The organism is Gammaproteobacteria bacterium (assembly GCA_029862005.1).
Classification (GTDB): domain Bacteria; phylum Pseudomonadota; class Gammaproteobacteria.
Map to the genome: position 1 here is coordinate 1 of JAOTYD010000023.1, position 49,427 is coordinate 49,427.

Sequence of the window (49,427 nt, forward strand, 5' to 3'; positions counted from 1 at the left end):
CCCACAATCGTGCGATTGCTCAGGGTGCGGGACGCTCTAGCCTGTTATTAAGAACACTCTAGTTCCCAGGTAGTCTCTGCACCTTCCAGAAGTGTACTTCTGGCTTGGCTCAGGGTTACCTTCAGCCCGGCTGTTAAGGGTTCCCTGAATTCATCCCGTTCATCCAATATCTTTCGATATAGGCGCACCATGTTTGATGAGTCCCCTGCTCTAACCAGCTGAGCTACAGGCCCACATACGCGGCGTATTCTAGCACCATGAAATTGAGCAGTCTTCTGAATTCAATTGCATACGAAAATAAAGTAATATTCGATTAAGAAAATTTTCATAATCCGTTAATGAATTGCATTGTATGTAACAAACCGCTGCGAGGCCGGCAAAGTAAATTCTGCTCTCGTGAATGTAAGAACAAGTCGGGTAACCTGGCCTACCAAAGTTACCAGGCGCAACAGAAGCGAGGTCGGCTTAGAAAGCTGGAGTTAGTGAGAATGAATAGGGGGGCCTGTGATAAATGCGGCTACGACAGAAATTACGCCGCTCTCGAATTTCATCATTTGGATTCAGGCAAAAAATCTTTTCAGCTGGATCTTCGTTCACTGTCAAATCGCAAATGGTCGGTCATTGTGAAGGAGGCGGAGAAATGCATTCTACTTTGCTCGAATTGTCATGCGGAATTGCATAATCCTGCATGTATCATGGAGTGATATTTCGACATCCCTATCGGGATCGTGTGACGTTTAATTGGCGGAGCAGTGCCTACGCAGAGAGGCCTGGTAAAAAGTGTCCCCGCAGGTGCGGGGACGGTTTATTGGCTGGATCCCGCGGTCAAGCCGCGGGATGACATGCTTCGCAGCGGGATGACATGCTTCGCAGCGGGATGACAGTTAATCGGCGTCGATGAAGCTACGCAATTGCTCGGAACGGCTCGGGTGACGCAGCTTGCGTAACGCCTTGGCTTCGATCTGACGTATCCGTTCACGCGTGACGTCGAACTGCTTGCCGACCTCCTCGAGCGTGTGGTCGGTATTCATATCGATACCGAAGCGCATCCGCAGTACCTTGGCCTCGCGCGGGGTCAGGCTCGACAGGATTTCACGTGTCGATTCAGACAGGCCGGCATTGGTTGCCGTATCGGCCGGCAGCAGCACGTTGGTATCTTCGATAAAATCACCGAGATTTGAATCTTCGTCATCACCGATCGGGGTGGCCATGGATATCGGTTCCTTCGATATCTTGAGTACCTTGCGCACCTTGTCTTCGGGCAGATCCATGCGCTCAGCCAGTTCTTCCGGCTGCGGGTCACGCCCCAGTTCCTGCAACATCTGGCGCGAAATGCGGTTCAGCTTATTGATGGTCTCGATCATATGCACCGGGATGCGGATGGTGCGTGCCTGGTCCGCGATTGAACGCGTGATGGCCTGGCGTATCCACCAGGTGGCGTAGGTCGAAAATTTATAGCCCCTGCGATACTCAAATTTATCCACTGCCTTCATCAGGCCGATGTTGCCTTCCTGGATCAGGTCGAGGAACTGCAGTCCGCGATTGGTGTATTTTTTCGCGATCGAGATGACCAGTCGCAGGTTGGCCTCGATCATTTCCTTTTTCGCGCGGCGTGCCTTGGCTTCGCCGATCGACATCTTGCGATTAATCTCCTTGATTTCGTGGATCGACAGGTTGGAGGCCTTTTCGATGTTTTTCAGGCGCTTCTGGTAACGCAGAATTTCCTCTTTGCAGCTTCCAAGAGTCTTGACATATTTCTCTCCTGACTTCAAGTGGGTATCGATCCAGTTAAGATTGGTCTCGTTGGCCTTGAAGGTTTCGATGAATGTCCGGCGCGGCATATTCGCCTGTTTCACGCAGATGTCAAGAATGGTACGTTCGTTGGTCCGGATGCGGTTGATAACGTCTTTCAGGTTGATGCTGAGCCTGTCGATAAACAGCGGTAGCAGCTTAATCTCCATCAGTTCGTTAACGGCGCGGTTCATATTGCGCTCGTATCCCTTGACGTCACCCTTGGGGATACAGTTCATGGCGCGGTTAAACGCGCGCTCAATGGTAGTGAAGCGTTTTGCGGCTTCCTCCGGGTCCGGGCCGGTATCATCGACGTCAGCGTCTTCATCGTCTTCGCTGACCTGCGCTGCCGCTGGCAGGGGGATAGAGTTGGGATCTTCAGTCGGGTCGACGAAACCTACCAGCAGATCGCTCAGCTTGGCCTTGTCTTCCTTCACCTCGTTATAGCGTTCGAAGATCAAGCGCATCGTGTCAGGATAGCGAGCGAGCGAGCTTATCGCCTGGTTGAGGCCGTTTTCGATGCGGCGGGCGATCTTGATTTCACCCTCGCGGGTAAGCAGTTCGACCGTCCCCATTTCACGCATGTACATGCGCACCGGGTCGGTAGTACGTCCGAACTCGCTGTCGAGTGAAGCTAACGCTGCGGCCGCTTCCTCGGCCGCGTCTTCGTCCGGCTCGGTCTCGGTATCGCTCAGTATGTCCGTGGATTCTGTCGGTGCTGACTCATGGACCTTGATGCCCATGTCGTTGATCATACGGATGATGTCTTCAATCTGCTCCGGTTCAACGATCCCTTCAGGCAAATGATCGTTTACTTCGGTGTAGGTCAGAAAGCCCTGTTCCTTGCCTTTGGCAATGAGTTCTTTAAGCCGGGATTGCTGATCTTGATCCATGATGCCTCGAATTTGGTAAAAGTTTCAGTGAACACCCCAGTATATAAGACTTTATTTGGATTTTCCAAGATAAGGAGTGTCTTATATTTGATTAGTGAACAATTTTTTATGTTCCAGCTTTTCCGCGTCGGAAAGCGTTTCACCCGATTGTAGTTTGGTTATCAATTGCCGCTGTCGATGATTGACATACTGGTTCTGGAGCCTTTCCAGGCAATCGGCAAACATCCGCTCCAGGCTTTCGTCATCCTCTACCGGCGGTTCCATCGCGGCGAGCTTGTAAAGGTGGGTTTCGTGATCGTCACCTTTGAAGCGATCAAGCAGGTTCTGGGTGCTGATTTCAGGCTCATCGTGGATACGATCGAGAAGCTTGAGCAGGAGATCAATCCCGGGTATACCGCTATCGGCAAGTTCGTCGTGAGTGCCGGTCGACAGCGCCAGCGCGGGTTTCTTCAGCAGCAGGTTAATGGCGAGTCGGGTGGGGGTCCAGTGCTGCTCGGGCAGCCTGTTAAAAGCCGCTGTAGCGGGCTTCTCCTCGCCGAGCAGCCGCAACATACGCGTATCGATCCGCTGTCCGATACGCTGCTCGACCTCGGCCAGTATCTGGTCCTTCAGGCTCTGTAGCGGAATCTGCTTGAAGTAGGGTCGCAGGCGGTCGAGAAGCTGTGCCCGGCCCTCGGGTGTCCTGGTGTCGCATTCCGCCAGCAGGGTTTCAAACAGGTACTCGGTCAGGGTGGAGGATGCATCTACTTGCTGGTTGAATGCCTTGCTGCCGAATTCGCTGATAAAGCTATCCGGATCCTGGCCCTCAGGCAGGAACAGGAATTTCGCCAGACGCCCCTCCTTGAGTGAGGCCAGGCATTGTTCGAGCGAGCGCCAGGCCGCTTTCTTGCCGGCGGCATCGCCATCGAAACAAAACACGAGGTTTTTACAGACGCGAAACAGCGTCTCGATTTGCCGATTATTGATCGCGGTACCGAGCGTCGCCACCGCGGTTTTCACCCCGTGTTCGGCGAGCGCGACGACGTCCATGTATCCCTCGGTTATAAAGATACGTTCGATATTGGTGACGTCTCTCTTGAGTTCATAGAGCCCATAAATTTCATCACTTTTATGGAACAGTGGCGATTCCGGAGAGTTCAGATACTTTGGATTGTCCTCGGGATTGATCACGCGCCCGCCGAAGGCAATGGTGCGGCCGCGACGATCCCGAATCGGAAACATCAGCCGATGGCGGAAGCGATCATAAGGTTTACCCGTCTCTTTTTTTACCAGCATGCCGGTGTCGACAAGCTGCTTCTCATCGCCATCGAGGTTGTTCCAGCCCGGTGGCGCGTAGCCGATGGTAAACGCCTTCGCGGTCTGGCCGCTGATGCCTCGATTTTTCAGGTATTCGATCGCATCCGGAGTCTGCTTCAGCCGGTCTTGAAAATGTTTCGCGCATTGCTCCAGTGACTGGTACATTGATTCGAGCCCCGGCGCCGGCTTGGGCGGCGCGCTGCCCTTTTCATAGGGAACCTCGAGTCCGAGCGATTGTGCCAGCGCCTCGACGGCCTCGACGAACTCCATGTGGTCATAGTCCATCAGAAAACCGACCGCGTTACCCGATTTCTGGCAGCCGAAACAATGGTAAAACTGCTTGGTCGAGCTAACCGAAAAAGACGCGGTTTTCTCACCATGGAAGGGACAGCAGGCCCAGTACTCGCGACCTTTCTTCTTTAACGGCACGCGGCTGTCGATAACCTCGACAATATCGACCCGGTTGAGCAGGTCATCGATAAAATTACGCGGAATCCTTCCTGCCATCGCGACTAAGCCTGAGCCCGTCTGCTACGCGGCATTGCTTTGCAGGGTTTCGAGTAGAGAATCAAACTCGGCCGCTTTCGGCTTGACCATCCAGATCTTGCGCTGGAAGTGGTTGAAGTTTTCGAGTATGTACTGGCCCCACTCGCTGCGGGTTTCCTCGACATACTCGTTGATCGCAGCCTGCAGGTAGACGCGATGGCTTTCCATCGATTCGTCCGCGATGCGATGGATATCGATAAGCTCCTTGTTAACCCGGTCAATGAAGTTGCGGTCGAGGTCAAGTACATACGCAATGCCACCGGTCATGCCAGCCCCAAAATTGTAACCGGTGTTTCCCAGAATTGTAACTATACCGCCCGTCATGTACTCACAGCCATGGTCGCCAACGCCCTCGACGACCGCGTGGGCACCCGAGTTGCGTACCGCGAAACGTTCCCCGGCGAGTCCCGCGGCAAGCAACTTGCCACCGGTCGCACCGTAGAGGCATGTATTGCCGATGATGGTTGCATCCTGTGATTTGAAGTGGCTGTTGCGCGGTGGCGAGATGACGATCCTGCCCCCGGCCATGCCCTTGCCGACGTAATCGTTGGCATCGCCTTCGAGATACATATTGAGACCCCCCGCATTCCAGACACCGAAGCTCTGTCCAGCGGTACCGCTAAGGCGCAACGTGACAGGTGCGTCAGACATGCCATGGTTACCATGAAGACGCGCGATTTCACCGGACAGACGTGCGCCTATCGAGCGATGCGTATTGTTGACCTGGTATTCGAATTCACCGCTGCTGGCATTTTTAATCGCGTCGATACAATCGGTCACCATTTGCTCGGCGAGTTCGGCCTTATCCCAGGGTGGATTGCGCTCCTCGATGCAATATTGTGGTAACGCGTTATCGACACCGGCGTCCGACAGGATCGGGGCAAGGTTCAGGTTTTGCTGGCTCGAGGTATTGCCGGCCTCGACTTCAAGTAAATCGGTGCGACCGATCAGGTCTTCAAGCTTGACTACCCCGAGTGAGGCCAGGATTTCACGCACCTCCTCGGCAATAAAGCGAAAATAGTTTTTAACTTTTTCAACAGTGCCGACGTAATGCAGCTCGCGCAGCAGGTCATTTTGAGTGGCGACACCGGTGGCGCAGTTATTGAGGTGACATATGCGCAGGTACTTGCAGCCCATCGCTACCATCGGGCCAGTGCCGAAGCCGAAGCTTTCGGCCCCGAGGATCGCGGCCTTGACCACATCGAGACCGGTCTTAAGACCGCCATCGGTCTGCACCCGAACCTTGCTGCGTAACTTGTTGGCGCGCAGCACCTGGTGGGTTTCGGACAGGCCCAGCTCCCATGGAGACCCGGCATACTTAACCGATGTCAGCGGGCTCGCGCCCGTGCCGCCGTCATGGCCGGCAATCGTAATCAGGTCAGCGTAAGCCTTGGCGACGCCCGCGGCGACGGTGCCAACGCCTGCCTCGGCCACGAGCTTGACCGAAACCAGCGCCTGCGGGTTAACCTGCTTCAGGTCGAATATCAACTGTGCCAGGTCTTCGATCGAATAAATATCGTGGTGCGGGGGTGGAGAAATCAACGTGATTCCGGGTTCTGAATTGCGCAGTCGTGCAATTAGCTGGTTGACCTTGTTACCGGGCAGTTGGCCACCTTCGCCCGGCTTGGCGCCCTGGGCAATCTTGATTTGCAACACCTCGGCATTGACCAGGTAGTGCGGCGTCACGCCGAAGCGGCCCGACGCGACCTGCTTGATCCTGGAAACCTTGTCGGTGCCGAAACGCGCCGGATCTTCACCGCCTTCACCCGAGTTGGAGCGTCCGCCAAGCTGGTTCATTGCCTGCGCCAGGGTTTCATGTGCTTCCGGCGAAAGCGCGCCGAGCGACATCCCGGCAGAATCAAAACGGGCGAGGATATTGTCGCCGGGTTCGACCTTATCGATATCGATCGACTGCTGCGGTTTCAGGTGCATCAGGTCGCGCAAAGCAGTTGGGGGACGGTTATTAACGATGTTGCTGTATTTTTTCCAGTCGTCGTAGTTACCGCTGTTCACCGCTGCTTGCAGGGCATGCACGACATCCGGGTTGTAGGCGTGGTACTCGCCACCGTGGATATATTTCAGCAGACCGCCCTGTTCGATGGTTTTTCGAGGATTCCAGGCGAGCTTGTTCAGTGCCTTCTGCTCGGCCTCGAGTTCGTCAAAGCTGATGCCGTCGATCCGGCAGGTGGTTCCCGGAAAGCACAGGTCGACCACGTCCCGGTGCAGTCCGACAATCTCGAAAAGCTGTGCACCCCGATAGCTGGCGATGGTGGAAATTCCCATTTTGGAGATAATCTTGTAGAGCCCCTTGTTGATACCGCGGCGATAGTTGGTGCCGGTGTTCGGGCAGGTCAGCTCCGGTAGTTCGCCGGTGCGGGTCATGCCGACAATACTGGCATAGGCCAGGTAAGGATAAATCGCGGTGGCGCCAAATCCGAGTAGCACCGCCATCTGGTGCGAATCGCGCGCGCTGCCGGTTTCAACCACGATGTTGGTATCACAGCGGCCGCCGGTGTTGCTGAGTCGATGGTGTACGGCACCGGTTGCCAGTCCCGCGTGCACGATGAGTTGATTTCGGGGGATATCCTTGTCGCTGAGCACGACGATAACAATGCCCCTGCGCGAGGCTTTTTCGGCCTGATCCTGAACGTCGATGATCGCCTGTTTGAGTGACTTCTTATCGGGATCGTAACCGAGCGAGATGATTTCGTGGGCGTAGCCCTTGTCGTGCCAGGCCAGCAGGTCGACATACTTCTGCTCGGACAGAATCGGCGAGCTGACGATCAGGCGGTCGGCATGCTCCGCGGCCTCGTTGAATAAATTATGTTCACGTCCGAAGCAGGTTTCCAGCGACATGACGATTTTTTCACGCAGTGGATCGATCGGCGGATTCGTGACCTGGGCAAATTGCTGCCGAAAGCTGTCGAACAGTGGGCGGTGGTGGCTGGATAACACCGGTAACGGGGTATCATCACCCATTGAACCCGTCGCTTCCTGGGAATCCTGGGCCAGCACCTTTAGTATCTGGTCGCGTTCCTCGAAGCTGACCTGGAACAGTTTTTCCAGGCGCGTCAGGGTTTCCCTGGTCATCGCCAGGGCCGAGAAAGGTGAATTAACCGGGTTGGCGCTCAGGCGGATGAGTCGGTCCCGCAACCAGATTTCGTAGGGATGGCGATTTTGCAATTGCTTGTCAATATCGTCGGACATCAGCATTTTGCTGGTCTTGGTATCAATCGCGATCATTTCACCCGGTTTCAGCCGCCCCTTGGCAATGACGTCTTCCGGCGTGTAGTCCCAGACGCCGATTTCCGAGGCAAGCGTGATGTGCCGGTCCCGGGTCTGCACCCACCGTGCCGGGCGCAAACCGTTGCGATCCATGACGCAACAGGCATGACGACCGTCGGTCAGCACGATCCCGGCCGGTCCATCCCAGGGTTCCATGTGCATCGACGAAAATTCGTAAAAGGCGTGCAGTGCCGGATCCATGTGATCGACATTCTGCCATGCCGGGGGAATCAGCAGGCGTACCGCACGGAACAGGTCCATATCACCGGAGAGCAGGAAGTCGAGCATGTTATCGAGCGAACTTGAATCGGAGCCGGTCATGTTCACGATCGGCCGAATCGCCTCGATGTCCGGCAGCAGCTCGGATTTGAACTTGTAGGCACGCGCGTTTGCCCAGTTGCGGTTGCCCTGGATCGTGTTGATCTCGCCATTGTGGGCGAGGTAGCGAAACGGTTGGGCCAGCTTCCATTGCGGCCAGGTATTGGTCGAGAAGCGTTGATGGAAGACACAGATTGCCGATTCCAGCGCAGGATCGCTCAGGTCCGGATAAAAAATCGGCAGGTTTTCCGGTGTGATCAGACCTTTGTAAGACAGCACGTCGTTGGACATGCTCGAGATGTAATAGTATTCCTCGATACGGCTGTTTTCCTGCGCTTCAAAGGCTTTACCGGCGGCACGACGCGCCAGGTAAAGCGAACGGTTGAATTCGGCGCGGGATAGCTCGTCGGGCGCATTAACATAGACGTGGTAAATTGCCGGCAGCGATTGCAGCGCTTCCTCCCCACAGGCTGACTTATCGATTGGCATTTCCCGCCAGCCCGCGACCTCGAGCCCATGGTCGGCGATTTTTTCTGAAATGACGGCCTGGGAAGTTTCGGTTTCATCGTCAAAGGGAGAGATAAAAACCAGCCCCACTGCGTAACGTCGGGCGCAATGAATACCGAGTTCGGCGGCTTTGGCCCGCAGGAAAGCATCCGGTTTCTTTAGCAGCAGGCCACAACCGTCACCCGATTTTCCATCGGCCGCAACGGCGCCTCGATGCGTCAGGCGCCCGAGTGCTTCAATCGAAGTCTGGACCAGCCAATGGCTCGGCTTGTCGTCGATATTGGCGATTAGTCCGAAACCGCAGCTATCTTTTTCAAAGCCGGGGTGGTAGAGACCTGTCAGTTCCTGGTTCTTGCTCATGTTTCCAAATCGGTCATTACACAGGGACGCCATTGCAGTCCGCTGTCCGATGGGCCAGGGTGAAGCGGAATTTTCACGCGGCCAAAAGGCTAAGTAGTATACCCGCGAGTTTCGGATATTAGAAATCAGGTGGTCAGGTTAAACCGGAGTTGCACCGAATTGGTGCGCCAATTCAGGGGCCTAGCGTCTGCACTAGCTTGTCATGGTTATAATCAGCGGTCACGAAGGCATCACCAATCGCTTTTAATAAAACCAGGTTGATCTTGCCGTCAACCGCCTTCTTGTCGATCGACATGGTCTCGAGATATTGCTCGATCGAGATGTCGTCGGGCGGCGTCACCGGCAATCCTGCCTGCTGCAACAACGCGATAGTACGCTGTCGGACATCCTCGTCGATCCATCCCTCGCGAATCGATAAGTCGATGGCCATGACCATGCCGGCCGCCACGGCCTCGCCATGCAGCCAGATGCCGTACCCCTTCACGGTTTCGATCGCGTGCCCGAAGCTGTGCCCGAGATTCAGGATCGCGCGCAGTCCTGCCTCGCGTTCGTCCTGTTCAACCACGCGCGCCTTGTCCTGGCAAGAGACCATGACCGCTTGTGCGAGTAATTCCTGATCCAGTTTCAGCAGGCCTGCCATGTTGCTCTCGAGCCAGTTGAAAAAATCGGCATCGCAAATCAAACCGTACTTGATCACCTCGGCGAGACCGGCGCTCAACTCCCTTGCAGGCAGGGTCTTCAGGGTATTGATATCGGCGATCACGCACTGTGGCTGGAAGAAGGCACCGATCATATTTTTACCGAGTGGATGATTAACACCGGTTTTACCGCCGACCGACGAATCCACCTGTGACAGCAATGTCGTCGGGATCTGGATAAAATTCACACCCCGCTGATAAATGCTCGCCGCAAAACCGGCAATATCGCCAATCACACCGCCACCCAGCGCGATGAGCGTCGTACGTCGATCATGTCGCCGGGTAAGCAGCAAATCGATGGTAGACTCTACCGCCGCCATCGTCTTGTATTGCTCACCGTCCTCGAGAATGATCTCGTCGCGACGAATGCCTGCGCCATCGAGTGCCTGCTGAACAGCATCAATATAAAGCGGCGCGACGGTGGAATTGGATACGATTAACGCCGAGCGGCCGTGGATGTGCTGCTCGAATATTTCGGCTTCACCGAGCAAGTCGGTGCCGATATAAATCGGGTAACCGCGATCGCCAAGATCTACCTCAAGCCTGTGGTTGATGTGCATGTTTATTTCAAACTGTCGGGCAACTGGTTAATGATATCAGCTGCGAGGCGCCGCGCCACGCGCTTGTCGGTTTTAACCACCAGGTCTGCAAGATCAAGATAAATCGGTCGTCGATCCGCCAACAGCGATTCAAGTCGTTCTCGTGGATTCTCGGTCTGTAGCAGTGGTCTTTTCTTGTCACGCCGCAGGCGTTGTAGCTGTTGGTTTACCGTTGTGTCGAGAAACACGATGTACCCTCTTTGTTTCAGCAGTTGCCGGTTTTCACTACGCAATACGGAGCCACCGCCGGTCGCGATAACGCAATTATTTTCGCTCAGCAGCTCGCGCAGCGCATTGGATTCGCGGTCACGAAATCCCTGTTCACCTTCGATGTCGAAGATCCGTGCGATATCAACGCCGGTGCGTTCCTCGATGTAGTGATCGCTGTCCCGGAATTCGCGGTGTAGACGCCCGGCAATGATATTGCCAATCGTCGATTTGCCGGAACCCATCGGGCCGACCAGGATGATGTTGCGTTGGTTCATGCGGCTATGATAACCGCAAACAAAAAAAAGGCAGCCACCCGGGCTGCCTTTTAATCGCCTGATTTTCCGGCTTAACGGATATCGAGGTTTGCACCCTGCAGGATTTTCGGTGTAACAAATATCAGTAACTCGGTGCGGTCATCAACTTCAATCGTTGACTTGAACAGGTTTCCGATGAATGGCAGATCGCTGAAGAATGGTACCCGGGTCACCTGGCTTGTTTTTTCGGTTTCATAGATACCGCCGAGCACTACGGTTTGACCATTATCGACCAGTAGTTGCGATTGTACTTCGCGCGTATCAATACTCGGCGCTGATAATCCGGCACCAAAGGCCACGGTTTCACCGACGTTATCCTTGTGTACGTCAAGATCCATGATAACGCGGTCGTCCGGCGTGATTTGTGGTGTAACCTCGAGCGAGAGGACGGCTTTTCTAAATTTCAAAGTCGCGTCGCCGTCGTCGAGTTCGAGATAGGGAATCTCCACACCCTGCTCGATACGCGCGGTATGTGAATCAGCCGTGATGACGCGTGGGCTCGATACGACTTCGCCACGGCCTTCAATTTGCGCGGCCGAAAGTTCCAGTTCAAGCAGGGTTCCAAGCGGTAGCTTGGCCAGCGCCAGTGCGAAGCTACCGGCCGGGTTTTGCACCGGCAGGTTAACATTCAGTCCATCCAGTGCGTTGAAGGTATTGTCATTCACCAGGCTTGTAATACCGGTAAGGTTGCCGGCGGTAACGGTGGTTTCTCCCGGTACTTGCAGCGCTCCCTGGCTATCGTTGCTGATACCGAAGCGCACACCCAGCTCCTTGCTGAAGTCATCGTTGGCAATGACCACCCGGGATTCGATTAATACCTGGCGCACCGGGATATCCAACTCGGCAAGCAGTATGCGAACATTCGACAGGCTGGAGTTGGTGTCCTTGATCAGCAGGGTATTGGTGCGTTCGTCGACGCTGACCGAACCGCGCGGTGACAGGATCGCGTTATCCTTCAATTTCAGAAGATCAGCCATGTCAGCCGCCTTGGCGTAGTTGACCTTGATAAACTCGGTCCGCAGGCGCTCGAGTTCTTCCACCTGCTTGCGCGACTCGAGTTCGAGCTTTTCGCGTGCCGCTATTTCATCAGTCGGTGCGATCAGGATTACGTTACCGGCCTTGCGTTGATCCAGGCCCTTGGTCTTGAGGATGATATCCATCGCCTGGTCCCAGGGTACATTTTTCAAACGCAGTGTCAGGTTTCCTTCAACCGAGTCTGAAACAACCAGGTTGAGACCGGTGAAATCGGCGAGCAGCTGCAGCACCGAACGTACTTCGATATCCTGGAAGTTAAGTGACAGTCTTTCGCCGGTAAAGCCGAATTTTTCTTTCTTCTTCTTTTCCTCTTCTTCCTTCGATATCGGGGCAACTTCAATCGTATAAACTCGATCGGTCTGGTAGGCGAGATGTTCGAAATCGCCGAGCGACGAGATCGCCATACGAATATTGGCGCCTTCCTGAATGGCGTCGATGTAGCTGATCGGTGTTGCAAAGTCACTAACGTCCATGCGACGCTGCAATTCGTTGGGTAACTGTGAACCGATCATCTCGACATAGACAATATTATTTTCACGCCATACGTCGGTACTGATAGAGGTAGACGTGAGATCAATTATGACGCGTCCCTCTCCATTCGGACCGCGTTTGAAATCAACATTGGTGACGCCCTTGGCGATAGCCGATACCGCCGGTGTGGATTCGGTAATACTTGTGGTTCCGCTGGCAGCGGGTTGGGAGGCAGACGCAGGCAGAACGCTTTGATCTCCGCCAGCGAGGGTCAGGGTAACCTGGTTGCCACTAACACTGGTGGCGTAATCAGCCTTCTGGGAAAGGTTGAGTACGACGCGGGTTCGATTCTTGGAGGCGGCGGTTATGATACTTTGCATCGAACCGATGCCTACCTGCATGCTGCGTTGCTGCAGCTTGTTTTCGGTTTCGCTAAAATCGAGCGCGATACGGGCGGGTTCGTCGATTGTAAAAGTGCGTGGTGCAACAGCGGTATCGTCGAAGGTAAACACCACCTGGACCGTGTTGCCCGTCATCACCGAGTAATCGAGACCGATCAGTGCCCGTGCCGAAGCGTCGCCAAAGGCCAACAGGAGCAGTCCCGCCAGCGAGGCTTTCAGTAATCCCGTTATTTTCATTTTACTACTCACACTTTTCATGGTGTTTCCTCTCGTTACTCAATCAGCGCGACCGCCGATGAGCGCTCGATATAGTTTCCCAGACCGTCAGGGACAATTTCTGTTAATTCAATAATCTGGTCAGTAACCGAAAGAATTCGGCCATGGTTCTGTCCCATGTAGTTACCCTCGATCACACGATGAATCGTATTATCGGGTGCAAAAATAAGGCCCCATTTGATGCCGTCTTTATCGTCGATAGTGCCCTTCAGGCGCAGCGTATCAAGAGGGAAGTCTTCAAGCGGTTCTCTCACTCGATCGATGTCGGGTCTAAGGCCCGAGGCGAGTTCGTTAATTTCTTCAGGATTTTCGTCGGGACGCCTGAAATCGACCAGCTTGAAAGGGTCACGTAAATCGTGCGAGGCGTACTCAAAATTCTGGTACGGTTGAAACTCCGGGATCGGTTCGATCCGTCCGGGCGGACGCTCCCTGATCTCCTGCACGAATTGTTGCAGATCCCCGAGACCGGCACCGCAGCCTGAAAGCAGCGTGGCAAGAATACCCAGAAGAATAAATTTCGGAGAGGCTTTTGAGCGTCCTGTCATTGCTCATCCTCCTGAAGGTAACGATAGGTCTTGGCAGTCGCTGCCATTTTCAGCTTCCCGCTCAGATCATCCTTCTCGAACGGCTCCAGCTTCATATCGCTGATGGTGACAATACGGGGTAACGCAGCGATGCCGCTGATAAAAGTGGCAAGCTGGTGGTAAGAACCCGAGACTTCGAGAGAAATCGGCAATTCGGCGTAAAATCCTTTCTTTTCTTCTGCGCTGGGCTTGAACTTTTTGATCTCGAGACCCGCGGCAAGACCAGTTTGCGACACGTCAACCAACAGGGACTCTACCTCGGTGGTTTCCGGTAACTGTCGCAACAACGCGCCGAAAGAGGCTTCCATTTCGGCAAGTTGCTCTTTATATAGTTCAAGCTTTGCAGCCTGGTCTGCCTTGACCTTGAATTCTTCTTTAAGCTCAACTTCCTTCTTTTCGTGTCGTTCCAGGACTTTCAACTGGTCCAGGGTGAGGAAGTAAATGCCCGCGCCAATGATCGCCACCATCAAGAAGAGGCATACGCTAAGCTTGATACCCTTCGGCGCAGAGCCTATGTTGTCGGGTTCAAGGTGATGCTGGATCTCTTCCCAATTCATTTCAGACCTCCATCATCGCTTTCCTCTTCAGTCGCATTCGGCGATGTCTGTTTTACCGTCAGGGTGAAGGTGCTGATGCGATTAACCGTGATATCTTCAATCTCGATAACGGTTAGATTCGGATCCTTGAGCCAATCCGAAGCGGACAGGTTGCGCATATAGGTTGAAACCCGAGCGTTGGATTCTGCTTCGCCGTTGATCAACAGGTTACTCCCGGTCTGGGTTAGCGATTCGAGGTAAACACCATTCGGAACCGTTGAAACAATTTCGCTGAACAGATGTACGATTGAAGGACGGCTTGCCTGCAAATCCTGGATAACCTCCATACGTTCAACCAGGCTACGTCGTACTTTTTGCAGTTCCCGAATTTCCTTGATTTCATCATCAAGTTTTTTGATTTCATTGGTCATGAAATTATTGCGCGATAGCTGGTAGTCTATTTTTGACTGCATCTGGAAATAAACTAAACCGTAAATGGCTCCAGCCAACACAATGCTCATAAACGCCATCATGAAGAATTCTTTTTTCTGCTCCTGGCGCAGCTCTTCGCGCCAGGGGAGTAGGTTGATCTTGGTAATGATCATGAGTATTCGACTCCTCGGATGGCTAGTCCCGCAGCAATCAGGAAGGCGGGTGCATCTGCTTCGAGATTAGCCTTGTTGACGCGACTCGTGGCAGACATGTCCGCAAAAGGGTTTGCAATCGAGGTCGGAACACCAATGTGGGATTCGGTCAGTTCTGCCAGATTTGGCAATGCGGCGGTGCCACCGGCCAGTACCAGGTGATCAATATCACCGATCGGGCCTCCAGCCGAGTAAAAGAACTGCAGAAAACGGCTAACCTGCTGGGCGGTGGTCTCTTTAAAGGGCTCGAGTACTTCGGGTTCATAGTTATCCGGCAAACCACCCTGGCGCTTGGCGAGCCCGGCCTCTTCATAGGATAAGCCGTAGCGGCGCATAATTTCTTCGGTCAACTGTTTGCCGCCAAAATTCTGTTCACGCGTATAGATCAAGTTGTGATTGTGAATCACGCTGAGACTGGTCATGGTCGCACCGATGTCAACAATGGCAATGGTCTTGTCCATACCTTCGTCCGGCATTTGAGACGCCATTGCAGAGAATACGGTTTCGACCGTGTAGGCCTCGATATCGACAATTTTGGGTGTCAGGCCGGCAAGTTCGACCGCCGCGACGCGATCGTCGACGTTCTCGCTGCGACAGGCAGCCAGCAGAACGTCAACAGTTTCGGGATTGGTATCGGTTTCACCGATAACGTGGAAATCAAGATTTACTTCCTCGAGGGGATATGGAATATACTGGTCGGCCTCGAGCTGGATCTGGCCTTCCATCTCGTCTTCGGAAAGACTGGCAGGCATGGTGATTTTCTTCGTGATGACCGATGAACCGGAAACAGCAATGGCACAATACTTGGTTTTTATTTTTGACTTGGCGAGCGCACGCTTTACACTCTCGCCTACTGATTCGACTTCGGCGATGTTTTTCTCGACGACCGCGTTAGCTGGAAGGGGTTCTACCCCGATACCTTCTATTCGGTAACTGGAACCGGTTTTGCTGAGTTCCATCAACTTGACCGATGTAGAACTGATATCTAGCCCAATAAGCGGCGGTTTTTTACGCGATAAAAACACCGGTATCCCTCGTCAATGTGCCTGTGATACTCGATCTTACTATGATAAATTACATTAAGATCTAGTCGTAAGTATTTAAAATGTTAAATTATTCTGATTAAACAAAAAGGAGTCTAGTGCAAGAATCTATACTTGTCGATACTTTTCATGTAACCGTTTATGTGTATAGCCTAACTTAATGAAAAAGCTAGTAAAAATTGTCTCTTGGTTGTTTGCCGCGGGTTCGATCGTTCTGATCGCAGGGGCGTTTTATATCTATGCTGTTTTGGTTCCCACGCTGCCTTCCATCGAGCATCTTGAAGATGCCCAGTACCAGGTGCCGTTGCGCATTTATGACAAGAATGAAATCTTGCTGGCCGAGTTCGGGGAACATCGTCGTATCCCCGTGAATTTCGACAAGATTCCGCGTTACCTGATTGATGCCGTGGTCGCGGTTGAGGATGATCAATTCTGGAATCATTCGGGCATCGATTTTTATGCGTTGGGTGCTGCTGCCTACGAGGTTGCGACCACCGGCCGAAAAACCCGCGGCGGAAGTACCATAACCATGCAGGTCGCTCGAAATTTTTTCCTGAGCCCGGAACAGACCTATGCACGCAAGTTCAATGAAATCCTGCTCGCGTGGAAGATCGAAAGCGAATTGGACAAGGAAAAGATCGTAGAGCTTTACCTCAATAAAATTTTTCTCGGTCATCGTGCATATGGCATAAGTGCAGCATCGCAGGTTTACTACGACAAGCAGCTTGGGGACCTGACCCTGGCGCAGGCAGCAATGATTGCTGGGTTACCCAAGGCGCCGTCCAAGTACAATCCGATATCCAACCCGGATCGGGCGCTGATTCGCCGTAACTACATTCTCGGGCGCATGCGTATCCTGAATTATATCGAGGAGGAGGAATTCCAACTGGCGCTCAACGAACCGATAACCGCCGAGTTACATAAAACCCGAATCTCTGCCGAGGCCCAGTATGTGTCCGAGCAGGTGCGGGCGCAGTTATTCGAACAGTATGGTGAAGAGGTTTACAAGGCAGGCCTCAAGGTTTACACAACGATAGATGGTGAACTTCAGGCAGTCGCTAACCGTGAGCTGCGTAGTGCCTTGCTCGATTACGATCGACGACACGGTTACCGTGGAGTGATTGACAAGATCGATTTGACCGAGGTTATCGAAGACCCTTTTGAAGAGGAGATGGTGCTCGACGAGCAAATTGGGGGATTACGCAAGGGTGTCGTAATCTCGATTAACGAGGCCATCCCCCCGAGCGCAGATGGTAGCACCGAGGGTGTGCCCGAGAGCGCGACCGTACTGATTTCGAATTATGAGCAAATTGTCATGCTGTTCGAGGGTGGTATCGATTGGGCCGCAAAGTTTATCGATGTTGACAACCAGGGACCGAAACCGGAAAAAATTGAGGACGTGCTCGCGGTCGGCGACGTGATATGGCTCGAGTGGCGTGATTCAAAGTGGTTACTCGCTGACGTGCCCACGGTAGATGGCGCCCTGGTGTCGATCGATCCCTCGGATGGGGGCATCCAGGCAATGGTGGGTGGTTTCGATTACTTCAAGAACAAGTTTAATCGTGCAACGCAGGCGCGACGTCAACCGGGTTCGAACTTCAAACCGTTTATATACTCGGCTGCCCTGGAAAAAGGCTTTACCGCGGCGACTATCATCAATGATGCACCGGTGGTTTTTGACGATGACTCGCTGGAGGCCACCTGGCGTCCGGAAAATTACTCGGGAAAATTCTACGGTCCTACGCGAATGCGAGAAGCGCTCGTTAAATCGCGTAACCTGGTCTCTATCCGCATATTGCAGTCGATCGGTCTGCGCTATGCCACCAGTTACATCCAGCGCTTTGGATTCGAACGCGAGCACATGCCATACGACTTATCGCTGGCTCTCGGTAGCGGAACATTTTCGCCCTTGCAGATGGCCCGGGCCTACGCGGTGTTCTCCAACGGCGGCTATCTGATAGATCCCTATATTATAAGTAGGGTCGAGTCGGGCACCGGCGAGGTAATTTACCAGCATAATCCCCAAACCGTTTGCCAGGGATGCGAAACGGAAAGCCTGGACCAGCTAACGGCAATTGAAGCCGCGGCCATTGCACAACAGGAGGTGGAACAGGAGGCCGCAGCGGTTAAGGCAAGCGACGAAAGTCAGCCCTCGGCTGATGGCACAGATGAACTCGAGAGCGGTATTGCTGTCGCGATTGAAGGGTCGTCCGCAGAACCGGGGCGCCGATATGCGCCACGCGTGATATCAGCACAGAATGCCTACATCATGCGATCGATGATGCGTGAAGTGGTGCAACGCGGTACCGCAGTGCGCGCGAAAGCATTGGGTCGCAACGATATCGCGGGGAAAACGGGAACCACCAACGATCAAATTGATGCCTGGTTTAGCGGTTTTAATGACCAGGTAGTGACGACTACCTGGGTGGGATTTGATAACCAGCGTCATATGGGTAACCGTGAAACCGGAGGGCGCGCGGCCCTGCCCATGTGGATCGGTTTTATGCGTGCTGCGCTTGAAGGGCGGCCGGAAAATTTGCAGGAACAACCCGAAGGCCTGATCACCATTCGTATCGATGGTGAAACCGGAAAACGAGCGGATGTTGATACCCGTAACAGCCTGTTCGAAGTTTTTCGTGTTGATAATGCGCCAAAAGAAAAAACCCTGGCGAGATCGAATAGCAGTAGTAGCTCGGGCGGGGTGGTAGTCAACGCTCCCGAGACTGAAGATGAGATCGTCGAAGACATCTTTTGAGCCCAGTTATCATTCCGCTGAGCCCAGCCGTTGTCGTCCCGCGGTTTGACCGCGGAATCCCCATTTACAATTTACCTTCGATGTTACTTCTGGATCCCGGATAAGAGCTGGCGCACTCTCCGGGATGACGCCGCTTTTGGCGGCGTCATTTACGAATGTCAAAACCGAATTCGTGAACCGAATCGATCAGAACACCCAGGTGATCGGGGTCGACCGCCGGGTGAATACCATGCCCGAGATTGAAAACGTGTCCCGGATGGTTGCCGAACCGAGCAATGATGTCCTGTACTTTTGCGCGGATGGTTTCAGGATCGGCATACAGCACGCAGGGATCGAGGTTACCCTGTAATGCGACCCTGTCTCCGACACGCGAGCGCGCCTCGTCAATGTCAATTGTCCAGTCGAGTCCGAGCGCATCGCAACCGGTATCTGCAATGTTTTCCAACCACTGCGCACCGCCCTTGGTGAACAATGTCACCGGGATGATCTGCCCTTCATGTTCACGCTTCAGGCCGGAGACGATCTGTTGCATGTAGTTGAGTGAGAAGTCACGGTAGGTTTGCGGAGTGAGCACACCACCCCAGGTATCAAAGATCATTACGGCCTGCGCGCCAGCCTCGATTTGTGCATTGAGATAAGCGGTGACCGCTCTAGCCAGGGTATCTAGCAACTGGTGTAGCGCTGACGGGCTTTCGTACATCATTCCTTTTATATAGCGATACTCCTTGGAACTGCCGCCCTCGACCATGTAGGTCGACAGGGTCCACGGGCTGCCGCTAAATCCGATCAACGGCACCTGGCCATTCAGCTCCTGTCGAACCAGGCTGACCGCATCGGTCACATAATTCAGGCTGTCGCCCGGGTCGGGAATGCCGAGGGCATTGATATCAACCAGGCTGCGCAGCGGGCGTTCGAATTTCGGGCCTTCGCCTTCAACGAAATAAAGACCGAGTCCCATCGCGTCCGGAATCGTCAGGATATCGGAAAACAGGATTGCCGCATCCAGATCGAAGCGTCGCAACGGCTGCAGCGTGACCTCGCAGGCGAGTTCCTTGTTTTTACACAGGTCAAGAAAACTACCGGCCTGTTTGCGCGTTGCCCGGTACTCGGGCAGGTAGCGACCTGCCTGGCGCATTATCCACACGGGCGTGGTGTCGGTCGGTTGGCGCAGCAATGCCCTGATCAAACGATCATTCTTAAGTACCGGTTGACTCATCAAACCTCCAGGTAATCAAGAATGCCTTCAGCGGCCTGGCGTCCCTCGTAGATCGCGGTCACGACCAGGTCTGAACCACGCACCATGTCGCCACCCGCAAACACCTTCGGATTACTGGTCTGAAACGGGAATTCCGCCTGTTCGGGGGCAACAACGTGCCCGCCATCATCCATTGCGATGGTATGGTCAACAAACCAGTCAGCCGGGCTCGGTCGAAAACCGAATGCAATCACCACCACGTCAGCGGGCAGGATCTCCTCGGAACCAGGAACGACTTCCGGGCGGCGTCTGCCCTGTTCGTCGGCCTCACCGAGCTCGGTGGAAATGAGCCTGATGCCTTCAACCTTGCCGTTGCCGACAATCTCGAGCGGTTGCCGGTTGTACAGGAACTCGATGCCTTCCTCCATTGCGTTATCGACTTCGCGCATCGAGCCAGGCATGTTTGCGCGGTCACGTCGATAGGCGCAGGTAACGCCGGTTGCGCCCTGGCGGATCGCGGTGCGGACGCAGTCCATTGCGGTGTCGCCGCCACCCAGCACGACAACCTGCTTGTCCTTGAAGTCGATAAACGCGGGCTTGTCACCACCGAACTCGATTTGATCGTAGATATTTGCGACCAGGTAAGGCAGGGCCTCGTAAACCCCCGGTTTATCCTCACCAGGAAAGTCGCCTTTCATATAAGTGTAGGTACCCATGCCGAGGAACACTGCATCATAGTCGGCGAGCAGTTGCTCAAACGCCAGGTCTTTGCCAATTTCAGTATTGAGGCGGAACTCTATGCCCATATCCTCGAACATCTTTCGGCGCCGCGTGATGACTTCTTTCTCGAGCTTGAACGGTGGGATACCGAAGGTCAACAGGCCACCGATTTCAGGGTATTTGTCGAACACCACGCAGGATATGCCATTGCGGGTCAACACGTCGGCACAGGCGATCCCGGCCGGGCCGGCGCCAATGACCGCAGCTTTTTTACCACTGGCGGTAACATTGGAAAGGTCGGGCGTCCAGCCCAGCTCGATTGCCTTGTCGGTAATATACTTTTCAACCGAGCCGATCGTGACCGCACCGAATCCGGTATTCAGCGTGCAGGCGCCTTCGCATAACCGGTCCTGGGGGCAGATGCGTCCGCAAACCTCCGGCAGGCTGTTGGTCTTGTGAGACATTTCGACAGCTTCCATCAGGTTGCCTTCGGCAACCAGTTTGAGCCAGTTAGGAATATAGTTATGGACCGGGCATTTCCACTCGCAATAAGGATTGCCGCACTCGATGCAGCGTTCGGCCTGTTCGGCGGCCTCCTGTTGTTCGTAATCGCCGTAGATTTCGCCGAATTCGTTTACCCGCACAAATGCCGGTTTTTTACCGGGATCGGTGCGTTGCACTTCCAGGAACTGGAAAACATTTGGCATTGTGGCTAGGCGGAGAGCCGCGACTTGATTAGCTGGCTGACTTTTCCCATATCTGCGCGCCCCTGCAGCTGGGGTTTGAGCGCAGCCATTAACTTGCCCATATCTTTAATGGTGGCAGCACCCGTGGAAGCGATAGACTGTTCTACGAGGTCATTGATTTCTGCCTCGGACAACGCCTCCGGCAGGTACTCCTGGATGATGTCGATCTCGGCCTGCTCGATCGCCACCAGGTCGTCTCGTCCCGCATCACTATAGTGGGTGATTGATTCACGGCGCTGCTTGGCCATTTTATCGAGCACCGCGAGGATGCGGGTATCGTCAAGTTCGATGCGTTCGTCGACTTCAATTTGCTTGATTGCGGCGAGTATCAGGCGGACAACACCCAGACGTTGTTTGTCACCGCTTTTCATCGATGACTTCATGTCGGACATTAATTTTGGTTTTAGCGTACTCGACATGGCGCGCCGGTTTAATAGAGACGTCTGCGAGTACCGAAATCCTTGGAAATGCGCTTGAAGTTGCGCTTTACTGCGGCGGCTGATTTGCGCTTGCGAACGGCGGTGGGTTTTTCGTAGTGTTGACGACGACGGGTTTCGGTGAGGACACCCGCTTTTTCACAAGAGCGCTTGAAACGACGCAGTGCGAAATCAAATGGTTCGTTGTCCTTTACTTTAACTGATGGCATATTTATTGATCCAGTAAGTTAACGGTGGCGCCATGTTACTGGCTCCGGCTTCAAGAGCCGGCCAATTATAAGGAGGCAGCACCAAATATCAATCTCAAGCGGTAATTAATAGCCTGTTTTTATGAAAGTTTTGGGTATCGAAAGCTCCTGCGACGAGACCGGTATCGCGGTTTACGATAGCGATAGCGGACAGATCTGGCAGCGTCTCTACTCGCAAGTTGCAAAGCATCGCGAGTACGGTGGAGTCGTGCCGGAACTTGCTTCACGTGATCATGTTGTCAAGGCAGCGCCGATGCTCGGCGAGATCCTGGACGAAATCGGCGGTATCGATGCGATTGACGCCATCGCCTATACCCGGGGCCCGGGATTGATCGGGGCCTTGATGGTCGGCGCCAATCTCGCCCATGGGTTGGCCTGGGCGCTCGATAAGCCGTTGCTCGGTGTGCATCACATGGAGGGACATCTGCTGGCACCGATGTTGGCCGATGAACAACCTGAATTACCCTTCGTCGCGTTGTTGGTATCGGGCGGACATACGCTATTGGTAGATGTCAGAATGCTCGGTGACTATCGTATTCTTGGTGAATCGCTCGACGATGCGGTCGGGGAAGCCTTTGATAAAACCGCGAAATTGATGGATTTGCCATACCCGGGTGGCCCTGAACTGGCGGCTCTTGCCGATTCGGTGACGCAATCCCGATTCGAATTCCCGCGACCGATGACCAAACGCCCCGGACTTGATTTCAGTTTCAGTGGACTGAAAACGGCGGCGCTAAATATCGTTAAACAACATGCACCACTCGACGACAGGTTGCGGGCCGAGATCGCATTTGCCTTCCAGCAAGCCGTTGTCGATACGCTGTGTATCAAGTGCAAACGCGCACTGGAGGAGACTGGTTACCGGAATCTCGTCGTTGCCGGCGGCGTCGGTGCGAATCGACGATTGCGGCAGGTTCTCGACAAGCTGGGACAGGTGCAAGGTACCCGGATTCACTTCCCGGCGCTGGAATATTGCACCGATAACGGTGCAATGATCGCCTATGCCGGAGCATTGCGCCTGTTACATGGCCAGGTCGATGACCCGGCCTGCGATGTGCTGGCTCGCTGGTCGCTCGAAACGTTACCGGTCATTCCAGCGTAAGCGGCCCCACGCATACCCGGGATTGACGTATCGAAATAGCTGTATATAAGGAATTAATCAGGATTCGGAACCCTGTATCAGACGCTGGATATTGCCCTTGTGACGCCAAATCAGGATCACCGAGAGCGCGACAAATACGATGCAGACTTCGAGGTTTTGCGTACGCCAGTAGACCAATACCGGTAACGCGCAAAATGAGATAATTGCAGCCAGTGACGATATCTTGAATACCCCCGCAAAAAGCAGCCAGATCGCGATCAGAATTGCACCGACAATCCAGTTAAATCCCAGCGCGGCCGCGATCGCTGTAGCAACGCCCTTACCCCCTCGAAACCCGAAATAAAGAGGAAAACAGTGTCCGATGAACGCGGCGAAACCGGTTAATGCCAGGGTGAGAAGCTCGGGTTGCAGCCAGTGTGCCAGCAGGACGGGTAACAGGCCTTTCAGAAAATCACCGACCAGGGTAAGAAACGCCGCTTTCTTGCCGGCGATCCGCAGCACATTGGTGGCACCAGGATTATTCGAACCCTCGCTGCGTGGATCCTTGAATCCCATTATTTTACTCAGTACGATCGCGGACGAAATCGATCCGAGTAGATAGGCCCACACGATTAATGCAAGGGTTTCGACCATGGTTTAACGGGTAGTCGCGATGGCCAGACTCTAACAGATATGGAATGGCCTTACAGCCCGCGGCCGCGACCCAGCGACAAATCGCTGATGTTGCCACGAGGTTTCAGGTAGAATCCGACGCCGGCATCGTGAATACACCATTATTATCAGATTAAGGTTGCAGTCGCCCCTGCGCCGTAAAATGTGCCTGCTCGGCAAGCGTGAAATTTAGCCCAGGAGTCTCGTTGGACCTGCTCAATATACCACGGCTGGATAAACGGTCGATCAAAAAGTTCGCTAATCGTGCGTCTAAAAGTTACGATAATGCAGCGATATTGCACGAAGAGGTGCTAAATCGGCTATTAGATCGCTTGCAGTACATACGTCACCAGCCGGAGACAATTATTGATGTCGGCAGCGGCACTGGCAAGGGTGTCCGGGGTTTGCAAAAGTCCTACCCGCGCGCACGGATCTATGCCGTGGATATTGCCCACGAAATGCTGTTGCAGGCTCGTGCCAGGTTTCGTTTATTGTCGAAAAAACGCGTGGTCGCAGCAGACATGGAGCGCCTACCTTTTACGGATCAGAGTTTTGACCTCGTATTCTCATCGCTGGCCATGCCCTGGAGTAATGATGTCGGCACAATGCTGAAAGAATTGGCACGTGTCTCCCGACAGGGCGCGCTGTTGATGTTCTCGAGTTTTGGCCCCGGCACGTTATCGGAACTTGCCGAGGCCTGGCAGGCGCTGGATAGTTACCCTCACATGCACCCGTTTGTCGATATGCACGATGTCGGCGATGCCATGGTTGCAGCCGGTTTTGCGCAGCCGGTTGTCGATTCAGAGACAATCCGGCTGGAATACCCTGCGTTTCGACCGTTGCTCGAAGACCTGCGCAATGTCGGGGCGAGTAATGCCGATGTCAGTCGGCGCCGCGGATTGATGACACCGGCGCAGTTGCGCAGACTGGAGGCCGGTTATCGTGAGCATGGATTTGAAGATGGAAAGTTCGTTGCATCCTACGAGGTCGTCTACGGGCATGCCTGGCTCGATACCCGGTAATGAAATTGATACCCGGAAATTTACTATTGAAACGCTGCGTGTGAGGCCCATTTATGCGGTTGTGATTCCACCTTAACTTTCAGTTAAGACCGGTCAGGAAGCCGGGGGGACGATTCCGTGGGGCTGGATCCAGCCCATGTAGAATGAGAATACGATGAAAACGAAAGTTACGATCGACAGGACAATGCGGATCGTCAGGAACTTAACGGTGGTATTGGAGTCGCTGCGACCCTTGACCAGGCTCAGCATACTGGCGCCGAGACTTAGCACGATTAAACCGAGCAACACGGCGATAATAATTTTGACGATAGTCATGGTGATTGGACACTATACGCTGGAGACTAGTTTACCGGATCATGAGCTGTTGTCGATATGATGATCGGGACGCGCAAGTTCAAACCCGCCCGGTGGTCGATCGCACTGACCGCAGTGGGTGTTTCGCTGTTCATTGGCCTGGGGCTTTGGCAGCTGGAACGCGCGGCCCTGAAGGCGTCGATCGAATCAAAATTCGAGCAAAGGCTGGGTGAGCCATACCGGGAGTATTCACCGGGTGATGGGCTGGACGATATCGAGTACCGCAAACTATTGCTGCAGGGAAGCTTCGACAACGCCCACCATTTCCTGGTCGATAACCAGCTGTATCGGGGCAAAGCAGGATATTACGTACTGACCCCTCTGAAACTAAGAGACAGCGACAGCCTGATCCTGGTCAACCGCGGTTGGTCAGCCTGGGGCGAATCCCGGCAGGAGATATCGCCGATACCAGAGGCCGAGAGCCTGAACGGCGTCAGGGGCATCGCAAATTTTCCAAACGAGCCCGCGTTGCGCATGGGCGGATTAACACTTTCCGATCGCTGGCCACAGCTCATTCCTTATATTGATATCGAGGCCCTGCGGGCACAGTTCTCGAATCGACTATTGCCCGTGGTGTTATGGCTGGCGCCTGAGCAGGACGATGTTTACGTGCGCGAGTGGAACCCGGTCTGGATGAAGCCTGAAAAGAGCCGGGCCTATGCAACGCAATGGTTTGCGTTTGCACTGCTTGCGTTCGTGTTTTTTATCATTTTAAACCTGCGGAAAGCTGAATGAACGAGGAAGAACCCAAGCGATTGCTCTGGTACCGGATTAAGCTGCTGGCGCTGATCGCTATATTCCTGTCTCCGTTTATCGGTGGCTGGCTTGCACTTTACGTATTTGATCTCAAGCCCACGAGCGGCAATTACGGTACCCTGGTCGAACCGGTGAAAAGGCTTGACTGGCCGGTACTCGAAACGCTGGATGGCGAACGGTATCAGGCAGGGTTCGGGCGCAAATGGACATTCCTGATGTTCGCCGGCGCAGACTGCGATGAGCTTTGTCGTTCCAACCTGTTCTACATGCGCCAGATCAGGACCCTGCTCGGGCGTGACACGTTGCGCTTGCAGAATGTGTTGATCAGCTCGAAGCCGCTCAGTGAAACGACCAAAACCTACCTCAAGGATTTTCCCAACTTTAAAGTAGTCGAAGACAATCGTGACCCGAACCTTTACCGTCAGTTTTACCTGGAAGGGTACGGCGAGGTCGGCGATTTGCCCAAAATGTACCTGGTTGATCCTGATCAGAACCTGATGATGCACTATCCCGCAGAGAGTGATCAGGATCGAGTGCTGGAAGATCTTAAAAAACTAATGAAGTTATCGCAGATCGGTTGAGTCTGTTATCATCGCGCGATTGAATCGCCGCGAGAACGCCTGTATAACGGCCGCTTTTTACGAAGTAGCTTAATCCGGCTAACTTAAATGACCACGCTAACCCTCGACGCCTGCTCGCAATACTACAAGCTGACCAAGCCCAAGGTTGTCTACCTGATCGTGTTTACCGCGATGGTAGGTATGTTGCTTGCCGCCGAAGGTGCGGTACCACTGGATACCTTCGTCTTCGGTTTGCTGGGTATTGGCCTGGCCGCTGCGTCCGGCGCAGCCATCAATCACGTGGTCGACGAACATATTGACCGGATCATGGAACGTACGCGTAACCGTCCGCTGGTGAGCGGGGAACTGGACCAGAAATCGGCCCTGATTTTCGCGCTATCGATCGGTACGCTCGGTATTACCTTGTTGCTGGTGTTTATCAACCTGCTCACCGCAGTGTTAACCTTGTTTTCGCTGGTTGGTTACGCGCTGATTTATACGATGTACCTGAAACGCGCGACGCCGCAAAATATTGTGCTTGGTGGTGCCGCGGGTGCCGCGCCGCCATTGCTGGGCTGGACCGCGGTAACCGGGAGTGTGGATACCGAGGCTTTACTGCTGTTTCTGATTATATTTGTCTGGACTCCCCCGCATTTCTGGGCGCTGGCAATCCGTCGACGCAAGGAATACGCCAAGGCGGACATCCCGATGTTGCCGGTGACCCACGGCGTTAATTTTACCAAGATCCAGATTTTGCTCTACACCATATTGTTGGTTGTCGTAACAATGATGCCCTTTATCGTGCAGATGAGCGGCTTGATCTACCTCGCCGGTGCGCTTGCGCTGGGAATGGGATTTTTGTACTACGCGATCAAGCTGTACTACGACAAGAAGCCCGACGTGATTGCGATGAAAACCTTCGGTTACTCGATTTTTTACCTGAGTCTCCTGTTCGCCTTCCTGCTTGCAGATCACTACGCCCGCGTTTTCATTCGCGGCTGGTTTCTCTAGCGGCCAGTCAGGTACAGTACCAGCTGTACCACGCCGACCAGCATCAGCACAAACACGAGCCCGAATAGCAATCCCATCCAGATAAAATGGGACATCTTGCCGTGTTTGAAATCACGCTCACGATTGGCGCTGCTTTGCACACCGAGGAATGCCGCCAAAGTACTTTTAACCAGCTGTCCAAAGGTCAACTGGACTGCTTCCGGGGGTTGATCGTCTGGTTCTTTGTTCAAGATTGAATTCCTTGTATTATTACCTGTTCGAGTATTGTCGCAGCTGGACTTAAGTGGTGAAATATCCAATCTAGAGTAGGGCTTTAATCCAATTATGGTCAATATCAGTAAACAAGATTCCGGAGATAGCTTCCGCATCGTGCTATCCCCCAACTGTTCCATCAGCTGGCACGAGCTGGTGATTTTCTACCTGTTTACCTGCGTGATCGCAATCGCTGTCGGTCTGTTCTTCACGCTGCAGGGCATGTGGTTGGTGCTGCCTTTTTCCGGGCTCGAAATGCTGGCCCTGGGTATCGGACTCTACGTGACGTCTCGCAAGGTATATCGTAAGGAAGTAATCACCCTGGATCCGGATCGAACCAGAGTAGAAAAAGGGGTACAACGGGTCGTTCAGAGCTGGGAATTCAAAACGCCCTGGGTGCGGATTATCGACGAAACCACGGGCACCCGTAACCCGGCTCGCAGGCTTGCTATCGGCATGCGTGGCACTGCGGTCGAAGTAGGCAGTTTTCTGGCTAATTCGGAAAAGGATGAGCTAGCCTTTAAATTGAAAGACTGTATAATTCGCGTGTGATTAAGCGCCGTCTGAATGTCCAGATTCAGATGGCATTTTTGTGTTTAAATACCGGTGCATCTAACACAACTTGCACCAATGTTGTGATCGTGTGGTTCAGGGGGATAAGAATGATTTTTAATAAATGGTGCCGACGGTTCTCAGTGATCTTCACGGGCGTGGCTTCGATGTTTTCGATGTCTGCTGCTCGTGCCGAATACGAGTTGAACATGACTCAGGGCGTTACCCCGATCAGCCAGGAAATCTACGGCTTGCACATGCTGGTTTTCTGGATTTGTGTCGCTATTGGGGTGGTTGTTTTTGGCGCGATGGCCTGGTCAATTCTTCATCATCGAAAATCCAAGGGTGCGGTAGCCGCAAACTTCCATGAAAGCACTACTGTTGAAATCATCTGGACCGTCGTGCCCCTGTTAATTTTGATTGGTATTGCGATTCCGGCGACTGGAACCTTGCTCGACCTGGAAGACGCCAAAACCGATGCCGACATTACGCTGCAGGTAACCGGCATCCAGTGGAAATGGAAATACACCTATGTGGATGAAGATGTCAGCTTTATTAGCAGTCTCGCGCAATCCAGCCGCGATGTAATCAGTGATCCAACCGGCTATGAAAACTACCTGCTCGAAGTTGATGAGCCGGTGGTACTACCGATCAATAAAAAAATTCGTTTCCTGTTCCACTCGACTGACGTCATTCACGCGTGGTGGGTGCCTGAACTTGCGGTCAAGCAGGATTCGGTCCCGGGATTTATCAACGATTCCTGGGCGACGATTGAAAAGCCCGGGATTTACCGCGGCCAGTGTGCCGAGCTCTGCGGTAAGGATCATGGTTTCATGCCGATTGTCGTGCATGCGGTAACAGAATCAGAGTATCAGCAGTGGCTGGTAAGCAAGAAAGAGGAAGCGGCTGCCGCGGCGGCTTCGGCGGAGCAGGAATGGTCTATGAAAGACCTGCTCGCGCGCGGTGAAACGGTTTACCAGGCAAACTGCTCGGCCTGTCATGGTCCGACTGGTGCCGGGATCCCCGGGGCCTTCCCGGCGATGACCGGTAGTGCCATCGTTCTTGGCGATCCCGCGGGTCATATCGACATCGTCGTCAACGGCAAGGCGGGCACCGCGATGGCAGCCTTCAAGGGACAGCTCAACGATGTTGATCTCGCTGCCGTAGTGACTTACGAACGTAATGCTTTAGGTAATAGCGTGGGTGATATGGTTCAGCCATCCGCGATCAAGAATGCAAGATAAGGGGAAATAGATGTATACCGATACGACACACGATGCAGCTCACGGCGAGCACCATGATCATGGCCCTGCCAAGGGTTTGATGCGATGGGTTACCACAACCAATCATAAGGATATCGGCACGCTTTACCTGTGGCTGGCATTCATAATGCTGCTCTACGGCGGATCCATGGCGATGATAATCCGGCTTGAGCTGTTCCAGCCTGGACTGCAGTGGGTTGAACCGCATTTTTTCAACCAGATGACCACAATGCACGGCCTGGTAATGGTGTTCGGCGCGATCATGCCGGCCTTCGTTGGCCTCGCCAACTGGTTGGTACCCATAATGATCGGTGCCCCGGACATGGCCTTGCCACGCATGAATAACTGGAGCTTCTGGATTCTGCCGTTTGCATTCACGATCCTGGCTTCCACCACCTTTATGGAAGGCGGTGCGCCGGCGTTCGGATGGACCTTCTATGCGCCACTCTCTACCACTTTTGCGCCGGACACGACCGACTTTTTCATTTTTGCGGTGCACCTGATGGGAATTTCGTCGGTAATGGGTGCCATTAATATAATCGCCACCATATTGAACATGCGTGCCCCAGGTATGACGCTGATGAAAATGCCGCTGTTCGTCTGGACCTGGTTGATTACTGCCTACCTGTTGATCGCGGTCATGCCGGTACTCGCCGGTGCGGTCACGATGATGTTAACCGACCGCCACTTTGGCACCTCGTTTTTCGATGCCGCGGGCGGTGGCGATCCGGTCATGTTCCAGCACGTATTCTGGTTCTTCGGACATCCCGAGGTTTACATCATGATCCTGCCGGCCTTCGGTGTGATTTCCGCAATTATCCCGACCTTCGCGCGCAAACCGCTGTTCGGTTACAGCTCGATGGTGTATGCAACCGCTTCGATTGCGATCCTGTCGTTCATGGTCTGGGCGCACCACATGTTTACCGTGGGCATGCCGGTTGCAGGCGAACTTTACTTTATGTACGCGACGATCCTGATCTCGGTGCCGACCGGGGTCAAGGTCTTCAACTGGGTAACCACGATGTGGAAAGGCTCGATGACCTTTGAAACCCCGATGCTGTGGGCGCTGGGATTTATCGTCATGTTTACCATCGGTGGATTTTCCGGCTTGATGCTGGGGGTTGCCCCGGTAGACACGCAGTATCATGACACCTACTTTGTCGTCGCACACTTCCACTACGTGCTGGTAACTGGTGCCTTGTACTCGATCATTGCCGCATTCTACTACTGGGTGCCGAAGTGGACCGGCCATATGTACGACGAGAAACTGGGCAAGATCCACTTCTGGTGGTCAACCATTGCGGTCAACGTTTTATTCTTTCCGCAACACTTCGTTGGCCTGGCGGGTATGCCGCGCCGGATTCCTGATTACTCGTTGCAGTTTGCCGAGTTCAACATGATCTCGAGTATCGGTGGTTTCGCCTTCGGCCTGGCACAGATTTTCTTCCTGTATATCGTTATCAAGACGATCAAGGGTGGGGTCAAGGCTACTGATCAGGTCTGGGAAGGGGCAACCGGCCTCGAATTCGAGCACCTGCCGTCGCCACCGCCGTATCACAGCTTTACCGAAGCGCCGCCGGTTAGGTAACTGGGAACGATGGCTCTGTTGATGCAAGAGAATCAGTCAGGTGATTATTTAACCTCCGCCGAGCGACGCAAGCGGACCTGGCGCATCGTGATTGCGCACGTCATCATTGTTGCAACGTTTTTCATCGCAACCTTTTTCTGGGGTAATTTCCAGTGAAAGTGAGCCCACTCAGGCTGGCCGCGATTCCATTGCTGATGTTTGGCTTCGGCTTCGCGCTGGTGCCGCTTTACGATGTATTTTGTGACATCACCGGGCTCAACGGTAAAACCGGCCGCATTGAGGCCTCGGAAATCGACAGCAGCCAGGTGGATACCTCGAGGACGATAGAAGTACGTTTCCTGGCAAATACCAATACCGGATTACCCTGGGATTTCCAGCCGCTGGTCAAGAAAATGGAAATTCATCCGGGACAGGTTTACGAAGCCGTGTTCCGAGTGCGCAGCGCCAGCGATAAGACAACCCTCGGGCAGGCGATTCCGAGTGTATCGCCAGGACTTGCCGCGGAGTATTTTAACAAGACCGAATGTTTCTGTTTTACCCAGCAGGAACTGGCGGGGCGTGAGACACTGGATATGCCGGTGCGATTTGTTGTCGGCACCGGTATTTCAGAAAATATCGAACAGATTACATTGTCCTACACGTTTTTCAGTCTGGACAAGGGCTAGAAACTCTAACGCTTTATAGAATATAGAGAGACAATTACATGAGCAGTGCAAGCAACCAAGACTATTATGTACCCCATGGCACTCATTGGCCGATTATCGGCTCGGTCGGGTTATCCCTGACCGTGGTTGGCGCCGCCAATTTCCTGCACGGCACCTGGAGCGCAACGCCGATATTTGTCGGCCTCGCGATTCTGGTTTTCATGATGTACGGCTGGTTTGGTACCGTGGTCAAAGAGTCGCTGGCTGGCACCTATAACCCACAGGTTGACATGTCATTCCGCTGGGGCATGGGCTGGTTTATCTTCTCCGAGGTCATGTTTTTCGCAGCCTTCTTCGGCGCCCTGTTCTATGCACGTATGTACTCGATACCCTGGCTTGACGGTGGTTCCAATAACGATGCAACTGCGCAATACCTGTGGCCCGATTTTGAAGCCGCGTGGCCGTTATTGACCCCGCCCCTGGCAGACAAGTTCGAGGTTGCCAGGCAGGCCATGGGCGCCTGGGGGCTACCGGCACTCAATACGGTTATCCTGCTGACCTCGGGCCTGACCGTGACGCTCGCGCACTGGGCGCTCAAGCGCAGGGACAACGTCTGGCTGGTGTACTGGCTGTTCGCGACCGTCGCACTGGGATTCGGCTTCGTCATTCTGCAAGGTATTGAGTACGCCCATGCTTACGAGGAATTAAATCTGCGCCTCGATTCGGGCATTTACGGCAGTACATTTTTCATGTTAACCGGATTTCATGGTTTCCACGTCACCATGGGTGCGACCATGCTGTTAATCATCATGATCCGCGCTGCCAAGGGGCACTTTTCACCGGAGAATCATTTCGCGTTCGAGGCCGTTGCCTGGTACTGGCATTTCGTGGACGTGGTATGGCTGGGACTGTTTATTTTTGTTTACTGGCTATAACGCAGCCAGTGAGGTTATCGAAGAGCACGGCCTAGGCCGTGCTTTTTTTTGTCCGGCGCTTTGGTTTTTTACAGGGTTCGCCCAGTAGTGCTTCGAAGTCTTTGGCCGCTACCGGCCTTGAATAAAGGTAACCCTGGCCATAGTCACAGTCGAAATCCTTCAGCAACTGGCCCTGGGTTTCGGTTTCAACACCCTCGGCAATCACTTTAATTCCCAGTTTGTGCGCCATCACGATGATGGCTTCACACAGAGCAAGATCGTTCTTGTCATGATCCAGGTTGCGTACGAAGGACTGGTCGATTTTCAGGTAATCGATATCAAACTGCTTCAGGTAGGATAGCGATGAGTAGCCGGTGCCAAAGTCGTCGATGGATACCTGTACTTCCGCATCGCGAAAATCCAGCAACCGATTGGTTATCTTGTCGTTGGCATCCATCAACAAACCCTCGGTGATTTCGACGGTCATTGCCTGGCCGCTGAGCCCGATTTGTTGAAGATGCGAAAACCACTGGTTCATGGCCGCAGCCTCGTCTATCCATTGTAGCGGGGAAGTGTTAATGCTGACCTGGAAGTCGATATCAAATTGATCTCGCCAGCGGCTTGCCTGCTCGGTTGCACTGTAAAATACCCAGTTGCCGATATCGGCAATCAAGCCCGTTTCTTCCGCGATGGGGATGAACACGGAAGGGCTTACCATCCCCGATTCGGGATTATGCCAGCGCAGCAGGGCTTCGGCCTTTGTCAGCTGGTTATTTTTCATATCGACGATTGGCTGGTAATAAATCTCGAACTGCTCCTGCTGCATTGCGTCGCGCAGGTCCTTGATCATTTTGCGCTTTCGAACTGCACGCTCCTGGAGTTCGGGTGTAAAAAAATGAAAGCTGTTACGTCCGTTTCCCTTCGCCGCATACATCGCCTGGTCACCGTTACGCTGGAGTACATCAATATCTTTTGAATCCTGCGGATAGAAGGTGACGCCGATACTCGCCGTCAGGAAGACTTTTTCATTGTCGAGCTGGTAGGATCGTGCGAGCTCATCCAGCAATTGCTGGCACAGGGGTTGTACCGACAGCGGATCGTCGATCTGTCCCAGAATTACCGTGAACTCGTCCCCGCTAAGGCGCGAGACGGTGTCAGTTTCACGCAATGTTTTCTTGAGACGACTCGAGATTTCGATCAACAACAGATCTCCCATGTCGTGGCCCAGCGTATCGTTTACGTCCTTGAAACGGTCGAGATCGATGTAAAGCAGCGCCAGCGAAAGGTTACTGCGATCGCAGGCGCGCATTTCATGTTCCAGCTTTTGTAAAAAAAGGTTTCGGTTCGGCAGGCTCGTCAACGCATCGAAATTAGCCTGGTTCCAGATAACAGTCTCGGCGTGTTTACGTTCCGAGATGTCGCGGATATAGGCACTGAATTCCTGCAGGTCTGCCGAATCGATAACCGAGATCGACAATTCGACAGGAAACTCATAGCCGTCGCGATGCAGGGCGTGAATCTCGATCAGTGTGTTCATAACCGAAGACTTACCGGTTTTCAGATACTTTTTCATGCCCTTGTTATGGGCATCCCGATAACGTTCCGGAATGATGGTTTCGACAATGGTCTGATCGAGAATTTCCTCGGCGCTCCAGCCAAAGATCTTTTCGGCCTGCTGGTTCCAGCCGGTAATGTGACCGTCAAAATCCATTTGTACCAGGGCGTCGATTGACGACCCAAAAAAGGCCTCCAGCTTGGTGTGCTGTGCCAGGATAATTTCCTTTTTCTGGCGCAGGTCAACTTCCAGCGCTTTCAGTCTTGCTTCGAGTAAAGCCCGTTCGTCATTCTCTTCTTCGGGAGAATCGCTATCCGACATCTTCAGTGGGTCCATCAGGAATTACGTTCGAGTATAGTATTTATATGTGAGCGGACATAAAAAAAGCCCGGTCATGCCGGGCTTTCACTTGAAGGATGTCGCAGTCTCAGGCGATGAATGAAGACTTCATCGATTTGAAGGCATTACTTTCAATTTGACGAATCCGCTCTGCCGAGACGCCGTATTCGTCGGCAAGTTCGTGCAGCGTTGCTTTGGGTTCGATTAACCAGCGCCGTGTCACGATGGCTTTGCTGCGGTCGTCGAGATTTTCAAGTGCTTCACCGAGCATGTGAGCGTTATTCTGTTCGGTGTCCTGTGCTTCGAGCAGTAACTCTGGCGACGGTGTGTTGGATGTCAGCGAATTAGCAGGTGCCAGGTAAGCGGTGTCATCGTCATCATCGCCGGATATATCAAACGCGACGTCATAATTGTTGAGCCGGTTTTCCATTTCAATCACGTTTTCACGGGTAACACCGAGCGTTTCTGCGACGTGATCGATTTCTTCCGACTTGAACCAGCCTAGGCGTTTTTTCTGGCTGCGCAATTTAAAGAACAGCTTTCGCTGGGACTTGGTCGTGGCCACTTTTACGATGCGCCAGTTTTTCAAAATATACTCGTGAATTTCGGCTTTTATCCAGTGCACCGCGAAAGAAACCAGGCGCACACCGACTTCAGGGCGAAAACGTTTAACGGCCTTCATCAAACCAATACTGCCTTCCTGGATTAAATCGGGGACCGCGAGGCCGTAACCCGCGTAATTATTTGCGATCTTGATGACGAAACGCAGGTGTGGCAGAACCAGCTTTTGGGCCGATTCGATATTGCCGGTCTCCTGCAGATCCTTTGCCAGCGCATACTCTTCTTCGGCGCTCAGGATAGGCACGCTTCTGGCGGCCTGAATATAGGCGTCCAGATTCGAACTGCCCCGTAGTACGGGCATTGTATTGCGTGTATTAATCACTTCTGTGCTCATTAATGACCTCGATTTAGGTGTTATTTAGCACTCAAGCTTACCGAGTGCTAGCTATTAGAGCATAATTATCGCAATCAGTTCAAGTTTATTAGCAAATATTAATATACTCTTTAACTGCATGGTTATTAAAGAAAAATACCACATATATACGTCCAGATCCCTGCTGTGGATCAGTTGAGAGCGGGATATGGCGTAACTTCCACAAGTTTATATATAGCTACCTGAACCAGGGGAGTCCGAATACCGCATATTCACAGTGTTGGTGAAGCATGACTATCCATTCCGGTGGTATAGCCAGCATGCAGGGTTTTGCGTTCTGGCGGGATGCCTCCGGTCTCGGCGGCAATTGGTAACAGTCCCGGGCTGTTGCATGCAGCCTGAATTCTGGAATACTTTCTTGTCCCCGGCTTTATCTTGGCAACACGATTGGTATACTGCGAATTCGCACAGCCCGTCGAAATATCCAAGCACGCCCGTCTGTCTATGCGATCAACGTCTCCCTACGCTGCACCCGGTTAAAATGCGCCGACGGTGCAAACCGGAGTTACCCACTGCCGACCCAGGAAACAGATACGGGAAAGACCAACATGACTATTAGCCAACAGAAGGTTGTCACGATCCATTACAAGGTTGTCGATGTTGCCAGCGATGAAGTTATTGATTCATCCGAGGGCGATGATCCGATGACTTACCTGCATGGTGCCAGAAACATTATTCCGGGACTCGAGCAGGAGTTGGAGGGGAAGGCGGTTGGAGAGGAATTCGAAGTCACGGTGGAACCGGGTGAGGCCTACGGCGAGTATAGTGAAGACCGCGTTCAGGTCGTGCCAAAAGAAGCTTTTCAGGAAATGGAAACGATAGAACCCGGCATGATGGTCACCTCGCAAACCGACCAGGGCCAGATCAACCTGGTTGTCACCGAAGTCGATGAAGCCACGGTGACGGTCGATGCCAATCATCCGCTTGCTGGCAAATCGTTAAAATTCAGTGTCAAGGTCGAGGCGGTACGCGATGCCAGCGAGGAAGAACTGGCGCACGGCCATGTGCACGGACCGGGAGGTCACGACCACTAGCCCTGCCGGATCAGGGATTTAATGCTTCGCTTTGGCGTTTGATATTGACCAGCGTCTGCAGGCGTGTCAGTAAATCTTCTTCGTCGATCGGCTTGGTAATGAAATCATTTGTTCCGGCGCCGAATATTGCTGTGAAATCGGTGCGTTCGTCCTCGCCGGGTTCGATAGTCATCAGCAGAATCGGCAGCGTGAGGTAGTCAAGTTCAAGTTCGTTACGGATGGTCTGGATCAATTCGTAGCCGTTCACGTCGCTGGTCAGCATCAGGTCAGTAATCATGACATCGATACTACAGTTGCCATTGTCAGCCAGGTCCTGTTTGAGAAATTCGATCACTTCACCGGCGTCACGAAAATGGAAATACTCGATGCCGTTTTTTTCAAGTATTCCGGTGGTGATGGCGGTTGAGGTGGCACTTTTATCGACGTATAGAATTCGAACCGGTAACTCGTTCTGCGTTCCAAGGAAGTTAAGAATGAAGTTAACCAGTGGTTTCGTCCCATCGGCCTTGTCGAAGTAAGCCGTTACGGCGTCGGTGTCTTCCATGTCGCCACCCACAATGCGAGGTTCGGTGTCACCCGAGACGACGAAAATGGCGGTTTCTTTATTCTTTGGCGTTTGTCGAATCTGCTCGATTAATGCATAACCATCGATATCGGGTAGCGTGATACCGGTAGTGATGATTTCAAATTCGTACCGTTTGACAGCCGTCATTGCCTCCTTGCCGTTAGCGCAGGCGATGATGTCAAGATCGGGTGCGCGGCCCGAGATTTCCTTGAAAAGAATCGCGCGTGCTGAATCTGAAGTATCAATCAGTAATAGTCGACGTTTTGCGGGCATTTTATTCTAGGTTGGCTCTATTTGATTCAAGTGCCGCGCCACTGCGATCCAGGACCCGGCTAGCCCGAGTAGGGTACTTGATGTTATCAGGATGATAAAGTCGTTAAACGAAAATGTGATCAGGCTCATATCAGACTTATATAGCAGATTTAGACGTTCGAGTGGGCCCGAAATCGAAAGGTAACCAACCTCGACGATCAACCACGAAATGATACCGCCCAGTAAGCCATACCAGACACCGCCGTAGAGAAATGGTCGCCGGATGAATGCGTCGGTGGCACCAATTAGCTTGGTGACTATTATTTCTTGGTAGCGATTCTGGATATCGAGCCTGATCGTGTTACCAATGATCAGCAGCACTGCGCAGGAGAACAGTATCGTAATAATCACGACCGAGCGCCGGGCGATTTCAATAATTGTATAAAGTCGCTCCAGCCACTCCGTATCTAGCTTGGCGATATGAACCTCGGGCATTTTCTGCAGATTATTAAGCAGGTTGCGAACTGTAAAAGTATCGGCCTCGCCAGGTTCGACGATAATAGTATGCGGCAGCGGGTTGGTACTCAGCGTATCGATGCTCTTGCCAAATCCCGAGTCCTGCCGAAATTTTTCGAGCGATTGATCACGCGAGATAAATCGGGTTGAATCGACATGCTCCATTTTGGCGATCCGCTTGTCGATTTCACGCGCCTTTTTTTCACTGATTTTGAGATCAAGAAACAGGCTGATCTGGGAGCTCGAACGGAAATCGCCGGAGATTGCGTCGACATTTTTTAGGAACAGGTAGAAACCGCCCGGCAGCGACAGTGTTATGCCGATCACGGCAACTGTCATAATGGTGGTTGCCGGGGCCGCGTAAATCTTGCGCAGGCTGAAAATCAGCGACTGCAGGTGATGTAGCAGGTAGGCTGAAATGCGATTTGAAGTCGCTGGCTTGTGGCGACGAATATTACTGCCTGCCACCATCTGTCTCCGTGCGATTGTCTTCGAGGTCATTCAGAACCAGTTTGCCCCGGTTGAGCGTCATGCGGGGTTTATCCAGTTCATCGATCAGGTCAAGATCGTGGCTTGCGACCAGCACCGTGACACCGACCTGGTTGAAATCGACAAAAATATGCATGATTTCCCGCGATAGCTCCGGATCGAGGTTGCCGGTGGGTTCATCGGCAAGCAGTAACATCGGCTTATGCACCACCGCGCGCGCGATCCCGACGCGTTGTTGTTCACCGCCGGAAAGCGTAATCGGCATCGATTTTTCCTTGTGCCGCAGACCGACCTTATCGAGTGCAGCGCGTGTACGCTTGGCAATTTCCTGGGGACGATAGCCCTGTATATGCAGGGGCAGGGCCACGTTATCGAAGACGCTGCGATCAAACAGTAGCTGATGATCCTGAAAGATGATACCGATATTACGCCGAATATAAGGAACGCGATAACGTGGCATGTTGTTGAGGTTGATGCGGTTTAACAGCGCCTGGCCGCGAGTCGGTTTCTCGATCAGCGCGATGATTTTCAGTAACGTGCTCTTGCCTGCGCCCGAGTGCCCGGTGATAAAAGCCATCTCGCCGTCACCCAGCTTGAGAGATACATCGCTAAGCGCCTCGTAGCCACCCTCGAAACGCTTGGTTACATTGTGAAATTCAATCATGGAGTTGGAGTCGGCATCAGGCGTCGGTCAACAGGGCGTCGACAAATTCCGCGTGATCGAAAGGACGCAGGTCATCGACCGTCTCGCCAACGCCAATATAGCGGATCGGGGTATGCAACTGTTCAGCCACGTTAAAAATCATGCCCCCTTTGGCGGTGCCATCGAGTTTGGTCAGAATTATCCCTGAAATCCCGATTGTGTCTCGAAAATTGCTTGCCTGCGCGAGGGCATTCTGCCCGGTTCCGGCATCGAGCACCAGCAAGGTTTCCTGAGGTGCGCCTGGATCGAGCTTGCTCATGACGCGTTTAATCTTCTCCAGTTCATCCATCAGGCTTGATTGCGTATGTAATCTCCCTGCAGTATCGGCGATCAGCACATCAATTCCGCGGGCCTGCGCGGATTGTAGGGCATCAAAGATCACCGACGCGGAATCTGCGCCCTGGCCCTGGCGGATAACCGGCACGTCGAGGCGCTCACCCCAGGTCTGCAACTGCTCGACCGCCGCGGCGCGAAAAGTATCACCGGCAGCCAGCATTACCTTTAGTCCCTGGTTTTTGAATTGCCGGGCTAGCTTCCCAACCGTGGTAGTCTTGCCGGCGCCGTTGACGCCGACCATCAGTATTACGAAAGGCTTTTTGCTGGTATCGATCTCGAGCGGAATAGAGCAGGGCTCGAGAATTTCCATCATCGTATTTTTAAGCGCACCGATCAGGCTATCACCATCATCCAGTTGTTTACGTTGCAGCGATTCGGTCAGGCGCGAGGTAATTTTCTGGGTTGCCTGGATACCGACGTCAGCCAACAGCAGCTGGTCTTCCAGTTGCTCGAGCGTGTCCGCATCAATCTGTTTCTTGCCGAGCAGCAAATCGGCCAGTCCAGTCGACAGGTTTTCCCTTGTTTTCGAGAGGCGCTGGCGCAGTGACGCAAACAGGCCTGTCGGCGCTTGCGTTTCGTTTTTGTTCGCAGATTTAAATCCGAACATCATTTTTCCGGCAATCAGAATTCAGGCACAATATGCTAACAGAAAGCGATTCCATCTGTGCACCTCTGAACCGCATTTAAGTTCCAACCGGACCATGAATATGAAATCTCAAGTCAGGATTATCGGCGGCAAGTGGCGCGGGCGTAAACTCGAGGTCGTCGACGGGGCGGGTTTGCGTCCAACACCTGATCGTATCCGCGAAACCCTGTTTAACTGGCTGGATCCGATGTTAAGAGACGCTAATGTGCTCGATTGCTTCGCGGGCAGCGGTGTGCTTGGTTTTGAGGCACTTTCGCGGGGTGCCAGCCGGGTTACTGCCCTCGAGCGCCAGCAACGGGCACTGGCAAACCTGCGTGACCAGGCAGAGCGTCTGGAGACTTCCAGGTTTGAAATTATCGCGGGTGACAGCCGAAAATTAATTGGGCAATTGAGGCAAAGATTCGACATTGTCTTTATTGATCCTCCCTATGCAAAACCACAATTGCGCGCCCAGGCTTTTGAGCAGCTGGAAATCCACGATTGTTTGCAGCCCGGTGCAATAATCTATTTTGAATGGCCGCTGTCCGATCATTTTGACTTACCGTCCGCCAGCCTGCGGTGGTTGAAACAGAAAAGTGCAGGCCAGGTCAAATATGCTATAGCCGAATGGCAGGGAAGCCGTTAGAATCGGCCAATCATTCAGCCCGGCACCCGATGCTGGAACACAGAGGTAATCCATGACCGGTACTGCAATTTATCCGGGCACTTTCGATCCAGTAACCCGCGGTCATATCGATATCTGCGAGCGTGCTTTGCAAATGTTCGATCATGTCGTGATCGGGGTTGCCGACAGTCTCGCCAAGGAACCTTTCTTCAATATCGAAGAGCGCCTCGATATGCTAAGAATCGTTTTTAACGAAAATGATCAAATTTCGGTAAAACCTTTTTCGGGTCTGCTCATCGACTTTGCGCGCGATTGTGGCGCCGATGTCATTGTGCGCGGTCTGCGCGCGATTTCAGATTTTGAATACGAAGTCCAGTTGGCGGGTATGAATCGGTCCCTTGCGCCGGAAATAGAAACGGTTTTTCTGACTGCAGCGCAACGCTATGCTTTCGTGTCATCAAGCCTGGTGCGTGAAATCGCCCGCTTGAACGGGGATGTCTCGGAGTTCTTGCATCCGGAAATCCTGCGTCGATTGACTGAAAAACTGGAGGCCAGTAAGTAAAGTGTTATACAGGGGATTCAGATCGTGGCACTGATGATCACCGACGAATGCATCAATTGCGATGTGTGTGAGCCGGAGTGCCCGAATGACGCGATATCACCGGGAGAGGAATATTACGAAATTGACCCTCTGTTGTGTACCGAGTGCGTGGGGCATTTCGAAACCTCTCAGTGTGTCGAGGTCTGCCCCGTCGATTGCATTCCGTTTAACCCGGAGTACCCGGAAACGCAGGAGCAGTTACTCGAGAAATATAATCATCTGATGGGTAACGAATAAAATAGCGCCCCGTATTTGTCCAGTGATTAAGGCGGTCTCCCGGTGAATCAGTAGCCACCGACGGCACCTTCGCTGCGATTATCAAAACTCGCCTCGAGATAGTTCTTGTCGTTTAAGCGGACCGCCTTGATCCTGCCCATCCTGCCGGGTTTATACGCCACGATCTCATGCCCGCGCTGCTGCAGGCCAGTCACCAGTTCCGGTGAAAATTTAAACTCATCGATGAAAACCTTGTTCGGTAAAAACTGGTGATGCACCCTGGGGAACTGCACCGCGCGATCGATATCGAGACCGGTGACCAGCACCCGGTAAATGGTTTGAATGACGCTACTGATTATCCACGGACCGCCGGCAGCACCCAGGGTCATGACGATCTTGCCGTCTTTTTCGACCAATGTCGGGCTCATTGAACTGAGCGGTCGTTTGCCGGGCTGCACCCGGTTGCCAAAACCCTGTACCAGGCCAAATGCGTTGGGTTCGCCGGGCCGCGTCGTGAAATCGTCCATTTCATTGTTGAGGGCAATACCGTATTTTTCTGAAACCACCCCGGAACCGTAGCTGCCGTTCAGGGTTACCGTAAGACTGATCGCATTGCCATCGGCATCCAGGATCGAAAACTGGGTAGTTTCTTTGGAATCATCGGCAGGCTTGTCGACCAGCGGCTCTAATTGCACGGCCCGATTGATATCAATACTTTGCGCCATTTCACCGATATATCCGTCCGACAGTATTTTATCGAACGGGTTATCGTGATAGTCCGGATCGCCCAGCAGGGCACGTCCTCTGAATGCACGATTCAAAACTTCTGCCATTAAATGGATTTCATTAACGCTAAGCGGTGCCTGCTGTTGAATGTTAACCCTGTCGAACAGCTCAAATGCGGTCTTGATGACAGCACCACCACTGCTTGGTGGTGGCATCATGTAAACCCTGTGCCCTTTAAATTCAGTCTCCAGGGGTTTCAACCAGCGTACCTTGTAGGCTGCCAGGTCTGCCGTCGTAATCACGCCGCCCGCAGCCTGGACCGAATCGGCGACGTCCCTGGCGACGTCACCCGAGTAAAAACCATCCGGGCCCTGGTCCCGATAAAGTGTCAGGGCTTGCGCCAGCGCAGGCTGCTTCAGTATTTCACCCGGCTTGTAGTGCTGTTGCGGGGTTTTGTAAAAATGTCGAATCCCGGCGCTGTTGAATCGATCTTTTTGTTTTTCCGAGTAGCGTGATTCGGTTCCCGAGAATTCGATGCCGTCCCGGGCAAGCTCCATGGGCCTGTCGAACAGCTCCTCCCATTTTAACTTCCCGTACCTTTGATGCAGCGCCCACAATCCGGCGGCGACTCCGGGAACCCCCACGGCCGTGCCACCATTCCACGAAGCGCCCTTTTCCCGATCAACGTAAAATTCAGGCGAGGTTGCCGCCGGTGCAGATTCACGGAAATCAAGTACCTCGACGCCCTGACCCATACTCACCAGGGCAAAACCCCCGCCGCCGAGCGTGGCGTTTGACGGATTGGTGACTGCCAGCGTGAGACCAACCGCGACCGCAACATCGATGAGGTTGCCACCCTTTACCAAGATGGCTTTGCCGGCATTGACCGCATAATTCGACGGTGCGGAAATCATGATCCTGGTGCCTTCGCCGGGCACGGCCTGTGCCGAAGCGACGAACGTTATTGCAAACCCGAGAACAAGAATGCGAGGCATGATTTTGAAGAACATAAGATTTAACCTGAGTTTGCGAGAGTTCCGATGGTAAAGAAGCGACATAGGTCAATCAAGATCTCAATAGAGTCTCCAGGTTACAGGTGAGGTATCGAGGGGGTATTTTACCGTGGAATTTGTGGCCTGGTACGATTGACGATCAGGACTGGCATCCGGGACAGTAGTAACTGGAGCGTTGCCCCTGCACCACGTGCTTGACTGGGCGTGCGCAAACCTTGCACTCGCCGCGGTTGGCATAGACCTGCAGCTCATGCCTGAAATAGCCGGGCTTGCCATCCGCCTGGGTAAAGTCCTGCAGGGTGGTGCCACCATGTGCGATTGCCGCTGACAGGGTGTCGCGCACCGCGCCGACCAGTTTCTCGATCCGTAGCTTGCTGATCCTTCGCGCCGCGCGCGTGGGCCGAATACCGGCGAGAAATAATGCTTCACTCGCGTAGATATTGCCAACGCCAACGACGATGTGACTGTTCATCAACACGGTTTTTATGGCCGCATTGCGATTTCGGCAACGGTCGTAGAGGTAGTCTGCGTCGAACGCATCGCCCAGGGGTTCCGGTCCCAGTTGTCGCAACAGCCGATGCTGTAACGGGTCCCGGTGGCAGTAGAGCAGGGCACCGAAACGACGCGGATCACGGTATTTCAAGGCCTGCGCGTTGCCGAGCTGCAACTCGACATGTTCATGGTCTGCAACAGTCGAGCCGACCGGCAAGATACGCATACTGCCCGACATCCCGAGGTGCCAGATCAGGTTACCGCGGTCGAGTTCCATCAAGATGTACTTGCCGCGTCGCGATACCTCGCGTATACGCCGGCCCGCCAGGGTAGAAACCTGCGCACTGATTGGCCAGCGCAGCCGGGTTTCGCGCAGGATGACCTTTTCTATTCGTTGACCAAGCAGGTGATTGCGGATGCCACGCCGGGTGGTTTCGACTTCGGGAAGTTCAGGCATGATGACTAGATTTCGTGAAATACCCAGGCCAGCGCAATGCCGCCCGTCCAGGAACCGTTATCCGAGACCAGCGGGCTATCCTCGATTTCCGAGTTACCCAGGTCGTCATACCGCAGGAATCCGCCGAGCCAGTACTGGCCGATTCGCCGGCTGTAGGTAAATTCGGTACGATAACCGCTGAAACCAGCGTCGGCTTCGAACGCCGGCCGGGAAGGGGTGCTGTCCTCGTCGTCAACCGAGTAAAAATAGGCATGATGTTCGTCGCTGGCATACAGGGGGCCGACATTGAATCGCAATTTCCATTCGCCAAGGCGCCTTGCCGGCTTGCGCCAGGAAAGTCGAGGTTGAAATACCCAGCCAATGTTATCCAGGTCGCCATTCACCGTATAGGCATAACGAAGCGGTAAATCGATCCACCAGGCACTGCGTTGCCGACGCGAGAAGCGATAGTTCAGCGCCGGTCCGATTTCGATTATGGCATCCAGTTCATCCATACCTTCACGCTCAGGCGTGTCTTCATCTGCCGGCGGCGAGAGGTTGCCACTCAAGGTAAACAACAGGTCATCTGACTCGAAAATGACACCCTGCGCGCCCTCGTCGACACGCAGGCGCTCGCCACGGTACTTGATGTAGGGAGCCGGCAGCAAATAGCTCGACGACTCGTTTGAGCCCCGGTAGTCGGGTGCACTTAGCGCAAACAGGCCGGCGCCGAGTTCGAGACGCGGCAGCGGTTTCTGCGCGAGGGCACTGCCGACGCTCAGTACCAGAACCAGACTAACCGGAAGTCTCATCTGTGCGTAACGAAATCAGTTGGTAGTAGAGATCTGCGGGGAAGTGATATTGCAGACTGATCTGTGGATTCGCGATAACAATTTCCGGATCGATCGACATCACGAAGAAGTCGTGGTTTCGACCATCGGCAAGTCGAGTCGTGATTTTCTGCTGGGGTATTTTCTCGGCTGAGAACGGTTTCACGCGCAATGCCTGCAGGTTTTGCCAGTTGTCGACGAGCTTCGCGATTTGTTCCTGGCCGATACCTTTAGCATCAATCAATCGCCAGGTATTATTGGCGTCACGGATTATCTCGTGGCCAGGCAACTTAAGCGCACTAAGCTCGAATCTGCGTGGCAGCAGGCTTTGGTCAACGATGCCGGTCAAACCCTGCGACATGAAAGGCAAAAGCATGTCGGGCAGCAGGTAAACGGTGGAACCGACCATAGTGTAGCGCCTGGCACCGATATTATTGGTGTCTCCAAATAGCACCAGGGTTTCGTTTAATCGCAATGAAGCTTTGGGGAACTGTAACCCGAGCGTTTCCAGGTCGATCTCCTCGGCCGCTAGGCGGGAATCGGTTTTCACCGAGGTGATACCGAGCAGGCGTTCGACATCACCGTCGTTAGCGGGCCAGCGGATCGGGGATTCGAGCATCCAGCCGTCTTCTTCTCGCCTCAGTATCAGTTTTGCATCGGCAGTTTGAATTTCCATGGTTCCGATACTTTCCGGCTTGAGCGAGGTGACGCTCTGTTGCGGTTGATACCCTGTCTCGACATCGAATCGATTACCGATATAGGTGAACAGCACGATTAAAAATATCAGTATGTAGTTGATGATCCAGCGGCGTGAAAACATCAGCGCTTACGTCTCTTAAGCCAGATTCGCAGGCCACTGACCAGCAAACCAAGCGGTAATACCAGTAAAAATACCAGGGCGATTGCCAGTTGTGCGGGCTGCGATAATTCGAGGCGAGTATCGGGCGCCGGTCGCGGATTGATCGCAATCAAGTTGTCATCATGGCTTAACCAGTTCACCAGGTTGAGCCCGATCTCGAGATTGCTACCGTTGCCGAGATAACGATTCGATACAAAATCTGCATCCCCGATGATAGCGGTTCGTTGTTCGGATGGTTCGCCGTTGTCGCTCTGGAGGCTGCGCATCAGCGTCAGCCCGATATTCAAGGGTCCTGAACTCTCGTCATCGTCGTCACCTTTAAAGATTTCGCCACGCAGTTCGCCGGTTTCGTTCCAGCTGCGCTCATCGCTTTGCAGAAATACCTGTAGTTGCCAACTCTCGTCGCCGTTGAACTCCAGCGCCTGCGCCTGGGGAAACAGTGACAGGCTGCTCAAATTCTGTGTTATCGGATGGCGTGGATACTCTGTAACCAATGCGAAATCGACCCTGTTGAGCCCCATCAGCTGGCTATTGGGATCGACGATAATGCCGGGTAAAAAACTAATCCCGAACTGCTCCTCGAGTAGATAGAGCCCGTCACTCGCCTGCTCGGGATCGGCGAGCCACAGCAGGTTTCCGCCCTGTTCGATATATGTCCGCAAAATTTTAACTTCTCCGGGCAGCAGCGGTACCTTGGGACTCGCCAGAATCAACACGTCGGTATTGTCCGGGACGCTGCTGGCCTGGGTGAGGTTCAAGCTCTCGATAGTGTATCCCTTGCTCGCCAACTCCGTTGCCAGCAGACTGAAATCGTAGTTAGCCTCGCGATAGGGGTGGCGTTCGCCATGTCCCTCCAGGAATACCAGCCAACGCTCTCCCTGCCGCATCAGGCGCTGAATCGCGCTGGTCACCGTGGTTTCTGTGACCTGGGAGACCTTTTCGCTACGCCCCTGGTACTCGAGTAAAACTTCACCGGGATAACGGATATCGTGGCGGCGCAGTAAATCCGGATACAAATCCGGATTCAGGCTTTCGAAACTGATATTCGGCTGGTGCTGTTGATAGCGCTCGAACAGGGCTTCGAGTAACGGCTTGCTCTCGTTTATCGGTGAAACGAACAACGTTACCTCGAGTGGGAACTCGATGCTTTCGATGAGGCGCTGAGACTCCTGGGACAGGCTATTGCGCTGGTTTGCACTCATGTCGATTGTCATCGGGTATCGATTTGTCAGCCATGCAATGGCGACCATCAGTGCGACAAACAACAACAGGAAGACCCCTGACTGGATGCGAAACTGCAGACGCGCGCGGGCATTGACCTTCACAGCAGGCGTTCCCGATCGAGTTGACGAATCGTCAGCACCAGGAAGCCGATAATCAACAGCAGGTAGTAGGCGATATCGCTACTATCAAATACGCCTTCCAGCATCGACTGGTGGTGTTGCAGTATCGAGAGGTACGAAAGCACGGAATGCCCGTTGCTGAGTGAGGCGCTGACCCAGTCGATTATCCACAGCATCAACAGCACACCGAAGGTGCCGATCGCGGCGATGGTCTGGTTTTCGGTCAGGCTCGACAGGTACAGGCCGATCGCCGCAAATGAAGCCAGCAGTAACAGCATGCCAAGATAAATTGACAGCAGCTTGCCGCTATCCGGGCTGGTGCCAAGGTACAGAGACAGCGGCATGAGCATCAACATGCTCACCAGGACGAACACGAACAGCAACAGTCCCAGGAATTTACCGAGCACGATTTCCGTTATGCTGAGCGGTGAAGAAACCAGCAGGGTCAGGGTACGATTGCGTTTTTCTTCGGCGATTGAGCGCATCGTCAGCAACGGCATGACCATCAGCGAAATGATAGCCGCCACCTGCATTAATGGGGTTATCACCACGTCGGTCACGCCAGGTGTATTTTCGAGCTGAATGAGCTGGGGTTGTAGTACGAAAAAGTTATCCAGGTTGGTTAGAAACATGTAACCCAGGATGGTCTGGATCACGGCCAGAATGACCCAGGCCAGCGGCGACAGGAACATGGCGCCGAATTCACGTCGGGCGATGATCCAGATCATTTGACGTTGGACTCTTCGGTCAGGGTAAGCTCGATGAACAGGTCCTCGAGGGATTGCTGTTCAGGCACCAGTTCGTAAAGCCCCCATTGCTGCCGTGCCGCTGCTGTAACCAGTGCATCCGGATTAGCATCGGGCGCGATAAAAACCCGGTAGCGACCATTATCAAGTGCCTCGGCATGATCGATGCCTGCGAGCGAACTCAAAACTTCGGGATCGACGGGATTCCTCAATGCAACCTTGAATGAGCTTTCGTGCCCCTGGTTTAGTGCTTCGGTCGATGCGCTGTAGATAATTTCCCCGGCACGAATAATTTGCACCCGGTCGCAGGTGGACTGAACCTCGGACAGGATGTGGGTCGATAAAATGACGCTGTGCTGGTCTCCCAACGAGCGTATCAAGGCGCGAATCTCGCGAATCTGTATCGGGTCAAGACCGACCGTCGGTTCGTCCAGGATAATCACTGGCGGATCGTGAATGATCGCCTGTGCAATCCCGACCCGTTGTTGGTATCCCTTGGACAGATTACCGATCAGGCGCCTGCCAACATCTTCGAGGCCGCACTGCTGCTTGACCCTGTCTAACGCCGCTATTACCCGTGCCTGTGGAATCCGGTGCAGGCGTGCACAGTAGGCAAGATACTCGTCGACACTGGCATCGCGGTAAACCGGTGGATGCTCGGGTAAATAGCCAATTTGCTTCTTGGCGGCGCGCGGTGCCTCGAGGATATCGTGGCCGGCGATGCTGACTTCGCCCTCGCTGGGTGCGAGGTTGCCGCTGATGACCTGCATCGTGGTAGATTTCCCGGCACCATTCGGGCCCAGGAATCCGAGTACTTCACCGGCTTTCAGGTTAAAAGTCAGGTGGCTGATCGCGCAGTTATTCTGGTAATAGCGAGACAGGTTTTCAACCTGAACGAGTACGTCTGACATGGATTCCCTGGGGATTTCTATGGCGCTAATCATACTCTACTGGAGGCGATATGAAAGCCTGATACACAGGATTCCTGCGCCCATAAAAAAACCGGTTTGCACCGGTTTTTTAATGATTTGAGGAAGCAGTACGTCTACTTGATCTTGGCCTCTTTATATTCGACGTGCTTGCGCACCACCGGGTCGTATTTCTTGAACACCATTTTGTCGGGAGTGTTCTTTTTGTTCTTATCCGTGGTGTAGTAATGGCCGGTGCCCGCGGTCGAAACCAGTTTTATCAAATCTCTCATGATCCTACTCCTAGCACTTGATGCCGCGCTTGCGCATATCGGCGATGACCGCGTCAATGCCGTTTTTATCGATAATTCGCATGCCCTTGGCAGACAGGCGCAGCTTGACCCAGCGATTCTCGGAATCAACCCAGAACTTGTGGGTATGCAGGTTCGGCAGAAAGCGACGACGCGTCCTGTTATTCGCGTGCGACACATTGTTTCCGCTAACCGGTTTCTTGCCGGTTACTTGACAGACCCGAGACATCGTGGAACTCCGTTGGTACAAGATAAGCTTGAGGGCGCGAACTCTACCAGAAGCATATCGAGGATTCAAGCCGCTTCAGCCCTGATTATTGCTGTCTTTGAGCGATTT

Annotated in this window: 48 protein-coding genes; 16 read left to right on the forward strand and 32 right to left on the reverse strand. The window is 53.4% G+C overall.

Features of this window, described 5'->3' with window-relative positions:
* Positions 1 to 884 precede the first annotated feature (884 nt).
* The 10 genes from rpoD to OES20_13605 all read right to left on the reverse strand — a co-directional run bounded on the left by rpoD (position 885) and on the right by OES20_13605 (position 15,795).
* On the reverse strand, positions 885 to 2,687 hold the full coding sequence (gene rpoD, locus OES20_13560) for an RNA polymerase sigma factor RpoD (GenBank protein ID MDH3635721.1): 1,803 nt from the start codon (positions 2,685 to 2,687) through the stop codon (positions 885 to 887).
* Positions 2,688 to 2,765: 78 nt separating this feature from the next.
* Positions 2,766 to 4,487, reverse strand: coding sequence for a DNA primase (gene dnaG / locus OES20_13565; GenBank protein ID MDH3635722.1), 1,722 nt, complete (start codon positions 4,485 to 4,487; stop codon positions 2,766 to 2,768).
* A gap of 24 nt (positions 4,488 to 4,511) precedes the next feature.
* On the reverse strand, positions 4,512 to 8,996 hold the full coding sequence (gene gltB, locus OES20_13570; GenBank protein ID MDH3635723.1) for a glutamate synthase large subunit: 4,485 nt from the start codon (positions 8,994 to 8,996) through the stop codon (positions 4,512 to 4,514).
* 172 nt (positions 8,997 to 9,168) lie between these two features.
* Entirely contained in the window at positions 9,169 to 10,254 is a 1,086-nt protein-coding gene (aroB, locus tag OES20_13575; protein ID MDH3635724.1) for a 3-dehydroquinate synthase, read from the reverse strand.
* A 2-nt stretch (positions 10,255 to 10,256) separates the two neighbouring features.
* The gene (gene aroK / locus OES20_13580) at positions 10,257 to 10,778 is read right to left on the reverse strand and encodes a shikimate kinase AroK (protein ID MDH3635725.1); all 522 of its coding nucleotides are present in this window, start codon (positions 10,776 to 10,778) and stop codon (positions 10,257 to 10,259) included.
* A gap of 71 nt (positions 10,779 to 10,849) precedes the next feature.
* Positions 10,850 to 12,982, reverse strand: coding sequence for a type IV pilus secretin PilQ (locus OES20_13585; GenBank protein ID MDH3635726.1), 2,133 nt, complete (start codon positions 12,980 to 12,982; stop codon positions 10,850 to 10,852).
* A 14-nt stretch (positions 12,983 to 12,996) separates the two neighbouring features.
* On the reverse strand, positions 12,997 to 13,545 hold the full coding sequence (locus OES20_13590; protein MDH3635727.1) for a pilus assembly protein PilP: 549 nt from the start codon (positions 13,543 to 13,545) through the stop codon (positions 12,997 to 12,999).
* Positions 13,542 to 14,141 carry a type 4a pilus biogenesis protein PilO gene (locus OES20_13595; protein MDH3635728.1) on the reverse strand — a complete coding sequence of 200 codons (600 nt, stop codon included), beginning with the start codon at positions 14,139 to 14,141 and terminating at the stop codon, positions 13,542 to 13,544. The genes OES20_13590 and OES20_13595 overlap by 4 nt, the downstream gene beginning before the upstream one ends.
* Entirely contained in the window at positions 14,138 to 14,725 is a 588-nt protein-coding gene (locus OES20_13600) for a PilN domain-containing protein (protein MDH3635729.1), read from the reverse strand. Before OES20_13600 ends, OES20_13595 begins: the two co-directional genes overlap by 4 nt.
* Positions 14,722 to 15,795 carry a pilus assembly protein PilM gene (locus OES20_13605; GenBank protein ID MDH3635730.1) on the reverse strand — a complete coding sequence of 358 codons (1,074 nt, stop codon included), beginning with the start codon at positions 15,793 to 15,795 and terminating at the stop codon, positions 14,722 to 14,724. Before OES20_13605 ends, OES20_13600 begins: the two co-directional genes overlap by 4 nt.
* Before the next feature lie 172 nt (positions 15,796 to 15,967).
* Between OES20_13605 and OES20_13610 the strand changes: the two genes are divergently transcribed.
* Positions 15,968 to 18,562 carry a penicillin-binding protein 1A gene (locus OES20_13610; GenBank protein ID MDH3635731.1) on the forward strand — a complete coding sequence of 865 codons (2,595 nt, stop codon included), beginning with the start codon at positions 15,968 to 15,970 and terminating at the stop codon, positions 18,560 to 18,562.
* 145 nt (positions 18,563 to 18,707) lie between these two features.
* Here the strand turns inward: OES20_13610 and hemE are convergent, their stop codons facing one another.
* Genes hemE through rpsU form a run of 4 tightly spaced genes read right to left on the reverse strand, consistent with a single transcriptional unit; the run spans position 18,708 to position 21,869 of the window.
* Entirely contained in the window at positions 18,708 to 19,778 is a 1,071-nt protein-coding gene (gene hemE / locus OES20_13615; protein ID MDH3635732.1) for a uroporphyrinogen decarboxylase, read from the reverse strand.
* Positions 19,778 to 21,184 carry an FAD-dependent oxidoreductase gene (locus OES20_13620; GenBank protein ID MDH3635733.1) on the reverse strand — a complete coding sequence of 469 codons (1,407 nt, stop codon included), beginning with the start codon at positions 21,182 to 21,184 and terminating at the stop codon, positions 19,778 to 19,780. The genes hemE and OES20_13620 overlap by 1 nt, the downstream gene beginning before the upstream one ends.
* Before the next feature lie 5 nt (positions 21,185 to 21,189).
* Positions 21,190 to 21,642: a GatB/YqeY domain-containing protein gene (locus tag OES20_13625; protein ID MDH3635734.1), complete on the reverse strand. Its 453-nt coding sequence runs from the start codon at positions 21,640 to 21,642 to the stop codon at positions 21,190 to 21,192.
* Positions 21,643 to 21,653: 11 nt separating this feature from the next.
* The gene (gene rpsU / locus OES20_13630; protein ID MDH3635735.1) at positions 21,654 to 21,869 is read right to left on the reverse strand and encodes a 30S ribosomal protein S21; all 216 of its coding nucleotides are present in this window, start codon (positions 21,867 to 21,869) and stop codon (positions 21,654 to 21,656) included.
* Between the two features lie 121 nt (positions 21,870 to 21,990).
* On the opposite strand from rpsU, the gene tsaD reads away from it, so the two are divergent.
* A complete protein-coding gene (gene tsaD, locus OES20_13635) occupies positions 21,991 to 23,010 on the forward strand; it encodes a tRNA (adenosine(37)-N6)-threonylcarbamoyltransferase complex transferase subunit TsaD (GenBank protein ID MDH3635736.1) in 1,020 nt (339 codons plus the stop codon).
* Positions 23,011 to 23,067: 57 nt separating this feature from the next.
* Here tsaD and plsY read toward each other — a convergent pair whose 3' ends face one another.
* The gene (gene plsY / locus OES20_13640) at positions 23,068 to 23,643 is read right to left on the reverse strand and encodes a glycerol-3-phosphate 1-O-acyltransferase PlsY (protein MDH3635737.1); all 576 of its coding nucleotides are present in this window, start codon (positions 23,641 to 23,643) and stop codon (positions 23,068 to 23,070) included.
* Positions 23,644 to 23,867: 224 nt separating this feature from the next.
* On the opposite strand from plsY, the gene bioC reads away from it, so the two are divergent.
* Complete coding sequence (bioC, locus tag OES20_13645; GenBank protein ID MDH3635738.1) at positions 23,868 to 24,683, forward strand: malonyl-ACP O-methyltransferase BioC; 816 nt, start codon at positions 23,868 to 23,870, stop codon at positions 24,681 to 24,683.
* A 93-nt stretch (positions 24,684 to 24,776) separates the two neighbouring features.
* Here bioC and OES20_13650 read toward each other — a convergent pair whose 3' ends face one another.
* Positions 24,777 to 24,998 (reverse strand): twin transmembrane helix small protein, encoded by a 222-nt coding sequence (locus OES20_13650; protein MDH3635739.1) that lies wholly within the window; start codon positions 24,996 to 24,998, stop codon positions 24,777 to 24,779.
* A gap of 57 nt (positions 24,999 to 25,055) precedes the next feature.
* On the opposite strand from OES20_13650, the gene OES20_13655 reads away from it, so the two are divergent.
* From OES20_13655 to cyoE, 3 genes are all read left to right on the forward strand, one after another.
* The gene (locus OES20_13655) at positions 25,056 to 25,772 is read left to right on the forward strand and encodes an SURF1 family protein (GenBank protein MDH3635740.1); all 717 of its coding nucleotides are present in this window, start codon (positions 25,056 to 25,058) and stop codon (positions 25,770 to 25,772) included.
* Positions 25,769 to 26,374 (forward strand): hypothetical protein, encoded by a 606-nt coding sequence (locus OES20_13660; GenBank protein ID MDH3635741.1) that lies wholly within the window; start codon positions 25,769 to 25,771, stop codon positions 26,372 to 26,374. Before OES20_13655 ends, OES20_13660 begins: the two co-directional genes overlap by 4 nt.
* An 87-nt stretch (positions 26,375 to 26,461) precedes the next feature.
* Positions 26,462 to 27,364, forward strand: coding sequence for a heme o synthase (cyoE, locus tag OES20_13665; protein ID MDH3635742.1), 903 nt, complete (start codon positions 26,462 to 26,464; stop codon positions 27,362 to 27,364).
* Here the strand turns inward: cyoE and OES20_13670 are convergent.
* The gene (locus tag OES20_13670; GenBank protein ID MDH3635743.1) at positions 27,361 to 27,594 is read right to left on the reverse strand and encodes a DUF2970 domain-containing protein; all 234 of its coding nucleotides are present in this window, start codon (positions 27,592 to 27,594) and stop codon (positions 27,361 to 27,363) included. The genes cyoE and OES20_13670 overlap by 4 nt on opposite strands.
* A 94-nt stretch (positions 27,595 to 27,688) precedes the next feature.
* Between OES20_13670 and OES20_13675 the strand changes: the two genes are divergently transcribed.
* The 6 genes from OES20_13675 (at position 27,689) to OES20_13700 (ending at position 32,597) form a co-directional block, all read left to right on the forward strand.
* The gene (locus tag OES20_13675) at positions 27,689 to 28,168 is read left to right on the forward strand and encodes a DUF2244 domain-containing protein (protein MDH3635744.1); all 480 of its coding nucleotides are present in this window, start codon (positions 27,689 to 27,691) and stop codon (positions 28,166 to 28,168) included.
* A gap of 110 nt (positions 28,169 to 28,278) precedes the next feature.
* The gene (gene coxB / locus OES20_13680) at positions 28,279 to 29,412 is read left to right on the forward strand and encodes a cytochrome c oxidase subunit II (protein ID MDH3635745.1); all 1,134 of its coding nucleotides are present in this window, start codon (positions 28,279 to 28,281) and stop codon (positions 29,410 to 29,412) included.
* Positions 29,413 to 29,422: 10 nt separating this feature from the next.
* On the forward strand, positions 29,423 to 31,018 hold the full coding sequence (gene ctaD / locus OES20_13685; protein ID MDH3635746.1) for a cytochrome c oxidase subunit I: 1,596 nt from the start codon (positions 29,423 to 29,425) through the stop codon (positions 31,016 to 31,018).
* A gap of 21 nt (positions 31,019 to 31,039) precedes the next feature.
* Positions 31,040 to 31,174, forward strand: coding sequence for a hypothetical protein (locus OES20_13690; protein ID MDH3635747.1), 135 nt, complete (start codon positions 31,040 to 31,042; stop codon positions 31,172 to 31,174).
* Positions 31,171 to 31,683, forward strand: a complete 513-nt coding sequence (locus tag OES20_13695) for a cytochrome c oxidase assembly protein (GenBank protein MDH3635748.1) — start codon at positions 31,171 to 31,173, stop codon at positions 31,681 to 31,683. Before OES20_13690 ends, OES20_13695 begins: the two co-directional genes overlap by 4 nt.
* Positions 31,684 to 31,721: 38 nt before the next feature.
* Positions 31,722 to 32,597 (forward strand): cytochrome c oxidase subunit 3, encoded by an 876-nt coding sequence (locus OES20_13700; protein ID MDH3635749.1) that lies wholly within the window; start codon positions 31,722 to 31,724, stop codon positions 32,595 to 32,597.
* 31 nt (positions 32,598 to 32,628) lie between these two features.
* Here OES20_13700 and OES20_13705 read toward each other — a convergent pair whose 3' ends face one another.
* Together OES20_13705 and rpoH are read right to left on the reverse strand one after the other, a co-directional pair.
* On the reverse strand, positions 32,629 to 34,467 hold the full coding sequence (locus tag OES20_13705) for an EAL domain-containing protein (GenBank protein ID MDH3635750.1): 1,839 nt from the start codon (positions 34,465 to 34,467) through the stop codon (positions 32,629 to 32,631).
* A 91-nt stretch (positions 34,468 to 34,558) separates the two neighbouring features.
* Positions 34,559 to 35,425 (reverse strand): RNA polymerase sigma factor RpoH, encoded by an 867-nt coding sequence (rpoH, locus tag OES20_13710; protein MDH3635751.1) that lies wholly within the window; start codon positions 35,423 to 35,425, stop codon positions 34,559 to 34,561.
* Between the two features lie 587 nt (positions 35,426 to 36,012).
* Here rpoH and OES20_13715 point away from each other — a divergent pair.
* Entirely contained in the window at positions 36,013 to 36,498 is a 486-nt protein-coding gene (locus OES20_13715) for a peptidylprolyl isomerase (GenBank protein ID MDH3635752.1), read from the forward strand.
* A 10-nt stretch (positions 36,499 to 36,508) separates the two neighbouring features.
* On the opposite strand, the gene OES20_13720 is transcribed toward OES20_13715, so the two are convergent.
* Genes OES20_13720 through ftsY form a run of 4 tightly spaced genes read right to left on the reverse strand, consistent with a single transcriptional unit; the run spans position 36,509 to position 39,966 of the window.
* Positions 36,509 to 37,336 (reverse strand): response regulator, encoded by an 828-nt coding sequence (locus OES20_13720; GenBank protein ID MDH3635753.1) that lies wholly within the window; start codon positions 37,334 to 37,336, stop codon positions 36,509 to 36,511.
* 6 nt (positions 37,337 to 37,342) lie between these two features.
* Positions 37,343 to 38,332 (reverse strand): permease-like cell division protein FtsX, encoded by a 990-nt coding sequence (gene ftsX / locus OES20_13725; protein MDH3635754.1) that lies wholly within the window; start codon positions 38,330 to 38,332, stop codon positions 37,343 to 37,345.
* Positions 38,286 to 38,984, reverse strand: a complete 699-nt coding sequence (ftsE, locus tag OES20_13730) for a cell division ATP-binding protein FtsE (GenBank protein ID MDH3635755.1) — start codon at positions 38,982 to 38,984, stop codon at positions 38,286 to 38,288. Before ftsE ends, ftsX begins: the two co-directional genes overlap by 47 nt.
* 16 nt (positions 38,985 to 39,000) lie before the next feature.
* Entirely contained in the window at positions 39,001 to 39,966 is a 966-nt protein-coding gene (gene ftsY, locus OES20_13735) for a signal recognition particle-docking protein FtsY (protein MDH3635756.1), read from the reverse strand.
* Between the two features lie 100 nt (positions 39,967 to 40,066).
* Between ftsY and rsmD the strand changes: the two genes are divergently transcribed.
* Genes rsmD through OES20_13750 form a run of 3 tightly spaced genes read left to right on the forward strand, consistent with a single transcriptional unit; the run spans position 40,067 to position 41,447 of the window.
* Complete coding sequence (gene rsmD / locus OES20_13740; GenBank protein MDH3635757.1) at positions 40,067 to 40,630, forward strand: 16S rRNA (guanine(966)-N(2))-methyltransferase RsmD; 564 nt, start codon at positions 40,067 to 40,069, stop codon at positions 40,628 to 40,630.
* Between the two features lie 52 nt (positions 40,631 to 40,682).
* Positions 40,683 to 41,171, forward strand: a complete 489-nt coding sequence (gene coaD / locus OES20_13745) for a pantetheine-phosphate adenylyltransferase (GenBank protein ID MDH3635758.1) — start codon at positions 40,683 to 40,685, stop codon at positions 41,169 to 41,171.
* A 24-nt stretch (positions 41,172 to 41,195) separates the two neighbouring features.
* Positions 41,196 to 41,447, forward strand: a complete 252-nt coding sequence (locus OES20_13750) for a YfhL family 4Fe-4S dicluster ferredoxin (protein MDH3635759.1) — start codon at positions 41,196 to 41,198, stop codon at positions 41,445 to 41,447.
* A 47-nt stretch (positions 41,448 to 41,494) separates the two neighbouring features.
* Here the strand turns inward: OES20_13750 and ggt are convergent, their stop codons facing one another.
* From ggt to rpmB, 9 genes are all read right to left on the reverse strand, one after another.
* Positions 41,495 to 43,162 (reverse strand): gamma-glutamyltransferase, encoded by a 1,668-nt coding sequence (gene ggt, locus OES20_13755; protein ID MDH3635760.1) that lies wholly within the window; start codon positions 43,160 to 43,162, stop codon positions 41,495 to 41,497.
* Positions 43,163 to 43,304: 142 nt separating this feature from the next.
* Entirely contained in the window at positions 43,305 to 44,114 is an 810-nt protein-coding gene (gene mutM / locus OES20_13760) for a bifunctional DNA-formamidopyrimidine glycosylase/DNA-(apurinic or apyrimidinic site) lyase (GenBank protein MDH3635761.1), read from the reverse strand.
* Between the two features lie 5 nt (positions 44,115 to 44,119).
* Positions 44,120 to 44,905 carry a MipA/OmpV family protein gene (locus OES20_13765; GenBank protein MDH3635762.1) on the reverse strand — a complete coding sequence of 262 codons (786 nt, stop codon included), beginning with the start codon at positions 44,903 to 44,905 and terminating at the stop codon, positions 44,120 to 44,122.
* Positions 44,889 to 45,743: a DUF4340 domain-containing protein gene (locus OES20_13770; protein ID MDH3635763.1), complete on the reverse strand. Its 855-nt coding sequence runs from the start codon at positions 45,741 to 45,743 to the stop codon at positions 44,889 to 44,891. Before OES20_13770 ends, OES20_13765 begins: the two co-directional genes overlap by 17 nt.
* Positions 45,743 to 47,107 carry a GldG family protein gene (locus tag OES20_13775; protein MDH3635764.1) on the reverse strand — a complete coding sequence of 455 codons (1,365 nt, stop codon included), beginning with the start codon at positions 47,105 to 47,107 and terminating at the stop codon, positions 45,743 to 45,745. Before OES20_13775 ends, OES20_13770 begins: the two co-directional genes overlap by 1 nt.
* The gene (locus OES20_13780; protein MDH3635765.1) at positions 47,104 to 47,853 is read right to left on the reverse strand and encodes an ABC transporter permease; all 750 of its coding nucleotides are present in this window, start codon (positions 47,851 to 47,853) and stop codon (positions 47,104 to 47,106) included. The genes OES20_13775 and OES20_13780 overlap by 4 nt, the downstream gene beginning before the upstream one ends.
* The gene (locus OES20_13785; GenBank protein MDH3635766.1) at positions 47,850 to 48,782 is read right to left on the reverse strand and encodes an ABC transporter ATP-binding protein; all 933 of its coding nucleotides are present in this window, start codon (positions 48,780 to 48,782) and stop codon (positions 47,850 to 47,852) included. Before OES20_13785 ends, OES20_13780 begins: the two co-directional genes overlap by 4 nt.
* 134 nt (positions 48,783 to 48,916) lie before the next feature.
* Positions 48,917 to 49,072 carry a 50S ribosomal protein L33 gene (gene rpmG, locus OES20_13790; GenBank protein MDH3635767.1) on the reverse strand — a complete coding sequence of 52 codons (156 nt, stop codon included), beginning with the start codon at positions 49,070 to 49,072 and terminating at the stop codon, positions 48,917 to 48,919.
* Positions 49,073 to 49,082: 10 nt separating this feature from the next.
* Positions 49,083 to 49,319 (reverse strand): 50S ribosomal protein L28, encoded by a 237-nt coding sequence (rpmB, locus tag OES20_13795; protein MDH3635768.1) that lies wholly within the window; start codon positions 49,317 to 49,319, stop codon positions 49,083 to 49,085.
* Positions 49,320 to 49,427 lie beyond the last annotated feature (108 nt).

Bases quoted from the DNA above. Each gene is read 5' to 3' on its own strand.
- dnaG (MDH3635722.1), bottom strand. From the start codon at position 4,487: ATGGCAGGAAGGATTCCGCGTAATTTTATCGATGACCTGCTCAACCGG.
- gltB (MDH3635723.1), bottom strand. From the start codon at position 8,996: ATGAGCAAGAACCAGGAACTGACAGGTCTCTACCACCCCGGCTTTGAA.
- aroB (MDH3635724.1), bottom strand. From the start codon at position 10,254: ATGCACATCAACCACAGGCTTGAGGTAGATCTTGGCGATCGCGGTTAC.
- aroK (MDH3635725.1), bottom strand. From the start codon at position 10,778: ATGAACCAACGCAACATCATCCTGGTCGGCCCGATGGGTTCCGGCAAA.
- OES20_13585 (MDH3635726.1), bottom strand. From the start codon at position 12,982: ATGAAAAGTGTGAGTAGTAAAATGAAAATAACGGGATTACTGAAAGCC.
- OES20_13590 (MDH3635727.1), bottom strand. From the start codon at position 13,545: ATGACAGGACGCTCAAAAGCCTCTCCGAAATTTATTCTTCTGGGTATT.
- OES20_13595 (MDH3635728.1), bottom strand. From the start codon at position 14,141: ATGAATTGGGAAGAGATCCAGCATCACCTTGAACCCGACAACATAGGC.
- OES20_13600 (MDH3635729.1), bottom strand. From the start codon at position 14,725: ATGATCATTACCAAGATCAACCTACTCCCCTGGCGCGAAGAGCTGCGC.
- OES20_13610 (MDH3635731.1), top strand. From the start codon at position 15,968: ATGAAAAAGCTAGTAAAAATTGTCTCTTGGTTGTTTGCCGCGGGTTCG.
- hemE (MDH3635732.1), bottom strand. From the start codon at position 19,778: ATGAGTCAACCGGTACTTAAGAATGATCGTTTGATCAGGGCATTGCTG.
- OES20_13620 (MDH3635733.1), bottom strand. From the start codon at position 21,184: ATGCCAAATGTTTTCCAGTTCCTGGAAGTGCAACGCACCGATCCCGGT.
- OES20_13625 (MDH3635734.1), bottom strand. From the start codon at position 21,642: ATGTCGAGTACGCTAAAACCAAAATTAATGTCCGACATGAAGTCATCG.
- rpsU (MDH3635735.1), bottom strand. From the start codon at position 21,869: ATGCCATCAGTTAAAGTAAAGGACAACGAACCATTTGATTTCGCACTG.
- tsaD (MDH3635736.1), top strand. From the start codon at position 21,991: ATGAAAGTTTTGGGTATCGAAAGCTCCTGCGACGAGACCGGTATCGCG.
- plsY (MDH3635737.1), bottom strand. From the start codon at position 23,643: ATGGTCGAAACCCTTGCATTAATCGTGTGGGCCTATCTACTCGGATCG.
- OES20_13650 (MDH3635739.1), bottom strand. From the start codon at position 24,998: ATGACTATCGTCAAAATTATTATCGCCGTGTTGCTCGGTTTAATCGTG.
- OES20_13655 (MDH3635740.1), top strand. From the start codon at position 25,056: ATGATGATCGGGACGCGCAAGTTCAAACCCGCCCGGTGGTCGATCGCA.
- OES20_13660 (MDH3635741.1), top strand. From the start codon at position 25,769: ATGAACGAGGAAGAACCCAAGCGATTGCTCTGGTACCGGATTAAGCTG.
- cyoE (MDH3635742.1), top strand. From the start codon at position 26,462: ATGACCACGCTAACCCTCGACGCCTGCTCGCAATACTACAAGCTGACC.
- OES20_13675 (MDH3635744.1), top strand. From the start codon at position 27,689: ATGGTCAATATCAGTAAACAAGATTCCGGAGATAGCTTCCGCATCGTG.
- coxB (MDH3635745.1), top strand. From the start codon at position 28,279: ATGATTTTTAATAAATGGTGCCGACGGTTCTCAGTGATCTTCACGGGC.
- ctaD (MDH3635746.1), top strand. From the start codon at position 29,423: ATGTATACCGATACGACACACGATGCAGCTCACGGCGAGCACCATGAT.
- OES20_13690 (MDH3635747.1), top strand. From the start codon at position 31,040: ATGCAAGAGAATCAGTCAGGTGATTATTTAACCTCCGCCGAGCGACGC.
- OES20_13700 (MDH3635749.1), top strand. From the start codon at position 31,722: ATGAGCAGTGCAAGCAACCAAGACTATTATGTACCCCATGGCACTCAT.
- OES20_13705 (MDH3635750.1), bottom strand. From the start codon at position 34,467: ATGGACCCACTGAAGATGTCGGATAGCGATTCTCCCGAAGAAGAGAAT.
- rpoH (MDH3635751.1), bottom strand. From the start codon at position 35,425: ATGAGCACAGAAGTGATTAATACACGCAATACAATGCCCGTACTACGG.
- OES20_13715 (MDH3635752.1), top strand. From the start codon at position 36,013: ATGACTATTAGCCAACAGAAGGTTGTCACGATCCATTACAAGGTTGTC.
- OES20_13720 (MDH3635753.1), bottom strand. From the start codon at position 37,336: ATGCCCGCAAAACGTCGACTATTACTGATTGATACTTCAGATTCAGCA.
- ftsX (MDH3635754.1), bottom strand. From the start codon at position 38,332: ATGACCTCGAAGACAATCGCACGGAGACAGATGGTGGCAGGCAGTAAT.
- ftsE (MDH3635755.1), bottom strand. From the start codon at position 38,984: ATGATTGAATTTCACAATGTAACCAAGCGTTTCGAGGGTGGCTACGAG.
- ftsY (MDH3635756.1), bottom strand. From the start codon at position 39,966: ATGTTCGGATTTAAATCTGCGAACAAAAACGAAACGCAAGCGCCGACA.
- rsmD (MDH3635757.1), top strand. From the start codon at position 40,067: ATGAAATCTCAAGTCAGGATTATCGGCGGCAAGTGGCGCGGGCGTAAA.
- coaD (MDH3635758.1), top strand. From the start codon at position 40,683: ATGACCGGTACTGCAATTTATCCGGGCACTTTCGATCCAGTAACCCGC.
- ggt (MDH3635760.1), bottom strand. From the start codon at position 43,162: ATGTTCTTCAAAATCATGCCTCGCATTCTTGTTCTCGGGTTTGCAATA.
- mutM (MDH3635761.1), bottom strand. From the start codon at position 44,114: ATGCCTGAACTTCCCGAAGTCGAAACCACCCGGCGTGGCATCCGCAAT.
- OES20_13765 (MDH3635762.1), bottom strand. From the start codon at position 44,905: ATGAGACTTCCGGTTAGTCTGGTTCTGGTACTGAGCGTCGGCAGTGCC.
- OES20_13770 (MDH3635763.1), bottom strand. From the start codon at position 45,743: ATGTTTTCACGCCGCTGGATCATCAACTACATACTGATATTTTTAATC.
- OES20_13780 (MDH3635765.1), bottom strand. From the start codon at position 47,853: ATGATCTGGATCATCGCCCGACGTGAATTCGGCGCCATGTTCCTGTCG.
- OES20_13785 (MDH3635766.1), bottom strand. From the start codon at position 48,782: ATGTCAGACGTACTCGTTCAGGTTGAAAACCTGTCTCGCTATTACCAG.
- rpmG (MDH3635767.1), bottom strand. From the start codon at position 49,072: ATGAGAGATTTGATAAAACTGGTTTCGACCGCGGGCACCGGCCATTAC.
- rpmB (MDH3635768.1), bottom strand. From the start codon at position 49,319: ATGTCTCGGGTCTGTCAAGTAACCGGCAAGAAACCGGTTAGCGGAAAC.